This is a genomic window from Microcoleus vaginatus HSN003 (assembly GCF_022701255.1).
GTDB classification, from domain to species: Bacteria; Cyanobacteriota; Cyanobacteriia; order Cyanobacteriales; family Microcoleaceae; genus Microcoleus; species Microcoleus vaginatus_B.
On record NZ_CP031705.1, the window covers coordinates 3,871,372 to 3,929,042 of the forward strand.

Annotated in this window: 46 protein-coding genes, 5 pseudogenes and 1 riboswitch (2 of these 52 only partly in view); of the genes and pseudogenes, 22 read left to right on the forward strand and 29 right to left on the reverse strand. The window is 44.0% G+C overall.

Going from position 1 to position 57,671, the window contains the following annotated elements; all coding sequences use genetic code 11:
* A protein-coding gene (locus tag D0A37_RS16770; RefSeq protein WP_242716028.1) for a glycerophosphodiester phosphodiesterase family protein crosses the window boundary here: on the reverse strand, positions 1 to 430 show its beginning. Its footprint begins 1,226 nt before the window's first position; the window shows 430 of its 1,656 coding nt (coding positions 1–430); it begins with the start codon at positions 428 to 430; its stop codon lies beyond the left edge, outside the window.
* A 501-nt stretch (positions 431 to 931) separates the two neighbouring features.
* Between D0A37_RS16770 and D0A37_RS16775 the strand changes: the two genes are divergently transcribed.
* Positions 932 to 1,612 carry a J domain-containing protein gene (locus D0A37_RS16775; protein ID WP_242716030.1) on the forward strand — a complete coding sequence of 227 codons (681 nt, stop codon included), beginning with the start codon at positions 932 to 934 and terminating at the stop codon, positions 1,610 to 1,612.
* Here D0A37_RS16775 and D0A37_RS16780 read toward each other — a convergent pair.
* Positions 1,602 to 1,745: a hypothetical protein gene (locus D0A37_RS16780; RefSeq protein WP_242716032.1), complete on the reverse strand. Its 144-nt coding sequence runs from the start codon at positions 1,743 to 1,745 to the stop codon at positions 1,602 to 1,604. The two genes, D0A37_RS16775 and D0A37_RS16780, sit on opposite strands and share 11 nt — an antisense overlap.
* On the reverse strand, positions 1,742 to 3,241 hold the full coding sequence (locus D0A37_RS16785) for a cyclic nucleotide-binding domain-containing protein (protein ID WP_242716034.1): 1,500 nt from the start codon (positions 3,239 to 3,241) through the stop codon (positions 1,742 to 1,744). The genes D0A37_RS16780 and D0A37_RS16785 overlap by 4 nt, the downstream gene beginning before the upstream one ends.
* A 441-nt stretch (positions 3,242 to 3,682) precedes the next feature.
* Between D0A37_RS16785 and D0A37_RS16790 the strand changes: the two genes are divergently transcribed.
* Positions 3,683 to 4,555 carry a 6-carboxytetrahydropterin synthase gene (locus tag D0A37_RS16790; protein ID WP_242716036.1) on the forward strand — a complete coding sequence of 291 codons (873 nt, stop codon included), beginning with the start codon at positions 3,683 to 3,685 and terminating at the stop codon, positions 4,553 to 4,555.
* A gap of 158 nt (positions 4,556 to 4,713) precedes the next feature.
* On the opposite strand, the gene D0A37_RS29080 is transcribed toward D0A37_RS16790, so the two are convergent.
* A complete protein-coding gene (locus D0A37_RS29080) occupies positions 4,714 to 4,839 on the reverse strand; it encodes a hypothetical protein (protein ID WP_278187078.1) in 126 nt (41 codons plus the stop codon).
* A gap of 31 nt (positions 4,840 to 4,870) precedes the next feature.
* On the opposite strand from D0A37_RS29080, the gene D0A37_RS16795 reads away from it, so the two are divergent.
* Complete coding sequence (locus tag D0A37_RS16795) at positions 4,871 to 7,021, forward strand: tetratricopeptide repeat protein (RefSeq protein ID WP_242716038.1); 2,151 nt, start codon at positions 4,871 to 4,873, stop codon at positions 7,019 to 7,021.
* A gap of 255 nt (positions 7,022 to 7,276) precedes the next feature.
* Here D0A37_RS16795 and D0A37_RS16800 read toward each other — a convergent pair whose 3' ends face one another.
* Together D0A37_RS16800 and D0A37_RS16805 are read right to left on the reverse strand one after the other, a co-directional pair.
* Positions 7,277 to 8,776 carry a hybrid sensor histidine kinase/response regulator gene (locus tag D0A37_RS16800; RefSeq protein ID WP_242716040.1) on the reverse strand — a complete coding sequence of 500 codons (1,500 nt, stop codon included), beginning with the start codon at positions 8,774 to 8,776 and terminating at the stop codon, positions 7,277 to 7,279.
* A gap of 9 nt (positions 8,777 to 8,785) precedes the next feature.
* Positions 8,786 to 14,830 (reverse strand): hybrid sensor histidine kinase/response regulator, encoded by a 6,045-nt coding sequence (locus D0A37_RS16805; RefSeq protein WP_242716042.1) that lies wholly within the window; start codon positions 14,828 to 14,830, stop codon positions 8,786 to 8,788.
* 928 nt (positions 14,831 to 15,758) lie between these two features.
* Here D0A37_RS16805 and D0A37_RS16810 point away from each other — a divergent pair.
* The 3 genes from D0A37_RS16810 to thiC all read left to right on the forward strand — a co-directional run bounded on the left by D0A37_RS16810 (position 15,759) and on the right by thiC (position 18,871).
* Positions 15,759 to 16,319: a Uma2 family endonuclease gene (locus tag D0A37_RS16810; protein ID WP_242716044.1), complete on the forward strand. Its 561-nt coding sequence runs from the start codon at positions 15,759 to 15,761 to the stop codon at positions 16,317 to 16,319.
* Between the two features lie 122 nt (positions 16,320 to 16,441).
* Positions 16,442 to 17,239 (forward strand): Uma2 family endonuclease, encoded by a 798-nt coding sequence (locus D0A37_RS16815; RefSeq protein ID WP_242716046.1) that lies wholly within the window; start codon positions 16,442 to 16,444, stop codon positions 17,237 to 17,239.
* A 154-nt stretch (positions 17,240 to 17,393) separates the two neighbouring features.
* Positions 17,394 to 17,490: riboswitch (TPP riboswitch) on the forward strand.
* A 7-nt stretch (positions 17,491 to 17,497) separates the two neighbouring features.
* Entirely contained in the window at positions 17,498 to 18,871 is a 1,374-nt protein-coding gene (gene thiC / locus D0A37_RS16820; RefSeq protein WP_242716048.1) for a phosphomethylpyrimidine synthase ThiC, read from the forward strand.
* A 399-nt stretch (positions 18,872 to 19,270) separates the two neighbouring features.
* Here thiC and D0A37_RS16825 read toward each other — a convergent pair whose 3' ends face one another.
* From D0A37_RS16825 to pyrE, 5 genes are all read right to left on the reverse strand, one after another.
* Positions 19,271 to 19,387 carry a hypothetical protein gene (locus tag D0A37_RS16825; RefSeq protein ID WP_242716050.1) on the reverse strand — a complete coding sequence of 39 codons (117 nt, stop codon included), beginning with the start codon at positions 19,385 to 19,387 and terminating at the stop codon, positions 19,271 to 19,273.
* A gap of 221 nt (positions 19,388 to 19,608) precedes the next feature.
* Positions 19,609 to 20,088: a hypothetical protein gene (locus D0A37_RS16830; RefSeq protein WP_242716052.1), complete on the reverse strand. Its 480-nt coding sequence runs from the start codon at positions 20,086 to 20,088 to the stop codon at positions 19,609 to 19,611.
* A 329-nt stretch (positions 20,089 to 20,417) separates the two neighbouring features.
* Positions 20,418 to 21,659, reverse strand: a complete 1,242-nt coding sequence (gene dcm, locus D0A37_RS16835) for a DNA (cytosine-5-)-methyltransferase (protein ID WP_242716054.1) — start codon at positions 21,657 to 21,659, stop codon at positions 20,418 to 20,420.
* Between the two features lie 98 nt (positions 21,660 to 21,757).
* Positions 21,758 to 22,810 carry a restriction endonuclease gene (locus D0A37_RS16840; RefSeq protein WP_242716056.1) on the reverse strand — a complete coding sequence of 351 codons (1,053 nt, stop codon included), beginning with the start codon at positions 22,808 to 22,810 and terminating at the stop codon, positions 21,758 to 21,760.
* Between the two features lie 124 nt (positions 22,811 to 22,934).
* The gene (gene pyrE, locus D0A37_RS16845) at positions 22,935 to 23,510 is read right to left on the reverse strand and encodes an orotate phosphoribosyltransferase (protein WP_242716058.1); all 576 of its coding nucleotides are present in this window, start codon (positions 23,508 to 23,510) and stop codon (positions 22,935 to 22,937) included.
* An 84-nt stretch (positions 23,511 to 23,594) separates the two neighbouring features.
* Between pyrE and D0A37_RS16850 the strand changes: the two genes are divergently transcribed.
* On the forward strand, positions 23,595 to 24,122 hold the full coding sequence (locus D0A37_RS16850) for a hypothetical protein (protein ID WP_242716060.1): 528 nt from the start codon (positions 23,595 to 23,597) through the stop codon (positions 24,120 to 24,122).
* Between the two features lie 177 nt (positions 24,123 to 24,299).
* Here D0A37_RS16850 and D0A37_RS16855 read toward each other — a convergent pair whose 3' ends face one another.
* Complete coding sequence (locus D0A37_RS16855) at positions 24,300 to 25,046, reverse strand: pentapeptide repeat-containing protein (protein ID WP_242716061.1); 747 nt, start codon at positions 25,044 to 25,046, stop codon at positions 24,300 to 24,302.
* Positions 25,047 to 25,069: 23 nt separating this feature from the next.
* Positions 25,070 to 25,714 carry a beta-carboxysome protein CcmP gene (gene ccmP, locus D0A37_RS16860; protein ID WP_242725575.1) on the reverse strand — a complete coding sequence of 215 codons (645 nt, stop codon included), beginning with the start codon at positions 25,712 to 25,714 and terminating at the stop codon, positions 25,070 to 25,072.
* A 322-nt stretch (positions 25,715 to 26,036) separates the two neighbouring features.
* Here ccmP and D0A37_RS16865 point away from each other — a divergent pair, with 322 nt between their 5' ends.
* Entirely contained in the window at positions 26,037 to 26,363 is a 327-nt protein-coding gene (locus D0A37_RS16865) for a WGxxGxxG family protein (protein ID WP_242716063.1), read from the forward strand.
* A gap of 398 nt (positions 26,364 to 26,761) precedes the next feature.
* Here the strand turns inward: D0A37_RS16865 and D0A37_RS16870 are convergent, their stop codons facing one another.
* Positions 26,762 to 31,696: a PAS domain-containing protein gene (locus tag D0A37_RS16870; protein ID WP_242716065.1), complete on the reverse strand. Its 4,935-nt coding sequence runs from the start codon at positions 31,694 to 31,696 to the stop codon at positions 26,762 to 26,764.
* Positions 31,697 to 31,878: 182 nt separating this feature from the next.
* On the opposite strand from D0A37_RS16870, the gene D0A37_RS16875 reads away from it, so the two are divergent.
* Positions 31,879 to 32,682 carry a creatininase family protein gene (locus tag D0A37_RS16875; RefSeq protein WP_242716067.1) on the forward strand — a complete coding sequence of 268 codons (804 nt, stop codon included), beginning with the start codon at positions 31,879 to 31,881 and terminating at the stop codon, positions 32,680 to 32,682.
* 81 nt (positions 32,683 to 32,763) lie between these two features.
* A complete protein-coding gene (locus tag D0A37_RS16880) occupies positions 32,764 to 33,519 on the forward strand; it encodes a DUF561 domain-containing protein (RefSeq protein ID WP_242716069.1) in 756 nt (251 codons plus the stop codon).
* A gap of 152 nt (positions 33,520 to 33,671) precedes the next feature.
* Here D0A37_RS16880 and D0A37_RS16885 read toward each other — a convergent pair whose 3' ends face one another.
* A complete protein-coding gene (locus D0A37_RS16885; protein WP_242716071.1) occupies positions 33,672 to 34,349 on the reverse strand; it encodes a calcium-binding protein in 678 nt (225 codons plus the stop codon).
* An 80-nt stretch (positions 34,350 to 34,429) separates the two neighbouring features.
* Between D0A37_RS16885 and D0A37_RS16890 the strand changes: the two genes are divergently transcribed.
* The 4 genes and pseudogenes from D0A37_RS16890 to D0A37_RS16905 form a co-directional block, all read left to right on the forward strand.
* A complete protein-coding gene (locus tag D0A37_RS16890; RefSeq protein WP_242716073.1) occupies positions 34,430 to 35,077 on the forward strand; it encodes a DUF2301 domain-containing membrane protein in 648 nt (215 codons plus the stop codon).
* A gap of 51 nt (positions 35,078 to 35,128) precedes the next feature.
* Entirely contained in the window at positions 35,129 to 35,812 is a 684-nt protein-coding gene (locus D0A37_RS16895) for a YdcF family protein (protein ID WP_242716075.1), read from the forward strand.
* Positions 35,813 to 35,992: 180 nt separating this feature from the next.
* A complete protein-coding gene (dprA, locus tag D0A37_RS16900) occupies positions 35,993 to 37,144 on the forward strand; it encodes a DNA-processing protein DprA (protein WP_242716077.1) in 1,152 nt (383 codons plus the stop codon).
* Positions 37,145 to 37,443: 299 nt separating this feature from the next.
* Positions 37,444 to 38,316 (forward strand): annotated as a pseudogene (locus D0A37_RS16905) (ISAs1 family transposase); the annotation flags it as partial.
* Here D0A37_RS16905 and D0A37_RS16910 read toward each other — a convergent pair.
* Both D0A37_RS16910 and D0A37_RS16915 read right to left on the reverse strand, forming a co-directional pair.
* Positions 38,297 to 38,860, reverse strand: coding sequence for an IS630 family transposase (locus D0A37_RS16910; protein ID WP_242715923.1), 564 nt, complete (start codon positions 38,858 to 38,860; stop codon positions 38,297 to 38,299). The pseudogene D0A37_RS16905 and the gene D0A37_RS16910 overlap by 20 nt on opposite strands.
* Positions 38,860 to 39,243: a helix-turn-helix domain-containing protein gene (locus D0A37_RS16915; protein WP_242715925.1), complete on the reverse strand. Its 384-nt coding sequence runs from the start codon at positions 39,241 to 39,243 to the stop codon at positions 38,860 to 38,862. Before D0A37_RS16915 ends, D0A37_RS16910 begins: the two co-directional genes overlap by 1 nt.
* 55 nt (positions 39,244 to 39,298) lie before the next feature.
* On the opposite strand from D0A37_RS16915, the pseudogene D0A37_RS16920 reads away from it, so the two are divergent.
* Positions 39,299 to 39,611 (forward strand): annotated as a pseudogene (locus D0A37_RS16920) (ISAs1 family transposase); the annotation flags it as partial.
* Positions 39,612 to 39,618: 7 nt separating this feature from the next.
* Positions 39,619 to 40,030, forward strand: a pseudogene (locus D0A37_RS16925) (ISAs1 family transposase); the annotation flags it as partial.
* A 188-nt stretch (positions 40,031 to 40,218) separates the two neighbouring features.
* Here D0A37_RS16925 and D0A37_RS16930 read toward each other — a convergent pair.
* Positions 40,219 to 40,539, reverse strand: a complete 321-nt coding sequence (locus D0A37_RS16930) for a transposase (protein WP_242716079.1) — start codon at positions 40,537 to 40,539, stop codon at positions 40,219 to 40,221.
* Between the two features lie 58 nt (positions 40,540 to 40,597).
* Between D0A37_RS16930 and D0A37_RS16935 the strand changes: the two genes are divergently transcribed.
* The 3 genes and pseudogenes from D0A37_RS16935 to D0A37_RS16945 all read left to right on the forward strand — a co-directional run bounded on the left by D0A37_RS16935 (position 40,598) and on the right by D0A37_RS16945 (position 42,913).
* The gene (locus tag D0A37_RS16935) at positions 40,598 to 40,858 is read left to right on the forward strand and encodes a hypothetical protein (RefSeq protein ID WP_242716081.1); all 261 of its coding nucleotides are present in this window, start codon (positions 40,598 to 40,600) and stop codon (positions 40,856 to 40,858) included.
* A 178-nt stretch (positions 40,859 to 41,036) separates the two neighbouring features.
* Positions 41,037 to 41,992 (forward strand): annotated as a pseudogene (locus D0A37_RS16940) (IS630 family transposase).
* A 15-nt stretch (positions 41,993 to 42,007) separates the two neighbouring features.
* Positions 42,008 to 42,913: an IS4 family transposase gene (locus tag D0A37_RS16945; protein WP_242716083.1), complete on the forward strand. Its 906-nt coding sequence runs from the start codon at positions 42,008 to 42,010 to the stop codon at positions 42,911 to 42,913.
* Positions 42,914 to 43,334: 421 nt separating this feature from the next.
* Here D0A37_RS16945 and D0A37_RS16950 read toward each other — a convergent pair.
* The 8 genes and pseudogenes from D0A37_RS16950 to D0A37_RS16985 all read right to left on the reverse strand — a co-directional run bounded on the left by D0A37_RS16950 (position 43,335) and on the right by D0A37_RS16985 (position 51,601).
* A pseudogene (locus tag D0A37_RS16950) lies at positions 43,335 to 44,290 on the reverse strand (IS630 family transposase).
* Between the two features lie 137 nt (positions 44,291 to 44,427).
* Positions 44,428 to 44,991 carry an IS630 family transposase gene (locus D0A37_RS16955; RefSeq protein ID WP_242715923.1) on the reverse strand — a complete coding sequence of 188 codons (564 nt, stop codon included), beginning with the start codon at positions 44,989 to 44,991 and terminating at the stop codon, positions 44,428 to 44,430.
* Complete coding sequence (locus D0A37_RS16960; protein WP_242715925.1) at positions 44,991 to 45,374, reverse strand: helix-turn-helix domain-containing protein; 384 nt, start codon at positions 45,372 to 45,374, stop codon at positions 44,991 to 44,993. The genes D0A37_RS16955 and D0A37_RS16960 overlap by 1 nt, the downstream gene beginning before the upstream one ends.
* A 112-nt stretch (positions 45,375 to 45,486) precedes the next feature.
* Positions 45,487 to 45,876 carry a helix-turn-helix domain-containing protein gene (locus D0A37_RS16965; RefSeq protein ID WP_242716085.1) on the reverse strand — a complete coding sequence of 130 codons (390 nt, stop codon included), beginning with the start codon at positions 45,874 to 45,876 and terminating at the stop codon, positions 45,487 to 45,489.
* A gap of 16 nt (positions 45,877 to 45,892) precedes the next feature.
* A complete protein-coding gene (locus tag D0A37_RS16970; RefSeq protein WP_242716086.1) occupies positions 45,893 to 47,860 on the reverse strand; it encodes a DUF4347 domain-containing protein in 1,968 nt (655 codons plus the stop codon).
* Between the two features lie 402 nt (positions 47,861 to 48,262).
* Positions 48,263 to 49,141: a 3'(2'),5'-bisphosphate nucleotidase CysQ family protein gene (locus D0A37_RS16975; protein WP_242716088.1), complete on the reverse strand. Its 879-nt coding sequence runs from the start codon at positions 49,139 to 49,141 to the stop codon at positions 48,263 to 48,265.
* A gap of 245 nt (positions 49,142 to 49,386) precedes the next feature.
* Positions 49,387 to 50,511, reverse strand: coding sequence for a cupin-like domain-containing protein (locus tag D0A37_RS16980; protein ID WP_242716091.1), 1,125 nt, complete (start codon positions 50,509 to 50,511; stop codon positions 49,387 to 49,389).
* A gap of 232 nt (positions 50,512 to 50,743) precedes the next feature.
* Positions 50,744 to 51,601: a sugar kinase gene (locus tag D0A37_RS16985; protein ID WP_242716093.1), complete on the reverse strand. Its 858-nt coding sequence runs from the start codon at positions 51,599 to 51,601 to the stop codon at positions 50,744 to 50,746.
* Between the two features lie 70 nt (positions 51,602 to 51,671).
* Between D0A37_RS16985 and rsmI the strand changes: the two genes are divergently transcribed.
* A complete protein-coding gene (rsmI, locus tag D0A37_RS16990; protein WP_242716095.1) occupies positions 51,672 to 52,553 on the forward strand; it encodes a 16S rRNA (cytidine(1402)-2'-O)-methyltransferase in 882 nt (293 codons plus the stop codon).
* A 74-nt stretch (positions 52,554 to 52,627) separates the two neighbouring features.
* Positions 52,628 to 53,845 carry a glycosyltransferase gene (locus D0A37_RS16995; RefSeq protein ID WP_242716097.1) on the forward strand — a complete coding sequence of 406 codons (1,218 nt, stop codon included), beginning with the start codon at positions 52,628 to 52,630 and terminating at the stop codon, positions 53,843 to 53,845.
* A 186-nt stretch (positions 53,846 to 54,031) separates the two neighbouring features.
* Here the strand turns inward: D0A37_RS16995 and D0A37_RS17000 are convergent, their stop codons facing one another.
* Both D0A37_RS17000 and D0A37_RS17005 read right to left on the reverse strand, forming a co-directional pair.
* On the reverse strand, positions 54,032 to 55,021 hold the full coding sequence (locus D0A37_RS17000) for a DNA cytosine methyltransferase (RefSeq protein ID WP_242716099.1): 990 nt from the start codon (positions 55,019 to 55,021) through the stop codon (positions 54,032 to 54,034).
* A gap of 19 nt (positions 55,022 to 55,040) precedes the next feature.
* Positions 55,041 to 55,907, reverse strand: a complete 867-nt coding sequence (locus tag D0A37_RS17005) for an NgoPII family restriction endonuclease (RefSeq protein ID WP_242716101.1) — start codon at positions 55,905 to 55,907, stop codon at positions 55,041 to 55,043.
* Positions 55,908 to 55,965: 58 nt separating this feature from the next.
* On the opposite strand from D0A37_RS17005, the gene D0A37_RS17010 reads away from it, so the two are divergent.
* Positions 55,966 to 57,228 carry a bifunctional folylpolyglutamate synthase/dihydrofolate synthase gene (locus D0A37_RS17010; protein ID WP_242716103.1) on the forward strand — a complete coding sequence of 421 codons (1,263 nt, stop codon included), beginning with the start codon at positions 55,966 to 55,968 and terminating at the stop codon, positions 57,226 to 57,228.
* Positions 57,229 to 57,233: 5 nt separating this feature from the next.
* Here the strand turns inward: D0A37_RS17010 and D0A37_RS17015 are convergent, their stop codons facing one another.
* Positions 57,234 to 57,671, reverse strand: partial view of a Uma2 family endonuclease gene (locus D0A37_RS17015; RefSeq protein ID WP_242716105.1) — the 3' portion only. The gene runs 138 nt beyond the window's last position; only the last 438 of its 576 coding nucleotides appear in the window; its start codon lies beyond the right edge, outside the window — the gene reads right to left on this strand; the stop codon is at positions 57,234 to 57,236.

Sequence of the window (57,671 nt, forward strand, 5' to 3'; positions counted from 1 at the left end):
CATTTCCCACACCGCCAGTGAGAGTATCTAAACCTTTGTCTCCACTGAGAAAATCGTTACCCTCTCCGCCTAGCAATATATCATCACCTTGACCGCCAATTAGGGTGTCATTTCCGCCAACACCAGAGAGTGAATCATTACCAGAATTCCCATTAATTTGCTCTGAATCAACACTTCCCACAATATTGTCGTTACCGCTGAGCGCCGAAATCCCGCCCAGTATTCCTTTGAGCGAGCCAGGAGTAACGGTGAAATTTTCATCGCTATTTGTCAGCACAAAAGACTCAGATTGTAGCACTGAAACTGTGCGAACAGCTTGAATCTCCTTGTCTTCTGATAAAGGTAGAGCGGTATCCTTGAGGTTGCTGTCGATCGCTGGAACTCCACCCTCAAGGTTGGAAGCATGGATAATTTGCAGTTTAAGTGCCATGATTTTGATTTCCCTGATTGACTCAAAGATAATTACTTTGACCTTCTGTTAAGGTCACTAAAAAACTATCACGACAAGATTAAGTAATTACTATCAATTACTTAATTTTTAGTTATGCAACGGCAAAAAAAGTGATGAGGCGGTTTTCAACAAGCTTGAGGTACTCACCCGCACCAACACGCAATTAGCAATTTGCAAACCGATGAGTATAACGGATTGGAAGGATGTAATATAGCAACCGCCTTGGCGGTTAATACATAGTAATAGCAGTAGGGTGTTGCTGCGGATGAGATTTCTCCTAATCGGATGAGATGATAATAGCGCCCACCCGACAAGAATTTTTCCTAACCGATTTGACGACTGCTATAATTTTAAAACTGAGGTTTTTTAGTTACACTTGACATTTTTTTATATCAAGTAAATAGCTATTGTCTTAGCAAATTCTGAAACTATTGTCAAGCACTTTTTCGCAGATTATACAGATTTCAAGGAAATAAGAGCGTGTCTTCCGTTACCAATCACTACAAAACCCTAAAGATTAGCCCAACCGCCACACAAGCCGAGATTAAACAAGCATACCGCCGTTTAGTCAAATTATTTCATCCAGACAGCCGCAGCGACATAGCGGGTCACGAAGAGATTGTCCGCCTCAATGCAGCCTATGAAATATTAGGAGACGCTCAGCGCAGACAATCTTACGATCGCCAATTTTCCGAGCAAACCGAACAGCAATCACCAGTCGCACCAAACGTCAGCCGCCAGCAAACACAAACAGCAAGGGACGCTGACGAACAAATGGAACAGTGGCTGATTAAAGTATACAAACCCGTCAATAAAATGCTCAACAGCATTTTGAAGCCACTTAAAAAGGAAATAGACGAGTTGTCCGCAGATCCGTTTGATGACGAACTGATAGAAAAGTTTCAACTTTATATCGAAACCAGCCGCGAGTTTCTAAAAAAAGCTCATAACTTTTTTACATCGATGCCCAATCCATCTAATGTAGCCGGAGTTGCGGCCCATCTCTACTACTGTATCAATCAAGTGGGAGACGGAATAGAAGAATTGCAGCTATTTACCCTCAATTATGACGATCGCCACTTGCACACTGGTCAAGAACTGTTTAGAATTGCCGCTAGACTGCGGCGGGAAGCGCAGGAGGAATTAAAAATTAAAAGTTAAAAAAGCAGATTGTACCCTCTTCCCTCTTCCTTCTTCCCTCTTCCTTCTTCCTTCTTCCCTCTTCCCTCTTCCTGACATCCGTTACATCCGTTACATCCGTTACAGAATCCGTTGCCGAACTTCCCTCTTTCAAATTCCAAAAAGAACTTGAATTCGCTTGCGAATTTTAATAAAAGGAGTTTGTCCCAGAGAGTCGCCATCTAACAACCCCAAATCTCTCAAAGCTTGCTGGCGTTCCGACAATTTTTGAGCAATCTGATCGGCTAAATTGGGTTGTTCTCTTAAAAGTTTTTGCAAATCGTGACGTTCCACCACAAACAAAATTGCATCTTCGCTAGTTTTAACAGTCGCCGTTCTCGGAGTACCCAACAGCAAAGATATTTCCCCAAAAAACTCGCCCTCATGAAGCGTAGCAATATACTGACCGGCTTTTTGAGAAAGAACTTCTACAGTACCCGAAAGAATAATATAAAAAGAATCGCCAGGGTCATTTTCTTTACATACAACCTGTCCCGCTGGAAACAATTGTCGGTAGCCGTATTCAATTAACTGTCGCAGTTCTAAATCCGTACACTGTTCAAAATAAGTTACTCGCCGCAACAAATCTCGCAGCGTCCAATTATTAGGAGATTTAGGCCCTGACTTTTTATGGTCATAAACGGTGGAATTAGATTTTAGTTCTGCTGAATGTGTGGCATTCTGCGGAAAAACTTTGCCGTTGGAATTATCGTCTTTGTTATTGTGAAAAAGTTGAGTTAACTCTTGCGGGTTTCGCAGCCACAAATCCCGCTGTGGAAAGGGAATTTCGATATTTCGGTGGCGAAATTCGTAATCTATTAAAAAATTCACTGCACTTTTAATAGCATCGCTTTCCTGCGGCTGGTCAATCCAAACTAAAAGTTCAAAATTTAAAGCGTTATCTCCAAAACCGCAAAACCATACTTTAGGAGAAGGATGGGACAAGACATTCGATTCCATCCGCGCCGCAATTAACAGCGCTTCGGTAACTATTACTGGGTCTGATCCGTAAGCAACACCGACGGGGATGTGGATGCGGCATCTGGGGTCTTTGTAACTCCAGTTAATAATGTTAGTTTCGACAAACTTAATATTTGGTATAATTACAAATAGACCGTCAATTGTTTTAATAATTGTAGAGCGGATCGAAATTGTTTCTACTGTTCCTAATAACTTGTCTATTTCAATAAAGTCTCCGACTCTAATGTGGTGCTCGAATAGCAGGGTGAGACCGCTGATAAAGTTGCTGGCGAGATTCTGCAAGCCGAAGCCGAAACCAATGCCGACAACGCCAGCTAAGACGGTGAGAGAAGTGAGGTTGATGCCGGCACCTTGCAGGACGAATATACAGCCAAGTGTTGCTAAAATATAGCTAATTATAGTGGAAATTGCTTCTCGACTGCCGCGATCCAATCCCATCCGAACTAGCAGGCTGCGCTTGATTCCTTCACTGATAATCTTAGCTATAATGAAGGCAAATATAGCTAAGATTATCAGTTTGACGATCGCACTGATGGATAGATTAGTGTCCCCGATATAGAATAGCGGGGTTGTCATCGCACCCCAGAAATGTTCAAAAAAGCGATCGGCTCGTGCAGTAATCGAATTCATTAATATTGGGTAATGGGTAATTGGTGATTAGTTTTGAGCGCAACTGAACGGCCAAGGGCTAACTATTGCAGAGCTTAGGCGAAAAACTCGAACGGTGCAGTGCTCTGTGTTGCAAAAAAGGTCGATTCCCTACCCTTCGGGAACGCTTCGCGAACGGGATAGATCCGCACGCGCGTACTTTCTCAAAGGCTGGTAACTGATGGGTTAGTAACTGGTGGCGAAAAACTATTTTGTAGCGGTATTTTCTGCCGGATATCTGTGTTGTGGCGTAAAATGGGCCCTGCGGCGCGATCGAACAGCGACTTGTGGCCAATATTTGGAAAATTGGTAGAAATTCATGTACAGCACCCTCAAATAATCGAAAAATTCCAGCAAAAATTAGTTTATCCTTAAGAAGTAAGTCCTTTACAGAACTTAACAAGCTTACCCTACTTGACTTTTATGCAGTGCATCATCAATCGTCGGGCACAGTTTTCGGCGAGTCACCGGTACTGGCTACCGGAGTTAAGCGAAGCCGAGAACTTTGAGCGGTTTGGCCCAACTGCCCGCGCACCGGGACACGGACACAATTACGTCCTTTACGTTTCCATGATAGGCGAACTCGACGACTACGGCATGGTGCTCAACCTGTCTGATGTCAAGCACGTCATCAAGCGGGAAGTTATCAAGGATCTCGATTTTTCCTACCTTAACGAAGCGTGGCCGGAATTTGAGCAGACTCTGCCAACTACGGAAAACATAGCACGGCAAATTTGGCTGCGGCTAGCCCCTCATTTACCTTTGAAAAAAATTCAATTGTTTGAACACCCCGAACTTTGGGCGGAATATTTAGGAAACGGAATGGAAGCTTATCTAACTCTGTCCACTCATTTTAGCGCGGCCCATCGGTTGGCTCGTCCCGATTTGAGTTTTGAAGAAAACTCGGAAATTTATGGCAAATGTGCTCGTCCCAACGGTCACGGTCACAACTATCATTTAGAGGTGACTGTTAAAGGGGAAATTGATGCGCGGACTGGCATGATTGCTGATTTGGGAGCTTTACAAAAAGCGGTTGACGATTATGTTGTTGAACCGTTCGATCACACTTTTTTAAATAAGGATATTGCTTATTTTGAGAACGTTGTGCCGACTGCGGAGAATATTGCTGTTCGGATCGGGCAATTATTGCGATCGCCCGTTCGGGAATTGGGCGCAGAGTTGCACAAGATTAAGCTGATTGAAAGCCCTAATAATAGCTGTGAAATTTTGGGCGCTGATTTAGAGGAAGTGGCGGCACAAAGTCAGCAGCCGGAAGCAGTTTTAGCTGGGGTTTAGAGTTAAAAATCGGGTCGGTTGGGGCGGGTTCACCCGGAGAGTTGGCTAATTGTGCAGATTGGTGAAGCCACCCCTACCAGCCTAATGATGATTCCGAGAGTTATCCAACCGCATGAGGCGCGAGAATATATTCTTTCACCAAAGTTCCCCAGCCAGAATTATTGGCACTTTTCCTGAAAAGTCAGGCTGCGGGCGTATTTTGGAGATAGTAAGTCAGCATTCCTCATGTCAGCTATTCTAACTGCTGAGACTATGAGGTCGATCGCCTGATCGCTGACAACCAAGCACTAATTTCTCCTAAATGAGTTGACGTTTATGCGCGTCTCTAATCTAGCTCTCTTGACTCTGGCTGCCCTCGCATCCCACAATTTAACTGCTAATACTAGCGCCAATCCTGCTGCACATCCTATTGATACTCAGACACCGCAGGCTAGCAACTTTGTTGATGCGGTAAATAATACTGAATCGCGTCGGGCTGAGTCAATTAGCGAGCCTGAGACGATCGCCCACGAACAATTTTCCCCCAATATTACCGCATCGCGTCGGGCTGAGTCAATTAGCGAGCCTGAGACGATCGCCCACGAACAATTTTCCCCGCGAATTGCTGTCAAATCGCCGACTGGTTTGCTGGTAGCGGCCGCTCAACCAGATTTATCGGCTGGTGCAAAAACCAAGGCGAATACTCCTGCTGCATCCGGCGATGAACTAACAAAATCTTTACAAGAAACCTGGCTGGCTAAATTAATCGAAACCGGGGTTGAAAGCAATCCTCAAGTTCGCGAGGTTTTCGCTTTTATCTCCCCGTCTAGTGGCAGTGCTGAATCGGGATATGGTTTTAATAGTACCATAACTCTGCTCAATATTTTGCTAATTCTTGGTACTGTATTTCCACCAGTGACAATCGCCTTTTTTTGGATGATGCGACGGCTGATCATCAAACACTTGGTTGCTGATGCCAATAAACGATTACAGGGCATTGGTGTATTGGAATCAGAACTCATAAATTCTAGCCAACTGACTCAAAAGTTGAGGGCTGAATTAGAAGCGCAAATGGGTGCCGCTAAACAATCGATAGACTTTTTAACTAGAGAAACTGAACTTTCCAAGTCTTCCGTCGAGCAAATTGAGACTCTCAAATCTCAATTTATTATGCACCTGCAAGTTTTGCTGAGAGAAGTTGACGATAAAAAATCTCAAATTGTTCAAGAAATTTCCCAAGTTCCCGCAGTTGTTGCCCAAGAAGCTCTCAAAGTCGCCCCTCAACCCCCATTAAACAATCCCCAAAATTCGCAAACTGCACCTGCTAGCGACGAAAAGTTGATTGCTGATGATTATATCAAGCAAGCCGAAGGCCTTTATTTTCAAGGCAATTATGAGGAGGCATTAGTCTGCTTGGAAAAAGCTGTTTTAGCTAATAATAATTTGGATGAGGCGTGGTATTGGCGCGGAAATGTGTTAATAAGATTGCAGCGCCCGGAAGAAGCACTCGCCTGTTACGACCAAGCACTATCGATTAAACCAGATAACTACGAAGTGTGGTATAATAAAGCGTATTTGCTGGGCAAACTCCACAGGTACGAAGAGGCGATCGCCTGTTACGAGCGAGCAAGTTTGAGCGAATCCCGAAAATACGGTTGTTGGCACAGTATAGCGGCTTTGTTGGCTAAATTGCAGCATTACGAAGAAGCGATCGCCAGTTACGATCGCGCCCTCGCTATCAAAGCAACCGACAGCGAAATTTGGCACAACCGAGGTGCGATGCTGGCAAAAATACAGCAGCACGCAGCAGCAGTTGATTCTTACGATCGCGCTCTTGAACTCAATCCCAAGAGATACGAAACTTGGTACAATCGAGGCAATATGCTGTGGAGACTGCTCCGCTACAGCGATGCTATTGATTCTTACGATCGGGCGATCGGCATCCGATCCGACAAATACGAAGTTTGGTACAATAGAGCGGCTGTGCTCGGAAAAATGCAGCGATATCAAGAATCGATCGAATCCTACGACAAAGCAATCGCCCTTAAACCGCAGGATTTTGAAGTGTGGCACAACCGAGGCGCAGCTTTCGACAAACTCTCGCAGCACGAAGCAGCAATTGCCTCTTACGAATCAGCAATTACCCTTAATTCCGAGTGTTACGAAGCTTGGTTTGGTAAAGGCGAATCTTTGGCAAAATTGCAGCGCCATGAAGAAGCGATCGCAGCTTATGAAAAAGCGATTGCTATTAAGCCCGACTCCTACGATGCTTGGCGTCATCTGGGGATAGCCTTGTCTGAATTAAAGCGGTATGAGGAAGCAATGGCAGCTTATGATCGAGCTATTGCCATCAAACCAGAAAATGCCGAAGCTTGGCGCGATAGAGGTGCAATTGTATCAGAATTAAAGCAGGATACAGAAGGATTTACTGCCAGGGAAAAAGATACTCAGAAACAGCCACAATCCGAGGAATCTTCGGACAGTTAGTTATATCAAATCCGTTAGCATCGGAATAGTAAATTCGAGTTCACTGTTCACTGTTGACGGGTGACTGTTCACTGTCAACCGTCAACCGTCAACATCATTCCGGTGTAACCGGAAATGATATTAGGTGTAACCTACACCGCTACCTGTACACCCAAACTTTCTTGTTAGTAATTGTGCGCTGTGATGCGCCATCGCAGAGACCCCGCGATTGCCCATCACAGCGCACACTCATGGATGAAGATACCCGACATTATATCAAGCTGACAGCGACAAGACAGGAGCCTCCTGCCGAATCGGAATCTCAATAGTAAACTCTGTTCCCCTGCCTGGTGCAGAAATACACTCCAACCTTCCCCGGTGTTTATCCACTACAATTTGCCAGCTAATCGACAACCCAATCCCTGTGCCCTTACCGGGGGGTTTTGTCGTAAAAAACGGGTTAAATACGTGGCGACGAACCTCTTCCGAGATCCCTGGCCCATTGTCCACAATTCGGACAGCTACGCAATTGCTGCTGGTTACTTCTGTGCTAATCCGAATCACGCTAGGATTCGCTTTAATTTCTTCTAGCGATCTCTGCGTGTTCCACTCGTCAATAGCATCGATCGCATTTGCCAGTACATTCATAAATACCTGATTCATTTCTCCCCCATAACAGTCCACTTCGGGCAGGTTTGGGCAATAGTCCCGTACCACTTCAATCGAGGGGCGGTCTGACTTAAATTTTAGTCGGCTCTGTAAAATCATCAGCGTGCTGTCCATGCCTTCGTGAAGGTTGACCGATCTCATTTCATATCCTTCTTGCCGTGCGAAGAGGCGCAAAGATAAAACGATTTCGCGGATGCGATCGGCTCCTAAGTACATCGATTTGAACAATTTAGGCAAGTCGTCTTTGAGATAATCTAGCTCGCTGGCTGCGATTTCTGCTTGTATATCTTGAGCCGGATTAGGATAGTGCTTTTCGTAGAGGTCAAGGATAGTGACCAAAGCTTTTGAATATTCCAGAGCATAGGAAAGATTTCCATAAATAAAATTAATTGGATTATTGATTTCATGAGCTACGCCAGCCACTAGCTGGCCTAGCCCGGACATTTTTTCGCTCTGAATGAGCTGGCTTTGCACCTGCTTGAGTTCGTGCAGGGAATTTTCGAGCTGTAGGGCTTTGTGCCGCTCTCGCGCTTCCGATGCTTGTAAAGCTGCTTCGGCAAGCTGGCGTTCAGCAGCCTCCTGCTTGAGGCGTTCATTCGTTTGGGAAAGTTCTGCGGTGCGCTCTTCTACTCGCGTCTCTAGCTCTTGTGTCAAAACTTGTAGGTCGGCTTGCGCTCGCTCGCGCTCGACAATTTGCGCCTGAAGCTTTTTAGTTAGATTTCGCAGATTCAGGTGCGTGATAGCCCGAGCTAAAACTTCTTCCTGTTGAAGGGGCTTAGTGATATAATCAACTCCCCCCACATTAAAGCCTTTGACTTTGCTTTCTGTATCGTCCAGCGCGGTCATAAAAATGACTGGGATATCTTTAGTTAAGTCATTGGCTTTTAGATGTTGACAGGTTTTAAATCCGTCCATATCTGGCATCAGAACATCCAACAAAATTAAATCCGGCTGGGAATATTGCACTTTTTTGAGAGCGCTAGACCCACTGCGAGCTACCCAAACAGTGAAGCCATAGGCGCTCAAAAAATCCAACACTGAACCCAGATTAGTGGGCGTATCATCCACAATTAAAATGGTGCCTCTGTCTAAAGATTCGCTAGTCATTTTTAGTCCTCATCTAAACTGTTGAACAAATTCTACTAATTTGTCTTCTTCAAAGTTTTTGGTTAATTCAAGTAACTGATTGGCAAAAGGTGCATAACGCATATCTATTGCCTTCAGCTTGCTGGCTCGCTTCTCAATACTGAGGAGTTCACCTTTCATCGCTAAATCTAACAAAACTGCAACTTCTTCCGAAGGGGGAGCAATCAGTTGTTGGTCTTGGATTTGGGAAGGGGTATCGGTGAAGATACCTTCTGAACGGAAAGTTGTTCGCTCCTCATAAACCCATTCTAAACCTAAATGGTTGCCCAAGCATTCTAATAACTTTTCTGCCCGAATTGGTTTGAGGAGAAAAGCGTTGCAACCATCCTGGAAAATGCTGTGGGGTTCGCCGGATAAAATGCTAGCAGAAGTTCCGATGGCGATGACATCTTTCAATGGAGGGATTTTTCTGATCCGCCTCACCGCTTCAAAGCCGTCCATGACTGGCATTACTAAGTCAATTATAATACAGTCGGGTTGAAATAACAGCGCTTTATTCAAGCAGTCTTGACCGTCCGTTGCCTCCATTAATTCAAACCCGATAGGAGCTAAAAGATTAACTAAGACAGAGCGATTTTGCCAGCGATCGTCAACTACTAAAATTTTCCGCCGATCGCCTGAGAAACCCCTGATAATTTTTTCAGTTTCTTTTTGATACCCTTCCCAGCGTTCGGTAATAGGCAACTCTAACTCAAAGGAGAAAATACTGCCTTTACCTAAAGAGCTTTGTACTTTCAGTTCGCCGCCCATCATTTCCACTAATTGGCGACTAATTGCCAGCCCTAATCCTGTTCCCTCTATCTGGCGAACTGAATCGCTGGCTTGCTCGAAGGGCAAAAATATTTTTGAGAGTTCGTCGGGGCCGATGCCAATGCCTGTATCTTCTACTTGGAAAATAAATTTTGCTGTTAGGAATTGGGGATTGGCGATCGGTGATGAGAAAGATTGCTGAGTATCCACTCTGTCTACTTTGAAGCTAACGCCTCCTTTTTCGGTGAATTTTACGGCATTGCCGAGTAAGTTGATGAGAATTTGCCGCAACCTTTTTTCATCGGCTTGGACGCAAGTGGGAAGTTGAGTTAGGGGTTCGTAAATCAAAGAGATTCCCTTCTGTTGGGCGCGAATCTGGCAGATTTCAGTAATACCTTGGAGAAAGTCTGACAGGTGAAACTCGGTGAGGTAGAGTTCCATTTTTCCGGCTTCGATTTTGGAGAGGTCTAGAACGTCATTGATCAGAGTTAGGAGGTGTTCGCCACACTGATGAATGATGTTAATACCAGACATTTGCTGACTGGTTAAATCTATGTCTCGTTTGAGGATTTGGGTATAACCTAAAATGCCGTTGAGTGGTGTGCGAAGTTCGTGGCTCATGTTGGCGAGAAATTGGCTCTTGGCGCGGTTTGCGGCTTCGGCCGCTTGCTCGGCTCGCTGTCGCTCTTGAATTTCTACTTCTAGGCTCGTATTTTTGGCTTTTAATTCCTCGGTTCGCTCTTCTACTTTGACTTCTAAAGTGTGATAGAGGTTGGCATTTTCTAAGGCGATCGCAGCTTGTCCCGATAGCATCCGCAACACTTCTACCCGCTTCGGCGTGAAAGCGCCAGCAATCACGTTGTTTTCTAGGTACAGGATTGCACTTAACTTACCTTGAGATAGGATAGGCGCACACAAAATTGATTTTGGTTTGTGTTGGGCAATGTAGGGGTCGGCGTTAAAGATTTCCTCGCGACTGGAATCATTTAAAACGACATCTTTCTGAGTTCTGGTGACGTAATTAAGTACCGAGATAGGCACTTGCCCATAAGTTGATACTGGTAAAGATTCCAGCACTCGGACTTGATCTTTAGTCCCCGCCGCTTCTATAACAAGTTGACCCTCTTTTGAGAGAATAAGCGATCCAGTTTCAGCACCTGCGTTTTCTATCAAAATTTTCATTAACTTGGTGAGCAAGTTAGGTAGAACAATTTCGCTAGAAATGGCAAGAGATGCTTTCATTACAGTTGCCAAGTCTAGCAACTCTGTTTGAGCGCCTGTAATGGTCAAAGGAGCAATTGTCATCGTAGGGTCGAAAGCGGTTTCGGCGAATGCAGGCGATCGCGCTATTAATTGCGGGTATTTTTTTTCTAGATGTTTAACTTTAGCTAAAGCTCCCCAGCGCATATAGGCATAATAAGCATCGGTCATGTAGGTGCGGGCTATATTTTCTTTACCCCAGCAAAAATAGAATTTAGCAGCGAGTTCGTGAGCTAGTGCTTCTTCGTTGATGTACTCGTTTTCTTTAGCAAGAGCGATCGCTTTGTCGTACATCTCCATTGCTTCTACTTTTTCGCCTAAAACCCGATGCTTTTCTGCCTCTACTAGATAAAATTTATGTAGATGATTCATGGGAGCATAATGCGCCCAGTTTTGCAATTTCTCTTGATTAGCTTGTACTCGGTTAAGAATGTCCTGTTGGTCGGACTGCGAAGTTTCAGAATACACAGCTAGCCGTACAAGAGAATCGTAGAAATAGAAGATAACAACAGTTAGCTGCCCTGTAGATGATCCGAAAGAACTTTCTACTTGAGGGATATTTTTTAAAGCTTCCGCGTAATTATCAAACACATAACAAAGCGCAAGTTTTTGCAAAGATAAGTAATGAATTGCCAGTTGGTTGTTGGTTTGCTGATGTAGCGGCAGCATTTTCTCTTCGTCGTATACTTCCCCCTTTAACTGGCATAGATTTTCGCTTCTTCCCATCATGCTTAAGACGGCTTGCCAACAGATTTTTGTATTGTTAAGCGCTGTTTCTTGGCTGATTTTATGAATTGCATCTGTGTAAGTTGCTATCTCTTGTTCCAGTTGCATTAGTTGCTTCCCAACAAAAAACGAGTAATGACTCCACACCATGACGGCATAGCCAGCATATTCTAACTCTCCAGTTTCCAGCCCAGTAGAGAAAGCCGACAGGAAAGGCTCTAAGGTATTCCGGACGTGTTCTTTCCAATGTTGAACGGCAGCATACACTAAGTGGCAAGTCTTGACTTCGATTTCTTTGGCATTTAACTTTGACACTAGACGTAAAGCTAATTGGCCGAACTCATAGCCCCGCTCAATATCTCCTACCGCCCCGCAAAGAAGAAGACTGTATACCGCATATGCAAAGGGAGACACAGAAGCATTGCCATATTGAACGGATAAATCGACCTGTTTGCACACTGTTAAAGGCACCAGTGCGGGCATCCCAGAATAGCAAGCAGAAAATATACTTGACAAAATCCTAATTGCTGCTAATTGATAAGGATCGGTCATTTCAGGAAGATCGATTAAGTCCTCAATTGGGGTTCCGCTCAAAATTGCCGCTGTTTCCCCCAGCGCCTGCCCAATATCAGATGGGTTTGGCGAGTCGGGAAACTCTACCTCCAACTGCTTTAAGACTTGCAGCCCCGTATTCAATGCTTCGAGCAGCTTGTTTTGCGCCATATAAGCTTGAATCTGGACTTCGTACACTTTTACTATGTCCAATAGCGTTTTGGCGCAGTTTTGTACTATCTCAACGAATCTCTGCATTCCGTCAAAATCACCACTCAAATATGCTGATTCTGCTGCTTGCTCATGCAGCCTTAATGTCAGTTCATACCGATTCTCCCAGCTATCTACCGCTAGCAGAGATAAACCTACTTGCAAATATTTGACGGCGGAATCGTGGGCTGTAGCAGCTTTCGCTTTCTGACCTGCAATCAGATTCAATTGGGCTAGTTCATATTTTTGGGATTCAGTGGTAAGTAAGTCAGTACCATAATTGAGTTGGTTAACTAAAGCGAAAATATTTTCTTTTCGGTCTTCTGGCGTTGTACTTTGCAGCAGCAGTTGACCGATTTTTAAGTGGGTCTCTTTTTTCTGCTCATCTGGAATCAAAGAATAGGCAGCTTGCTGCACTCGGTCATGTAAAAACTTGTAGTCAACCTTCACATCAGTTAAGGTAAAACCGCCCGATTCTTCCTGACTAAATACGAGGGGAATTTTGTATTCATTGCTCAAAGGTAAAATCAACCCAGCTTGAAGTGCTGCCCACAATTGCGCCGCCGTGACTAAGGAAGATTCCTGATTGACAATCGCCAAAACTTCTAAGTTAAAAGTGTTGCCAATACAAGCAGCAAATTTTAATACTTTTTGTGTATCTTCGGGTAATTTGCGTATGTTTCTAGCAATCAGTTCGACAACATTGTAATCGGTGATGCCGATCGCTTGAATTTGCTCGATATTCCATTGCCAGACGCCAGAATATAAATCATAAGTCAACAAATCTTCTTGATAGAGAGTTTTGAGGAGTTGACTTATGAAGAAAGGATTGCCCTGCGTTTTATTAAAAAGTAGAGACGCGAAATTTCGCGTCTTTACCGACAGGGATTCCGAACCGCCAGATTCATTTAAAGTATCCGCAATTAATTCTTCGACATGAACCAGGTGTAATGGTTGAACGACAATATTATTCACGGTCGCACCAGTTTGGCGAATCTTGTCAATCGTTTGAATAGTCGGATGAGTGGGAGAAACTTCGTTATCTCGATATGCCCCAATCAGCAATAAATACTGGCTATCAGAATCAGTTATTAGCAATTCAATTAATTTCAACGAGGCCGAATCCGCCCACTGCAAGTCATCGAGGAAGATAACTAAGGGATGGTCAATAGTCGTAAATACGCCAATGAATTGTTTAAAGACGCGGCTGAAACGGTTTTGAGCTTCAGTTGCCCCTAGCTCAGGTACGGGTGGCTGTTTGCCAATAATTAATTCGACTTCAGGGATAACATCAATAATGACTTGTCCGTTATCGCCTAAAGCGGATAACAGTTTTTCTTTCCAAGTTTGGATTTCTACTTCGCCTTCGGTTAGAAGTTGCTGAGTTAAGGATTGGAATGCTTGAATCAGGGAAGCATAAGGAATATTGCGCTTGAACTGGTCAAATTTCCCCGCAATAAAATAGCCTCGTTGCCGCACAATGGGTTTGTGAACTTCATTGACCAAAACTGTTTTGCCTATCCCGGAATAACCGGAAACCAGCAGTAATTCGGTTGTGCCACTGGCAACGCGCTCGAAAGTTTCTAGAATTTTTTCAATTTCTTTGTAGCGACCGTAGAGCTTTTGCGGTATATTTAATTGCCCTGCTTTATCCGCACTTCCAACAACAAAGTTGGAAATAGATCCGCTAGCCTGTAGTTTGATTAAACAAGTTTCTAAGTCAAATTTTAGTCCTTCAGTGCTTTGGTAGCGGTCTTCAGCATTTTTAGCTAATAACTTCATCGCAATCGCTGAAATTTGTGGTGGGATTTCAGGATTTAGCTGGTGAGGGGGAATGGGAGTTTTGGCAATATGGCTGTGTACCAATTCCAGCGGGTCTGTGGAATTAAAGGGCAACTCGCCGGTGAGCATTTCATAGAAGGTAACGCCTAGTGAATAAAAATCAGTGCGGTAGTCAATTGACCGATTCATCCTGCCAGTTTGTTCTGGCGACATATAGGCGAGTGTGCCTTCGAGCAAATCTGGATGGCTGAGAGTCGAATTTTCTCGCTCCAGGCGCGAAGCGATGCTGAAATCAATAATTTTAACTTTTTCAGTGGCTGGGTTGATGATAATATTTTGTGGCTTTACATCTTTATGAATAATGTTATGTTTATGAATTTCTGCTAAGGCAGAGACAAGCTGGAGACCCAAAGAAATAAATTGAATGCTTGTGAGTTTTTTACCCTTCATCCAATCGTTGAGAGACTCGGAGCCGGAATCTTCTAATATCAGTGCTAAGCCGTTTTTATAGCTTTCTAAACTAATGGCTTTGATAATCGCTTCTACGTTCAAGCTGTGGAGGATTTGATATTCGTGTCGCAAGCGGGTGATGTCAGAAAGAGTGGGATACTCAGCCTTTAGCCTTTTGACGATCACGCTGGAAAAGTCTGAATCCTTCCGAGCGCGATCGACTGAAGTTCTTATTCCGCTGTGGAGGGTTTCAACGAATTGATAGCCAGCTAAGTTGATAGTCATTGTTATTCTACAGTTCGCAAGGGAAGTGAGCGAGAGGTTAAGGCTGATTTTAAAACTTAATTATTGTTAGTGCTGATTGTAACATAGTAATTTACTCAACAAAAGTTAGCCCAATTTTTGCCGGGACTTTTCTACAAAGCCTAGAGGAGCCAAGGGCAGCGAGTCAGAAAGGCTTTTTCTACGACCAAAAGTTTACTTTGTTATAAAGGCTATGCTTGCTTTTAGGGAACTATGCTGATCTATCTAGGCTGCACTAAAAATATTAAAACATATTAAATTTTAATAAAGTGTAATTTATTTATTGGCTTTTACTCTCCTGGGCTCCATCGGATTGCGCTCAAACCGATATCATTTAATTATATTTTTGTATCAATCAGTGAAAAAATAATAGTCTTAAAAAAAATAAATTCACAAAGCTTCAAATGAGTTTCAGGAATTATACCAACTTTATAAAAGGGTGCTACAGTTAGTAGATGTCATTTTTGTGAGTTACTACCCAAAGATAAAGAGCGAAAATGTCAGGAGTTGTCAAGATTGAAATGGGGGAAACAGAATCAGAACTGAAAGCTCTTCTCGCTCCGAGTTAAAAAAGATGCTCACCGACAATAACAACAGCAATCTCTGTATTTGCCCAAAACCCAAACGGTACAAACTGTATCGTCTTCTTCTGTGCGCGTCGGGAAACATCGTACCTAGCCTACAATGAAAGATGATTGTCTAGCTATCGTCAAGGGGGAAGGGAAGAATTATTATCCCAAAAACCCCGTTGGGGAAGACCCATAATAATCAATCGTGAAACTGTAGAGAAATTAGAGAAAGAATTGCCAGAACCAGCAGGATTCAGTAGCTACAAGGAAGTACATCATCTGTTTGGGGCGGTTTTTTTTATGCTAAATTTAGGTAAGCTGCAAACAAGGAGAATAGTTATATGTCTGTTCAGCTTCAAAAACGGTTATTTACAGTAAAAGAATATCATTTGATGACTGAGGTTGGTATTCTCTCGGAGGGCGATCGGGTAGAACTCATAGAAGGAGAGATTGTTAAAATGGCTGCAATTGGTACTCGTCACGCAAGTTCTGTTAAGCGTCTGATCGCTGTGTTCTCGGATTTGGAGAGAAGACGTGCGATTATAGGTGCCCAAGACCCTATCCAGTTGAGTGAGCGCACTGAACCTCAACCGGATGTTGTATTGCTGCAACCTCGCGCTGATTACTACGCCACAGCCCATCCAGTACCGGCTGAAGTTTTGCTGCTAGTGGAAGTTTCAGATAGTACGGTTGATTATGACAGAGATGTGAAAGTATCCATTTACGCGCGATCGCTCATTCAGGAAGTTTGGCTGGTAGATTTAGTTGAAAATTGTTTGGAAGTCTACCGTCAGCCCGGCCCGAACGGTTATAGTTTAATGCTCAAGTTGTGGCGCGGTCAACAAGTTGCGCCGCTGGCTTTTCCCGATTTAGAAGTGAGCGTTGATTTTATATTGGGTTAGTAGGATTTTTTTCTATTATTAAATTTTACTGATTTAGCGGGCGATTGTAATTCGCAAAATTTCGATTCTTCCTTCTTCCTTCTACTATAATAAGTTTAATTCCTCAAATCAGCGCAAGTTTTATGACTATTGCCAAATCATTTGAATTGGAAGTCACGCATCTCCCAGACCACACTGAACTGCCAGAGTCGGACGGTACTTTTGTGAAAAACTTTCAAGAACTTCCTCAAAGCATTATTCTCACTGATTCACTCCGACCAATATTGCAACGACTTCATCCAGACGGACGCTACCGCATCGGTCAAGATTGCGGGATTTATTGGCGTTTAACTGACCCTCTCGAACGCGGTGCGGAAGCGCCCGATTGGTTTTATGTGCCGAATGTTCCCCCACTCTTAAATGGTGAGGTGCGACGTTCTTATGTATTGTGGAAAGAATACGTTGCACCGCTGATTGTTTTGGAATTTGTGTCTGGGAACGGTGCAGAAGAGCGAGACAGAACGCCGCCACCCGAACCCGGTCAAGCCGAAGAACAAAAGGTGGGAAATTTTTGGGTTTACGAACAGGCGATTCGCGTGCCTTACTACGGCATTTATGAAGTGAAAAAAGCCGCTGTAGAAATGTATCATTTAGAAGACAATTGCTATCAGCGAATGAGTGTAAATGAGCGCGGTCGCTATCCGATTCCTCAGCTTGGAGTTGAGTTGGGAATTTGGCAAGGTGAATATGATGAGATGAATTTACCTTGGTTGCGTTGGTGGGATAGTGAAGGGAATTTGCTGTTAATTGGAGAGGAACGTGCGGCAGAAGAACACCTGCGGGCCGAACGAGAAAGCCTTCGCGCAGAGGAAGAAAAACAACGCGCCGATCGCCTAGCAGCAAAATTGCGCGAAATGGGGATTAATCCTGATGAGGTGTGATTGTTTTTATATTCTTAAATGCGGTACGATCGCACTTTTTAAACACCAGGAATATCAGAAGGCCCAAAATGGCGATCGCTCCCCTCATCTATATCCCAATATTAAGATTTCCTTAGTGGCTGCCGTCGCGCACAGAAATCGGTGATACAATCAACAGCTTAGCTAGGGGTGCCCGAATATCCGGGCTGAGAAAACACCCTTAGAACCTGAGTCTGGGTAATACCAGCGGAGGGAAGCTGTTTATCAAGGACATAAGATATGCGTACCGAATGGATCGCTAAGCGTAGCGGGCACACCAATGTATCTCAAATGCACTACGCCCGTCAAGGTGTAATTACTGAGGAAATGCACTTTGTTGCTAAGCGAGAAAATCTCCCGCCAGAACTGATCCGCGCCGAAGTAGCACGGGGACGGATGATTATTCCCGCTAACATCAATCACCCGAATTTGGAACCGATGGCGATCGGCATTGCATCTAAATGCAAAGTCAATGCTAATATCGGTGCATCTCCCAACTCTTCCAATATGGAAGAAGAAGTTGACAAGCTTAAACTAGCAGTTAAATACGGCGCTGATACCGTGATGGACTTGTCCACCGGCGGCGGCAATTTGGATGAAATTCGCACTACGATTATCAAAGCTTCACCAGTGCCGATCGGTACTGTACCAATTTACCAAGCTTTAGAAAGCGTTCATGGTAATATGGAAAGTCTGACGCCGAATGACTTTCTTCACATCATTGACAAACACGCTCAACAAGGTGTTGATTACCAAACAATTCACGCCGGAATTTTGATTGAGCATTTGCCGTTGGTGAAAAATCGGCTAACTGGAATTGTCTCTCGCGGCGGCGGAATTTTGGCGCGGTGGATGCTGCATCACCACAAACAAAATCCCCTCTACACTCACTTTAACGACATCATTGAAATCTTCAAAAAATACGATGTTTCGTTTAGTTTGGGAGATTCTTTACGCCCCGGTTGCACTCACGATGCGTCGGATGAAGCTCAATTAGCTGAACTCAAAACTTTGGGACAATTAACTCGCAAAGCTTGGGAACATGACGTGCAGGTAATGGTGGAAGGCCCTGGTCACGTTCCGATGGATCAAATTGAGTTTAATGTCAAGAAACAAATGGAGGAATGTTCCGAAGCACCCTTCTATGTTTTGGGGCCGTTGGTGACAGATATTGCGCCTGGATACGACCACATTACCTCAGCAATTGGGGCGGCGATGGCTGGCTGGTACGGTACTGCAATGCTGTGTTACGTGACGCCGAAGGAACACTTAGGATTGCCGAATGCTGAGGATGTCAGAAACGGGCTGATTGCTTACAAAATCGCGGCTCACGCTGCAGATATTGCACGGGGTCGTCCGGGTGCGCGCGATCGCGATGATGAACTCTCGAAAGCGCGTTACAATTTCGATTGGAACCGTCAATTTGAGCTGTCATTAGATCCAGAACGCGCAAAGGAATATCACGACGAAACTTTGCCGGCGGATATCTACAAAACTGCTGAATTCTGTTCGATGTGCGGGCCTAAGTTCTGTCCGATGCAGACTAAGGTTGATGCTGATGCTTTGACGGAATTAGAGAAGTTTTTGGCTAAGGAACCTGTAGCCCAAAGCTAATTGGATTAATTCGTAGGGTGGGCATTGCCCACCTTACTTAATCGTAAAGCTGTTTCGTTTCTTGTGGGGCGGGCATCCTGCCCGCCCAAAACTATGGTGCGCCATCAGCACCATAGTTTTGGTTATATTAAAAGGAGTTTCCGAAAAGGAGAATTGCGATGTTCCCTTGCAGGTACTTTTTTATTACCAAGAAATCCAGAATTTTTTTATCGCGATTGGGATGAGCAAAAAAAGTAGCTATTTGCTCTTTAGTTAATAGCTTGCCATCTGGGTCAGGCCCAAATTATTTATTTCACCTTTTCAATATAAAACTCTTCATCAACTCAATTTCGTCTAAACTGCACTCGCCTCGCAAACCCAGTTCCCAAGAATGAATACAAGTGCCACCGCGATAGTCAATTAGTCGCCTAGCCTGTATGGGTAAACTAACTGAGCATCGGGATTTATTTCGCTGCTTAAGAGCCATCCCGTTTGCAGATTCAAGGAACGAGCGGCCGATTCAAACGCTAATCTCATGCCGCCTATTCCTGAGAATAAGTCAATAAAACGGATGGTTTTCAAGACCATTAAGTTGGCGGTAAAAGCTCATATTTTGGACTATTTTTCAATCGAGGCCTAGCCTCTAGATATTTATTACCAGGCTCTGCCTGCTAACCAGAAATTTTCAATTCGTAGCGTGTGTTAACGCAGTGTAACACACCGCCAGCCTAATGCACCCTGTGATCTCAGTAAAAGATTTACCTGGATATGTTATTAACTTGCGCTGTCTGTTGGCACGTTGAAAGAATGCGCCGATCGTTTGAGCTAATTGTGCGAATAGAATGCAAATTTGTTAGCTGAGTATTGACTTCAACTTTTTGAATTTGTCCGCCTGACATTGTTTTCCCGTAGAGTGTATTTCCCTGAATTTTACCAGTGAAGCACGCAAAGTCCGATCGCGGCGCGTATATTGCACCAACCACCCGATCGTTCTGGCGTTGAAACACAATGTAGTTTTGAAGAACTTGGTTGGGCTGTGGCGAATCTCCGTAGAGGTAAATACCATCTGGCAAAGCAGCAACATTAGTCTTAGATGGATTTTGTTGTGCTTGAATCGGTTGTTGCTGAATCCCAACACCAATTAGTGTCAGAGGAAAAATAAAGGCTGTTGCCAGTTTTTTCCATTTATCTTTAATAGATGCAGGTAAAATCATTACTGCTTCTCCTTGCGTCGTCATCTAACATATTAAAACAATCTTCTGTAGTTAATATCTCACTCAGGTTATAATTTCGCTCTGCTAAAATCTGCCGATTGGTAGAGATTCTGAACCTGAAAGCTTGCGCTTGTCTAGCGCGGACAACTTTATTTTCCCTTGTCCTCCAAGTACCTGAGCTGATTTTGATAATAAAATTAGAGCGGACCTAGTTTCTAATCCCACCCAATAAAACAGCGATCTAAGGTTGATGCTGATGCTTTGACGGAATTAGAGAAGTTTTTGGCTAAGGAACCTGTAGCGCAAAGCTAGTTGCTAGGGTGGGCGGAAACACTCCGCCCACCCTTCCCAATTCACCAGGCGCTAACTTTTTGTTTGGTAGAGCACAAAACATTCTGGATAACTTCGAGAGCAACAGCTTTAACTACATTAATACTTACACTATTACCCAGTTGATGATAAGCTTTATCATCATTAGGATGCAGAATAAAACTATCGGAAAAACCTTGTAACCGTGCTGCTTCGCGGGGAGTAATCCTGCGGACTCGGTTATGATAGTAAACTCCTAATCTATTAGCATCACTGGCAACAATTGTTACAGAAATTTTTTGCGGATCGAGAAATTTATAGACTTCAAAGGAAAAGTTACCGGATACAGGTTTGTACTGATTGTTGTTCCGTTGCAGGTACTTTTTTGTTACCAAGGAATCCAGCATTTCATCGAGATTGGGATGAGCAAAAAAAGTAGCTATTTGCTCTTTAGTTAATAGCTTGCCATCTTGGTCTGATCCAAATTCTTTATTGCGCCTTTTCAAAATAAAAAGATTCATTAATTCAATTTCGTCTAAACTGCACTCGCCTCGCAAACCTAGTTCCCAAGAATGAATCGAATTGCCACCGCGATAGTCAATTAGCCGCCTACCGTGCAAGCGACTGAAATCATTGTTAACTATTTGTTTCAAGGCATTAACAAATTCTGGCGAACAATCATATTTTGGATCTGGATTGTCTTCCAAAATATCTGCAACTGTGACAGGTTGACTTAACGGGGAAAAGAACGATAGCTGTTGATGACTAGAGGAATGCGAATCTTTTGGGCCTAAGTCAGAAATTAAGCCAAATTGGGGCGAAGCATTTAAAATTCCTACTAGGTAAACTCGGACACGGTTCTGAGGTAAGCTAAAGTTAGAGCTGTTGAGCAAAAAATAATCGAAGCTGTAACCTCGGCTTTTGATTTCGCTCTTAATAGTTTCGAGGGTTCTGCCGCCGTCGTGGCTGACAAGCCCCCGCACGTTCTCGAAAATAAATGCTTGAGGTTTAAAGGTATCAATTAACCTTGCAATCTCAAAAAATAGGGTGCCTCTGGTGTCTCCAAAGCCCTCTTTTTTGCCCGCATAGGAGAAAGACTGACAAGGAAATCCCGCTAGTAAAATTTCATGTTCAGGCAGTTTGTCAATTAATCGGATGTCGCCTAAAGGTGTGTCGGCAAAGTTTTTCTGGTAAACTAACTGAGCGTCGGAATTGATTTCGCTGCTTAATACGCATTCTGTTTGCAGATTCAAGGAACGAGCGGCGGATTCAAAGGCTAATCTCATGCCGCCTATTCCTGAGAATAAGTCAATAAAACGGATTTTTGGCATAATAATTTTAGTTAGTTTAGATTTTAACACCATTTCTTCAGTATACCATCTCTTTACTCATTGTTAGGCACAAAATAATCCCTCAAAAAATCGCAAAGTACATTAAGTTCATTGTGGGAAAATGCAACAGTGCAATCACTATACGTACACAAGGTTCTGATTGCATTTTTCCTCTCAAAGTTACCAACGCCATCAATGACATAAGCCATTTTATAACCGGCATTTTCAATCTGCTCAAATCTAGCTCTTGCTTGTCCAGCTTTACGTTCAATTACACTATTTGTTGTTACCTGAAAGCTAATCTCTATTGCAACAAACTTATCTTCTTTAGAAAGAACCAGATCAAATGTTGTTAGTCCTTTTTCGCTTTCTTGGTCAGTATGTCTAACGCCGGGTAAATGACCGTTAGGTCTAATATCTATATCTCTAACCCCTAAATTTTCTTGTAAGTATTCTTTGACAAAGTTTTGAGCGATTTGACCTAAAGTATTGGCTTGTGACCCAGAGGTTATGCGGCTAACCCAGATATATCGTTGTTTAATAAACTTATTTAATTTATCGGGTTGACCTAAGTAATTACCAATTTCACATTTAGCTAGAACCTCAGCGCTTTTTTCATTCAGTGAACTAGCGCCGAACAAAAGAATTGCTATTAAATCTTTATGTGCCAAAGAGAGAGATTGATTTTGGAGTATTTTTTTACCGTCAATCCCTAGTTTATTATTGGTTAGTTGACCTGATGCTGGTAGAAAAGTGAATTGATAAGAGTAAGTTTGCAGGTTCCAAAGGTAATCTAATCTCTTTAATGGAAACATAGAATTAAACTGACTATTCACTCTTTTTATCATTTCTCCCCCAAAGTCCGCCAGTACAATTAAATGCTTCAGGAACATATTTGCAGAAAGTGTAGAAGCTTCTACTATTTGAAATAATCCGTTTAACTCCGAAACAGGGACGCTAAGAATAGCAATAAATTGCTCTTGAGTTTCTATCAATTTTGGTATGACACTGAGTTCTGCTTCCTTTTGAGATAAGTCGGAAGGCCAAAACATAGAAGCTAACTCACGGATTTCTTCAACTGTTCTTCTGTAATTTGGAGTTGACATTTTTGGTTGTGTGTGATATTAAGTGCTGTGAGTTTGATGAGATCGCCCCCCCTTCGCGCTATTAAATGTTCGGCGGCCGTTGACGCGATTCTTCTGGGGAGGAGGCTGGCGATCGCACTTTTGCCTATTTTTTGCTAGCCATCCACTTTTGAAGATCCTTAATCGTAAAAACTGTTTCAAAGTCCAATCCAACAGAGCGATAAAACTCCGCACCACCTTGCTCTCTGTCAATCAGCGACAACACGCGATCGACTTTATAACCCGCCGCCCGCAACCTTTCCACCGCCTGCATCGCCGACTTACCCGTCGTCACCACATCCTCCAAAACCGCCACATTCGTCCCCTCTGGCAACAGCGGCCCCTCAATGTACGCCATTGTCCCGTGTCCCTTCGTCTCCTTTCTGACAATTAGCGCCGGAATCGATCGACCTTCCAGAGCCGAAACCACACTCACCGCAGTTACAATCGGGTCAGCACCCAAAGTCAAACCGCCCACAGCTTGCACATCCGACGACAGCATCGACAACAGCACACGTCCCGTTGCCAAAGCACCTTCAGCGTGCAGCGTCACCGGTTTGCAGTTAATGTAATAAGAACTTTTCTGCCCTGAAGACAGCACAAAATCACCTTCGCGATAGGCAAACTCGCACAACAAATCGAGAAGTCGATCGCGCAACACTTTTAAATCCGCAGCATTCATAACTCACACCGTGTAAAAAACACAAATAATCCGCCGATAATCAGTTTATAGTGGAATCGGAATTAATTAAGGAGGCCCAAATATATGAGTCAAAAGTTAAAAAGCCTGAGCGGCGCGTTGATTCTCGCTGTCGCCTCTGCCGCGCTGGCATCCGTCAAACCAGCTCAAGCACAAACAGAGCGATTTCACCCAATTGCCGACGACTTCAACCGACAATTTTTTGAAGCTTCAGGAGACTTTTACCACAACGTCAGCTTGCAAGGTTACTTTGGCGACTATGTAGGCCTCGGTTCCCCCAGCGGCGTCGTTGCCTTTCCCGAAAAAGAAATCGAGAGGGATGCCAGCCGCATCAACGGCTTCTACAGACGAGTAATGCAGCGGCAAGTTTCCAGCGACCCGATTCTCCGCGTCCCAGATGCAGTTAATCCCTTCGATGCCTCAATCATGGCACTGCCTCCTGCTTGCCAGCTAGCACCTCAACCGAGCGGCTGTTTCCCCATTCCCGCCGGACTCCAAGATCAGTTTACACTTCCAACACAGCAGGAAGGTTCACCGACTGATCCAGGTCCCGTTAGAGGACTTTATCAAGTATCACCCGCAGGCAAAAATTAATCGATCGACAGTTGCGAGTTTTGAGCCGCGGCGGGTTTACTAAATCTCGGATTTGTATTACAGAGAAAGTCTCAACCCGCCCCAAAACTTTACTTTTTGGCAATCCTTTCGGTAAACGCGCCATAGGATTTTTGTAACTATCGCGGTTATTTTACAGGAATAAATATTATCCAATATTTATGGAACAATGTTGCCGTCAGGCATGATTGTTCTTTTCAAAATAGCTTCGCCCAGATTAGCTCCCGCCAAGTTCGCTCCCCTGAGATTTGCCCCGGTCAAATTCGCCCCTCTCAAATCAGCTTTGCCGAGGTTTGCCCATCGTAAATCGGCAGCGCTCAACTCTGCAAAACAGAGATTTGCCCTGAAAAGATATGCTCCTGTGAAGTGAGCTTCCCCCAGGTTAGCTTTAGAGAAATTGGCTGCATAACAATGTGCTTCAATCAATTCGGCTTGAGGGAGATTTGCTTGACTGAGATTAGCACAGTTGAAGTTTGCGCCCATCGCATTAGCTCGAAACATCACCGCACCGATTAAATTCGCATCTCCAAAATCGGTTTGTTGGAGATTGGCACCGCTTATGTCCGCCCCAATTAAATTAGCACCGCTCAAATCAGATCCTGTGAGGTCAGCCGCTTGGAGGTTGGTTCCAGTTAAATTAGCTTTAATTAAATTAGTTTCGAGCAGTTGCGCTCCGGCAAGATTTGCTAAACTGAGGTTGGATTCGGCGAGGTTTGCCGCAATTAATTTAGCCTTAAACAAGTCTGCTTTAAAAAGGTTAGACCGCCAAAGATGTGCACCTCTGAGATTTGCTTCGGCGAGGTTAGCTTCGCTGAAATCCGGTTCTATATTTGGGTTGAGACTTCTCCATTCAATCCAAGTAACTGCACCTTTTTTTAACAGCGATAAATGCTGTGTGTTTGCCATAATAATTACATCTCCTTTAACAGCTATTCCTTGCGACCAAAAATTGCTGGATGTTCTCGACCCGTCACGTTTTCCACCGCCGCAATTGCTGCCTGGGAACCTGCTATAATATCTCGTTCTGCGCCGCCGAGGTAAAGCCGTCCAAAACTGCCTACAGCCTGAACCTCTAAGATGTTAATAGATGCGCCTTTTTCTGCTTCATTGGCCGCCAGCGCTGCATAAGCAGCCGGTTCTACTTCTAAGACGTAAAGCGTTTGTCCCGCCAACAGCAATTGTCCGCGGCGGGTGCGGTTGATTAATTGTGTTTGGTGGGGGTCAATGTTGCGAATAATTTGACTGGAAATCACTCGCGGTTTGATACCTTCTTCTCTGCGGACCCCCATGAATTCTAGAATTGCTTTGCCTGCGGCCCGCGTTTCCCCCTGCTGGCCCGAGTGTACTTCCAGAAGGCCGTACAAGCGTTCGACTATCTGCACTCCCGGGCGTACGGAGGCAGATTTGAGGGCGACATCAGTAATTCGGTTAATTTCGATACCGGGGGAGATTTCTATCCACAGCGACGCATCCCCCGGCAGCGGCAAGAATCCGGCGGCGATGGTGCCGATGTATGCTGCGTGCTGTGGCTGCAAGTTGTCTAGAAATACGTAGCTCCGTAACTCTATACCCAAAAGTTTTGATCTCCGTCGATCGCGTTCCAACTGTTGTCTGTGCAATATCTGAGTTTACCTTTTTTTGTCAACAACACCTTGTCTGTTGTCGAGAGTGCCGGAGTGCCTCACAACCGGGTGAGGTGTCAGACCCGCGATTTCTAGTGCCGGAGTGCCTCCGCGAGCAATTTTTATTTTTTTACGACTGCTAAAAATTTGGTATCAATCTCTAGTTATACGTGGAACATAACAATCTTTACCGCTAGAGGTGGATTTAACTTTAAAAGACAATCGATATAGTTTGGATAGTTAAAGATTTTAGCCAACAGAGAGCATTTGAATTATGAAACGTTCTGATTTATCCAAAGCAATCGGTGCAGGTATTATAGCTGCTGGTTTAGCCATAGCACCAGCTCATCTGCCTGCTTCAGCTCAGACAGATACAACTGGCGGTACAACTGGCGGTACTACCGGCACTACCACCACCACCACAACTCCTGGTTCCGATGTCTACAATGCTGAAACCGATCGCGATTTTGATTGGGGATGGTTGGGATTGCTCGGCTTGTCTGGCTTGTTGGGTTTGATTCCCAAAAAACGCGAAGAAAATGTCCGCTATACCACTACAACAGGCGATCGCGAACCCGCTGCACGCACTGACTACCGCTAAGAATTGAGTCTTAGTGCTGTGGCCATTCTGCAGGGACAGGATGTTTTAACCTGTCCGACGATCGCGAATAAGCATCAAAAAACCTCCATCGGTGAGGTTTTTTTATTGGAGATGATGCGCGATCGCCGGACAGGTTAAATTGCTTACATCTGCCCTATTGCACCATTTTGATGAACAGGCTTTCCGCCCTGTTCCACAAAAAGTGAATTTTCTGGTGGGCCGTTGCTCGTAGCCAGTCAATAAAATCATTATTGAGAATGGTGCAATATCTCAGATATAACCGAACTTGAAATTATTAACTTCTTCCTTTCTTCTTCCCTTCTTCCTTCGCGTTCTTCGCGTCTTCGCGGTTCATTAAATAAAGACTTTTCACACACAAAAAGACCTTAAAAAATATTTTACCCAGAACGATCGAGTACCTCCCAAATCGCCTGCACCAACTTGTCGGGGTCTAAAGGCTTACAAATGTGGCGCTGGAACCCCGCAGCCAGGGCCTGCTGATAGTCAATTTCTCCAGCATAAGCCGTGAGGGCGATCGCCCTCACCAGTCCCCCTTTGTCAGGCGCCAGAGCCCGAACCTGTCGCATCAACATATAACCGTCAGTGTCGGGCATTCCAATATCGCTCAACAGCAAATCCGGCACAGACTCGGTTAAAACCGCCAAAGCATCGGCGGCGTTAGAAACGGCTGTAACCCTTGCCCCACAATCCTCAAGCAGAAAAACCACCAAATCTCGCGCATCGGCATCATCATCCACCGCTAACACCTTGATACCGCTCAAATTGAAGGATTGCTCCGGCGCAATCGCCGCAGGACTTGTCTGAGGTTGCACCGGCATCAGGGGTATCCACACGGTCAAGGTTGCACCTTTTCCTTCGCCGGGACTGTCGGATTTTACCCTGCCGCCGTGGAGTTCGACGAGATGGCGGACGATCGCCAATCCTAAACCCAATCCGCCAAACTTGCGCGTCATCGTGCTGTCAGCTTGCCGGAAGTAGTCGAATATATAGGGTAGAAAATCAGGTTCGATACCTTTTCCCGTATCAGTTACAGTAATTTGGGCTTTCGTGTCCACCCGATCGAGAACGACTTCGATTTTGCCTCCCGGCGGGGTGAACTTGACGGCATTTGACAGCAAATTCCAGACTACCTGCTGAAGTCGGCCCGCATCGCCCAAAACCGGGCCGAGATGCGGTGCAAATTGAGTGCTGATTTGAATCGACTTGACTTGGGCCGCCAGACGCACCGTTTCAATAGCAGCGTTGATGACCCCGGTTAAATCCACAGGTGCAATATTCAAGCTGACCTTGCCTTGCAAAATCCCCGACACATCCAGCAAATCTTCGATAAGCTGGGTTTGCAGTTTGGCATTGCGCTCGATCGTCTCTAAGGCATAACGCTGCTTTTCCGGTGTCAGAACGTTCGATTGAAGCAGCTTCGCCCAGCCCAGAATCGGGTTTAAGGGAGTCCGCAATTCGTGGGACAAAACAGCCAAAAATTCGTCTTTGACGCGGTTAGCCCGTTCTGCTTCTTCCCGCGCCTCCTTTTCCCGCGCTAGAAGGCGTTCCCGTTCCGCTTCTGCAACTTTGCGATCTGTAATGTCAGTGTTGGTGCCACACCAGCGCAGCAGCTTGTTTTGCTCGTCGCGAATCGGCACGGCGCGGGAGAGAAACCAGCGGTACGATCCGTCTTTGCCGCGCAAAGGGAAAGTATCTTCCCAAGCTTCGCCTCTTTCAATGCAGCGCCTAAATTTTGCGACCACCCGATCGAGGTGTTCAGGGTGGTGCACCTGTTGCCAGCCCCAGCCCTGCATTTCCTCTAGGGTGGTGCCCGTGTAGTCAAACCAGCGCTGGTTGTACCAGAAAATCCAGCCGGTTTCATCTGTCATCCAGGCCAACTGAGCGATGTTGTCCGCTAGAGCGCGGAACCGAGCCTCGCTTTCGTGCAGATCGTGCAGGGTTCGCGCGTGCAGGATTACCGTCCAGAGGCGAGCCACCACTTCTTGCATCAGCGAAACTTCATCGGGCCGCCAGTGTCGCACAGCCTGTGATGTCACCACCAAAAGAGCCACCCACCGCCCTTCGTGAAGGCAGGGAACATCGATCAAAGCGCGAATCGACACGGCACCGTAGTTATCGACCAAATGCGCTGTATGCGGGTGAGTAGCGATATCTGAGATGACAACTGTTTGACCTGCGATAGAGAGAGCTTTCAGTTCTGGGATCTTAAAGTCTGAGATTTTATAGATGCCAGCGAGGCTGGCAAGGTCGGACTGGTGCCAGTCTTGCTCGACAATTGCCTGATTGGCTTCTAAATCCATTTCGTGCCATACGCAGCGATCGACCTTTAAATATTCTCCCAGACTCTTCATGGCTTCCCACAACATTTCTGCGGGGTTGGATCTCTGCCGCAAGCGGACTTCGAGCTCTGCGAGAAACTGCTCGTTGAGTTGGGCTTGTTTGCGATCGTGAATATCGGTGTTTGTGCCGATCCACTCGACAATTTCGCCCCCCGCGCCGCGAATTGGCACGGCGCGGGACAAATGCCAGCGTTCCATTTGGTCTGCTGCCCGCCGCAAACGCAGCTCAAGTTGATAAACTTCTCCGGTGATTAGAGATTCTTGCCAGCGGGCCCAAGATTCTGCCAAATCCGACGCCGGCACCAGGGACTCCCAATTGTTTTGAACCGCTTCCTCGTAAGACATTCCCAGATATTCCAACCACTTGTGTTGATTGGTAAAGCGAATTTCCCCGGCGGAGTCTACGTTCCAAATCAGGTGGGGCAGCGACTCAGCCAGCAAGCGGAAGCGGCGATCGCTTTCTGCTAAGCTTTCTTCGGCTCGTTTGCGATCGTCAATATCAATCCCGATCCCGACCCATTGCACCACCTGTCCCCCCCTGTCTTTGACGGGCACAATTCGCGCTAGATGCCAGCGGTAAGTACCATCAAACCTGCGTACCCGACACTCGAATTCGTAGGCTTCCCCTGCTTCAATAGCCTTGGTGCGCCTGCCGACAACTGCTGGCAGATCCTCAGGATAAAATAATTGCAGCACCGGCGCAGCCAGCGGCAATTCTGGCATCATCCCCGTGTAGCTTTTCCAGTGTTGGTTGCAAAACTCTAACCTGCCGTCGGCGGTGTTGATCCACATTAATTCCGGGACGCCATCGGCGAGAGTGCGGTAGAGATTTTCGCTTTGCCGCAGTGCTTCTTCTATTTGCCGGCGCTCGGTTTTGTCCTGCATGATTTTCAGGAAACCGTGCACCTCGCCGGTTTCGTCGCGCAGGGGCATCACCAGCCCGCTGCCCCAAATGCGGCTGCCATCTTTGCGGACGTGCCAGCGCTCGTTTTCTCCTCTTCCCTGAGTCAGCGCGAGGTGCATTTCTGTTTCCGGCTTTCCGGCTGCAGAGTCTTCTGGGGTGAAGATGATTCGTCCGTGCTGCCCGATGATTTCAGCTTCGGTATAGCCCAGCAATCTCTGGGCGCCTGCGTTCCAAGTGGTAAAGTGTCCATCGGTGTCGAGGGTGAAGATGGCGTAGTCTTTGGCGCTGTCGAGAATTAACTGCAGGTGGGTTTCATGATCGCGCAGTGCTGCTTCTGTTTGTTTGCGCTTGGTAATGTCGCTGGTGAAGCCGACTATTTTGGTCACTTCACCTTGCTGGTTGCGGATCAAACAGGCGCGTTCCCAAACGTCGATCCAGCGCCCGTCTTCGTGCCGAACTCGGTACTCGACTTGGTAGCGATCGCCAGTAGTCAAGAGTGATTCCCGCGTGGGCTGGAGGCGCGCCACATCGACGGGATCGATGCGTTCTCTCCACCACTCTGGTGTGGCGGGTGCATCCTCTGGGTGGACACCGACGATCGAGGAGAGTCCCTCGGAACGGTAAACTGAGTTCGATGCCAAATCCCACTCAAACACCATGCCGTCGATCGCCCTTGTAGCTAACTGAAAGCGGTTGTTGCTTTCTTGCAAGGCGAGTTCGGCCATTTTGCGATCGGTGGCATCAAATAATACTCCGATAAACCGCACTGCTTCGCCTGACTCGTCGTAGAGATAGCGCCCGAACACGCTCAACCAGCGGATTTCTCGTGTGTCTGCCCGGATGATGCGGTATTCGATGGAGTAGAGCGATCCTGTTTCCCGAGCTGTTTTGACTGCCTCCATGACTTGCTTTAAGTCGTCTGGATGCACGCAGTTTTTCCACACAGCCACGCTTGCTTCGCCGCCCGGTACTGGTTCGCAGCCCAAAATGCTGAAATGGGTCGCCGACCAAATTAGTCGATTTGTTCGCACGTCAAAATCCCAGGTTGCCATGCCTGAGCCTTCGATGGCGACGCTCAAACGTTCTTCGCTTTGTTTTAAGGCAATTTCAGTTTGTTTGCGATCGCTGATATCTGTGAGGGAACCCACGGCGCGCACGGGATTGCCTGATTCGTCCCAAATTGCTCGCCCTCTGGCTAAAACCCATTTGTAGCGCCCGTCCCCACAACGGATGCGGTACTCGCAGCAGTAATTTGAGGTTTCTCGATGCAAGTGCTGCTGCCAATTGCTTTGCATTATCTCCACATCATCGGGATGAATGTAGCTCAAATATTGGCTGAAGTTTTTGACTTCTTCGGGCCCACGTTCCCAAATCTCTAAAAAGCGATCGCTCACTACAGAGCAATTTGTTTGCAGGTTGTGATCCCAAATGCCGTCGTTGTTGCCCTGCAAGGCTAGCTGCCAGCGTTCTTCGCTTTCTCGCAAAGCTTCTTTGGTTTGATTGGCGCGATCGATTTGTATGCCGGCAACGGCAAAGTCTGCTAGTGCGAGCCCGATCCGCAAGTCTTCGGCATCGAATTGCCGATCGGCATCGTGAGATACAATCCATATTGCCCCCAGCGATTGATTTTCTACTTGCAGTGGCAAAACTAACGCTTCGGCGATCGGCAATTCTAGCTGTTGCAGGTCGGTAAAATATTCTTCGGGAGCGAAGTAAAGCTGTGGAGTTTGGTGATCGAAACCTGCTCCCGACAAACGCAATTTGCGGGGTGTGTTTGTATCTTCTGTGGCTTCCCACGAGCCCGCCAATGCCACCCACCGAAATATTTGTTCGGAACTGGAATTTTCTTCTAGTAAGCAGACTCCCACACTTCCTGCGCCGCACAAATCTTTAGCGATCGCAACCAGTGTTTTGAGCAGCCTGTGGGGTGAGGTTGCCAGTTCTCGGGCAAGCGTTTGCAGCGCTCGGTTTTCTGCTTTTTGATCGTGCGATCGAGGGATGCGGCGAGACAGTTCATCGGCGATCGGAATGTCGGTTAAATTAGTTTGTGGGGTTTGCCAAGCTTCCATCAATTAGTCGTCTCTACGTCTTTCGGTCTGAGCTGGCGAGCGTATATCAGCGCCCTCTTAAATCATCGGCTATAAATTATAGCATCTACCGAGAGACAGAATTAGGTATCTATCTTTGGAATTACTTTTTAGTTTTTAGGTTAGTTGATTGCCTTGGTTGCTTTTACTCTTGTCACCACCTTATGCACAATTTTATTCCAGAATCCCGGTTTTTTCCATATCTAACTTGGACAGAAATTCAGTCTATGCTGGATAAGGAAAATACTGTAATAATTCAGCCGCTAGGTGCGATCGAACAACACGGCCCTCATTTGCCTTTAATTGTAGATGCGGCAATTAGCCAGGCGGTGACAGGCAAAGCGCTGGCAAAGTTAGAGGCAAATATTCCCGCCTACGCTTTGCCGCCTTTGTACTATGGCAAGTCGAACGAACACTGCCATTTCCCCGGTACAATTATGCTCAGTGCTCAGACACTTTTAGCAGTAATCGGCGAAATTGCTGATAGTATTTATCAGGCTGGATTTCGTAAATTAGTGTTAATGAATGCTCACGGCGGACAGCCGCAGGTGATGGAAATTGCGGCGCGCGATATTCATCAAAAATATCAGGATTTTTCTGTTTTTCCGCTGTTTGTTTGGCGGGTTCCGAATGTGGCTGCTGAATTATTAACTGCCAAGGAGTTGGAGTTTGGGATTCACGCGGGTGATGCAGAAACGAGTTTGATGTTGGCAATTTTGCCGGATCAGGTGAAAATGGAACTGGCTGTTACTGAATATCCGAAAAATTTGCCGATCGACAGTTTGCTGAGTATGGAAGGCAATTTGCCTTTTGCTTGGCTGACGCGAGAGTTGACTGAAAGTGGTGTGTTGGGCGATGCGACGGTGGCGACGAAAGAAAAGGGATCTCGGATTCTCGAATCTCTCTCTGACGGCTGGGTACAAGTTATCAAAGATGTTTACAAATTTCGACAGCCGGGAAGTAATTAAAAATTAAGAATTAAAAATTAAAATTTGTTCTAATCCGTGTCAAAATGAGTCTAAGAAATTTTTTGAGTTGGAAAACAGACGATGAGTGTAAATTCTAAATTGCAGCGCGCATTTGAGCAAGGTCGCGCCCTGAAAATTATCAGCGGTTTAAATAATTTTGATGCCGCAAACGTTGCGGCTGTCGTCAAAGCAGCGGATCTCGGCGGTGCTTCTTTTGTCGATATTGCTGCCGATCGAGATTTGGTATTGATGGCAAAACAGTTGACAAATTTGCCAATTTGTGTATCGGCTGTGGAACCGGAAAAGTTTGTGCCTGCGGTAGAAGCTGGCGCTGATTTGATTGAAATTGGTAACTTTGATGCTTTCTACGCAGTAGGCCGCCGCTTTGAAGCTGAGGAAGTTTTGCAGTTGACTCGCGAAACTCGATCGCTATTTCCAAACATCACTCTTTCTGTGACAGTTCCCCACATTTTGGCACTCGACAAACAAGTGCAATTAGCAATTGAATTAGTCAAAGCTGGGGCTAACATCATTCAAACCGAAGGTGGTACTAGCGCTCAACCAATTCACGCCGGCACCTTGGGATTAATTGAAAAAGCAGCGCCTACTTTGGCCGCAGCCTTTGAAATTTCCCGCGCCGTATCCGTCCCCGTACTCTGCGCTTCCGGTATCTCCAGCGTCACCGCACCCCTCGCTATTGGAGCCGGTGCTGCGGGTATTGGCGTCGGTTCTGCTGTCAGCCAACTTAATAGTGAAGTGGCGATGATCGCGGCTGTTCGCAGTTTGGTTGAAGCTTTGGCTTTGGTTTCGCGATCGCACTTTGCTGCTTCAATTTAATTAAGAAGGAACAAGGAAGAAGGAAGAAGGAAGAAGGAAGAAGGAAGATTTTTGCCATTCCCCACTATCCCCTTCTCCCACTATCCCCTTCTTCCACTCTCCCTCTCTCCCTTTCTTCCCCTCCCCGACTTTTGCACTCTTCCAACACTTCCTTAATAATTGATAAACCACACAGCATAATCATCTAATAACTGATTGTTTGGGGAACTTGCATCAACTGCTTCTAAATCTGATAAAGGCAAGGTAAACTTTCTGCAATCGCCGACGCGCTCGACGTTCACAAAAATGTCGTCTTCCTGAAAAACTAAATCCTCTGGTCGATCAATTTTAAAGGTATCGGTATAAGAAGGTTGAGTTTTTTTGAGCCTTGCATATTCTTTTTTGCTTTTTTCACCGATGACATATTCTTCTTCCCATTCAAAATCTTCTATGCCGGTAACGTAGCAGGGAAAGTGAAGATTGTGCTTGAGGTAGTCGAGATATTTGATTAAAGTTTCCGTGCTGACATCAATATCTTGAACGCGAAAAATTTTGCTAATTCTAATTTCAAATTGCTCAGCATTAAATTCAGGTTTGGGAAGGAGATGGCCCAAGGCTTCGGGCTCGTAGGTTGCCCTCAATTCGGATAATTCCTCCAGCAGGCGCTGAAAGTCGTTGACCGGTTTCGGTCTTCTGCCTGCTACAATGGTTTCATCAAGCTGAACTGGAGGAAGTTCGGATTGTGAAGGAAGAGATTTGCTTTGAGCGGGGCGATCGTCCAATTTAGGTTTGTTAACTTTAGACTTGTTAACTTTAGGCTGGTTAACTTTAGGCTTGTTAAATTTAGGCATCGCTCGGTCTCGCTGGATCGGTTTATCAATAAAGTATATCTTGGCAGAAGTACATTCGTGTCTAATAGGAGGAAGGTGTAATGCAACTACTGAAATCGCCTGATGAATCGCCAGTCTATCAAGGACAATTCGGCGAGTTTACGATTACTCAAAACGATCGCACGGGAGTGTTGATTTACCGCGCCGGATTGGGGGTGGCGGCGCTGTGTTTTGCGATCGGCACTACTCTGGTGTTGCAACAAAGCGACAACCCGAGTGCAATCCAAGCTGTAACGCCTGTTTTTGCTTGTTTCTGGATAGCTTTAGGCGTCAGCTTGGCAACTATTCACATTTACATGATTGCGCTACACCGAACACTACAGGCGTTTTGGGCGATCGGTGGCGCGGCAGCATTGTTTGTCGCCCTACAAAGCAGCGAACCCTTAGCTTTAGCAGTCTACGAACATCCCGCCACGTTGTGGGGAATTGGCTTTACTTTTGCCGCCTTAAATGGCATTTATTTTAAGGAAGCTTTCTGCTTCAACCGCCTAGAAACCAAGTTTTTGACTCCTGGAGTTCCTCTCTTAATTTTAGGACATATTTTCGGTTTTTTGTCAGCCGAAAATGAACAGTTTTTGCTGGCTATTTGGGCTGCTTTGTTTATCATATTTGCTGTGCGTAAGTTTTTTCAACCAATGCCGCAGGATATCGGGGATAAAAGCGTTTTTGAGTATCTCAAACACCAATAGCATAGAAGAAGAAAGAAGAGCTTTCTTCCTTCTTGCTTAAATATCTACTGTATGAATTTTGCCAGACTGCGAAAACTAAAAATCAAAATTAGTCTAATTCACCGCCGAGAAATGTGGGCAATTACCAGAGAAGGTTGGGTAATTGCTGTCATGGGGTTAATCATTGCAATGCTGTTAATTATCACAAATATCCATCCATTTTTGGCGGTAAAAGCGCCGATTAAAGCAGATATATTGGTTGTCGAAGGCTGGTTGCCCGATTATGCGATCGAAAGTGCGATCGCCGAATTCAAAAAAGGCGAATACAGCCAATTAATTACCACAGGAGTGCCTTTAAGTAAAGGCTACTATCTCGCTGAATATAAAAATTATGCGGAACTGACTGCAGCGACTTGTATTGCGCTAGGATTTGATAAAAACAAATTAGTAGCAGTACCAGCAGCCAATGTTTTGAAACACCGCACGGCTGCTTCTGCGATCGCACTTCGGGATTGGTTTTCTACTTCAGGTTTAAAAGTTAACTCAATTAATCTTTATTCCTTTGGCCCTCACGCCCGCCGAAGTTGGATTGTATTTAAAGAAGTGCTGAATCCTGAGATTAAAGTCGGGATTATAGCGGCGGAACCGCAAGATTACAACCCACAAGAATGGTGGAAATCGAGCGAAGGTTTTCGGACAGTAATCGGAGAAATTATTGCTTATATTTATGCCCGTTTTGTAGATTGGAAAACCTAGCCAGTAATTGTCACCCTCCCTCTTAATTCCCTTCGCGTTCTTAGCGCCTTCGCGGTTCGTAAAAAAATATTTATATAGAAGTTGTAAATCTGTGGGAATACAGCACAAGGCAGTGCCATTTGCTACCATAATTCCACCAAAAATGATAAAATCATTCTCAGATAAGTTGAGGGCAACTCGTTGTTAGAAGAACGCGCTTACTGGTTAGCTTGGTCACAAATTAACGGTATCGGGCCGATTTTGTTGCAAAGATTGCACCAAAATTTCAATAGTTTGGCAGAAGCTTGGACGGCCAAACCAGTAGATTTAATGCGAGTCGAAGGGTTTGGCAAGCAGATAATTGAAACTATTTTGCAAGAACGCACTAAACTCAATCCCGAAGAATTTATCGAAAAACATATTATAAAAAATCCCTGTTTCTGGACACCCGCAGATCCAGATTATCCGCGCTTATTATTGGAAATTCCCAATCCGCCACCAGTGTTGTATTATCGCGGTAATGTCGATCGCAAAGAGAATCAAGGAATTACGCCGACGGTGGCAATGGTTGGCACTCGTAGCCCTTCGGAATACGGCAGAAGGTGGGCTCGCAAAATTAGTACGGCTTTGGCTAGAAGCGGTTTTACTGTGGTTTCGGGATTGGCTGCGGGCATTGATACAGAGGCTCATACAGGCTGTTTGGAGGCGGGAGGAAGAACTTTCGCAGTGGTGGGGACGGGAGTAGATATTGTATATCCTAAACAAAATGAGAGGTTGTGCGATCGCATTTTGCAGCAGGGATTGGTAATTAGTGAATATCCGGCGGGTACTCAACCGAATAAAACTAATTTTCCCCGCCGAAATCGCATAATTGCTGGCTTAAGTCGCGCTACAATCGTGATAGAAGCTCCGCATAAATCTGGTGCTTTAATTACTGCTTATCAAGCGAATGATTTTTGCCGGGATGTGTATGTTTTGACGGGCAGATTGGATGATGAGCGTTCTTTTGGTTGTTTGGAGTTGCTGAGTAAAGGTGCTCATCCGATTCTGCCAAATAGCGATCGAATGTTAAGCGAAGACAGGTTGCTGGAAATGCTCGGAGCTATTCCAAAATTGGATAATGCCGAGCAGTTGTCGTTGTTTCCCCCAAATCCGACGGTTGAGAAACAAGGGCCGCCGTTGGAGCCGGAATTGGCTAAGGTGTTAAGTGCGATCGTATCTGGGCCGATTTCTTTTGATGTAATTGTAGAAGCAGCGGGATTAGAAGCGGGAACAGTTTCTAGTATACTTTTGCAGTTGGAATTATTGGGATTAGTTTCGCAGTTACCAGGAATGCGATATCAGCGCTGCTGATTTGTAAGTAATAGGGTTTAGGTCATTGGTGTCAACTTAAGTCTAAAACCCTCTTTATCTCTCATTTACCGCCGAGGCCAGATCCCCCTAAATCCCCCAGGGTAAGCTCATCTAATTTGGTATAAATTGTACTTGACAAAACAAACAAAATATACAAAGTAGCCCGAGCGTCAGTAACGGTTCTATAATGCCTCAAAAGCTAAGTCATCAAGGTAAGGAAAAGTTTATGAGTATGAGTAAAGGATTCGCTCCCTCTTGCGCGAGCGGAAAAATCCTCAGATCTCAACAAGCCAAAACCAATCTCTATCGAAGATTTACAAGCTGGCTTTTCAAATTATTTTGATGACGTACCAGACCCAAGAGTGGAGCGAACCAAACACCACTTACTCAAAGATATTCTCGTCATTGCCTTATTAGCTGTGATAGCCGGAGCCCATGGGTGGGAAGACATGGAAAATTATGGAATCAGTAAGCTTACCTGGTTACAAAAGTTTTTAAAGTTACCCAATGGCATCCCAAGTGACGATACATTCCGTCGGGTCTTTGAAAAGCTAGAGCCAAAAATTTTCGAGCAAAAATTAGCTCAATGGATTAACCAATTAATCGGGTCAATTGACCAAGAAGTGATCCCGATTGATGGAAAAAGTCTGAGAGGGTCTTATGACCGAACAAAAGGGGTGAAAAACTTACATTTAGTGACGGCGTGGGCGAGTGAACATCGGTTAGTCTTGGGACAAGTCAAAGTTGAAGACCATTCAAATGAAATCACAGCGATCCCGGCCTTATTGGAATTAATTGACATCACCGGAGCCATTATTACGATTGATGCGATGGGGACGCAAACCGAGATTGTTCGGTTAATTCGTCAGAAAAAAGCCGATTATGTAGTCACCTTAAAAAGTAATCATCCCACTTTTTATAATCAAGTAAAAAACTGGTTTGAGATGGCTAAATCTCAACAGTTTGAGGGAATTGAAGTGAGTCAGGATTCCCGAACAGAAAAGGGACATCATCGCGTCGAAATTAGAAAAGTTTGGGCGGTACCAGTGGCGGCATTAGGAGGAGTTTATAAACAAGAACAATGGACAGATATTCAAACGATTGTTATCGTCGAAAGAATCCGTCATCTTTGGAATACAGCACTTCCGGATGTTATGAGGTACAGTAGCAGCAATTAGTAAACCAGTTTTTGAGATGTTTCGGATTAATTAAGTCAAGAGCCACAGCAATTATCGTGTCAACCATTTTAGTGCTGGTTGGTGAAAACTGTCGCAATAAAGATTTAAGTTGCGACCACCATAATTCAATCGGATTAAAATCAGGAGAGTATGGGGATAAACATAAAATAGAAGCACCCACCACGGCAATCATCGATGTAATTGAATCTACTTTATGCGCTGGTAAGTTATCCATCACTACTACGGCTCCGGGCCACAATTGTGGCACTAAACATTTCTCGATAAACACCTCAAATGCTTTGCTATCCATCGAGTTGTCCAGGGTCATTAATGCCACTACTTTCGTGAGGCTAATTGCACCAATTACTGTGACTTTCTTGCCTCGATAAAAAGGTTTGACCGCATAGGCTCTAGTTCCTCGTTGCGAACGTGCATGAGTTCTGGTTAAACCTAGCAATACTCCAGTCTCATCTAAAAATACTAGATTTTTTGGCTCGATATCCTTGACTTTTTCCCAATAGTCTAACCTTAACTTCATCACTCTTTCTGTGCCTGCTTGGCTACTCCTGACTGTTTTTTTTTACGATTTAATCCCAACTTCTGTAAGGCGCTACACATGGCTGTTCTGCCTACCCAATTTCCTGTCTTTTGGGCGAACAACTCACACAATTCTACCAAAGTTGCATCGGGATGTGTGACCACTATTTCTCTTAACTCTTGTGACGCATTATTCAAATGACTGAATCTGGGTTTACCCCTCGGTTTAGGCTGTAAATTCCCCTCTATTTTTTGTTGCTTGACAAGTTTTTGAACTAAGCTTTTACTGCAGGCAAATATTTCTGCTGTTTTTCTGATCGACAGCTTCTGCTCGACATGGGCTGCTACTATTTTGGATCGCAAATCTACTGAGTATGCTTTCATTGGTATATTATTTTTAGTCGATTCTATTGTACCTCATAACATCCGGAAGTGCTGTAAAACCACTCACGAGGTGCAGTTTTACCTAAGTTCTTTACCAGTGGATGCTCAGCTTAATGGGCGTGCAATTCGTCAACATTGGGGGATTGAAAACCAAGTCCATTGGACTTTAGATGTCACCTTTAATGAAGATCAATGCCGCATTCGGTCGTTAAACAGCCCTCAAAACTTGGCTCTTCTAAGACGAATGGCACTTAATGCCATCAATCAAGAAACTACTCAAGGAGCGTAGTGTGCTACAAAAAAAGAAACGAGCGGCGATGAATGATGACTATATGATGCAGATTCTCAAGTGCTTGTGTCAAGCCTGATTGAGATGCTCTTACCCTGGCGGCATTAGGAGGAGTTTATAAACAAGAACAATGGACAGATATTCAAACGATTGTTATCGTCGAAAGAATCCGTCATCTTTGGAATAAAACCACTCACGAGGTGCAGTTTTACCTAAGTTCTTTACCAGTGGATGCTCAGCTTAATGGGCGTGCAATTCGTCAACATTGGGGGATTGAAAACCAAGTCCATTGGACTTTAGATGTCACCTTTAATGAAGATCAATGCCGCATTCGGTCGTTAAACAGCCCTCAAAACTTGGCTCTTCTAAGACGAATGGCACTTAATGCCATCAATCAAGAAACTACTCAAGGAGCGTAGTGTGCTACAAAAAAAGAAACGAGCGGCGATGAATGATGACTATATGATGCAGATTCTCAAGTGCTTGTGTCAAGCCTGATTGAGATGCTCTTACCCTGCGGTATTACCTTCGTCCATGCTTGCAATATCGGCGGCAATGGCATAAGAAACAGTACCGTTAGCAGCAATATAGCAATCCTAAATGATTTTCTATATCTAGAGCAATCCTAAATAATTTTCTCTGGGTAAGTATATTGACGTATTTTGGGGAAATCAAATTTATGTTCATTAGTAAAAAACTCTCTCCAAAAATTTGACAATCTTAAAAGACCTACATAAATACCAATACTTTCTTAAAAAGTTTTTAGCTTGTAACCAAATATCTTCAACGGGATTCTGTTGGGGAGCATTGGGAGCAAATAAGATACAAGTAATTGACCAGTTATCAGGTTCTTTGTCACCATTTAGTTCTAATAAAAAGTCTCTAAATTCTCCATATTTATGATAACTAGCTCCATCCCAAATCAAGATAATCTTGCGATTTTTATATTTATTTTCTGGGGGGGTGACAACCAGCCTGAAACCCAGAGGTGGTGAGGATTGAGCCAATGTGTGCTAAAAAAAGATAGGCAGCATAATTGTTACACGCTTGCCTATCCAAAAAATAATGATACCAACATTTTACCAGACTCATTTAAAAAAACAACTGACCAAAGCTCAGTTTCTTGTAATGACAACTTTGCTATCTGTGATGCAATCAGAAAAACAAGTGAGATTAGAACGACTGGCACGGGTATTTCCTTACCCAATTACAACGGAAAGTCGGCGTAGAAAACTACAAAGATTTCTGGATTTACCAAACTTAACTATCTCATTAATTTGGTTCCCCTTAATTACTTATAGCCTTTCTCAGAAAGATGAGGTATGATGTTACTGACACTCACTCGTGAGGGTCAAACAGAGAAGATAAGATCAAATGAACTATAATTACATGGTTGAGTAAAGCCACGCGAAAGCGATACCACACATAATAGCATTTTTTTGAAAGCACACGATGCTTGACTCACAACACGTTTACTTGTACCAAACTTCATACATTGTTAAAAATGAAAGCTTATTCGATTGATTTTAGGCAAAAAATCCTTGATACTTATCATACTGAACCCATTTCACAAAAAGCAATAGCTAAGCGTTTTTCTGTAGCCCTGAGTTTTGTACAAAAATTGCTTAAACAATATCGTGAAACAAAAAACATTACTCCGAGAACTGACCGATGTGGAGTCAAAGGCAAACTGAATGCGGAGCAACTACTCATCTTGGCGGAATTGATTGAAGGAAATAATGATGCAACTCTTGAAGAACTCCGTTATTTACTTTATGGGAGAATTGGATTTTCTGTTAGTAGAGCAACAATAGGAAGAATGATAAAACTCTTAGACATTACTGTCAAAAAAAACTCTCTTCCCTTCAGGGAAAGGGACAGAGCGAGTTCAAATCCTGCGATGTGAGTTCTGGAAAACAATTAAAGAGATTAGTTTGAAAGACTTAATATTCATTGACGAATCGGGAGTTAATTTGGCAATGGTTAGGTTATATGCTAGGTATGCAAAAAGGTGAAAGAGCCAAGGGGTCAAAACCAACTAAACGTGGCAAAAATGTCTCAATAATTGGAGCAATGTCAGTCAATGAGATTTTGACATCGGTTAATCTAATAGGCGGAACTGATGCAATTACATTTGAAGCTTTTATTATCAGAAAACTTGTGCCAAAACTCTGGAAAGGTGCTTGTGTAGTGATGGATAATTGTCCCATTCACTTGGGAGAAGAAGTGAAAAAAGCGATCGAAAAAACAGGGGAAAAATTAATATACTTATCACCTTATTCACCAGATTTTTCACCAATTGAAAATCTGTGGTCAAAACTTAAAATCATTCTCCGTTCTATCAAGACTACTAATTATCAAGAATTAGGAAAAGCCATAGATTTTGCGTTCGGACAAGTTACATCGTCAAATATTTTTAACTGGTTTACACACTGCTGTTATTGTACCTCATCTTTTTGAGAAAGGCTATATTGGTTGACCACTTATTGCCGCATTGGTACTCGTTTATCAATTGCAATCGACCGCAGTCAATGGGGGTGCATTAATCTCTTTATGGTTAGCCTGATCTGGGAGGGAAGAGCAATTCCATTATACTGGTCGTTGTTGCCCAAATTAGGAAATAGTAACTTCGAGTCACAAACTACCAATTTAGAGCAAGTTTTACCATTATTTTCAGAATATAAAGTCATCGTTTTAGGAGACCGTGAATTTTGTTCTGTTGATTTGGGAAACTGGCTTAAGGAAAAGGGTGTGTCTTTTTGCTTAAGACTGAAAAAGAATCTTTGTATCGAAACAGAACATTTAGTTTGGCAACGGTTGGATGAATTAGGAATAGTACCCGGAACTTCTTTGTATGTTCAAGGGAAAAAAGTGAGGAAAACTCTACCTACTACCGGATTTGAGCTTGCTTGTAAGTGGAAAAGGAACTATGGGAAATATCAAGTTAAAGAAGCCTGGTTTATTCTCACGGACTTAGGCTCATTGCGAGCAGCGCTCAATGCTTATAAGCAGCGGATGGGCATTGAAGAAATGTTCCGAGACTGTAAAACAGGAGGCTACGATCTTGAAGGAACAAGCCTCAAAGGGAACCGACTTATTAACATGATTCTGCTCATGACACTTGCGTACAGTTCAGCAATATTTCAAGGTAATGAACTGAAGAAAAAGCAGGTACAAGAATATGTATCTCGTCGCACAGAACCAAAGAAAAAATATCGCAGACGGAGTACATTTGGTGTTGGATTAGATGGAGAAAAGTGGGTTAATTATCTAGAACAATATTCTTTGGAGGTGGAACAGTTAATGAAGTTAACTCCTTCTAAACGCCGCTTTTATCAACAAGGTATGCGGGCTGCAACCCTTATACAGTCTATCTCGTAGACCTCTTTGTCACCCCCCCAGATTTATTTTGTAAGTATTTTATGAATTTAACTGTTGATTTTCCATCAGCCGAGGGATGGCTCTGAATATGGAATTCTTTGCTTTGATAATTGAGTGCGCCAAAATAAGTTTGTCTATCTTTTTCATTGGTAATTGGGACTTCAATTCTGATTTTGGATTGGCCCCAAACATAACCAGTCAGATCACCATGAAGTAGATGACCTTCATCTAAAAACAATACTATTATTTCCCCAGATTCTATACCAGCCTTGTTTTTAAAGAAAATATCGTTAATTTCTTCCGTCTTTTTTTTTACCAGTTCTTTATCAAATTTAGGATTGGTTTTTTGAGTTTTTTTCCAACTAATTTTTGCCCGACAGAAAAGTTCATAGTAACTCTGTTTTGATTTATATAGCCTTTCTCAAAAAGATGAGGTACAATAACAGCAGTGTGTAAACCAGTTAAAAATATTTGACGATGTAACTTGTCCGAACGCAAAATCTATGGCTTTTCCTAATTCTTGATAATTAGTAGTCTTGATAGAACGGAGAATGATTTTAAGTTTTGACCACAGATTTTCAATTGGTGAAAAATCTGGTGAATAAGGTGATAAGTATATTAATTTTTCCCCTGTTTTTTCGATCGCTTTTTTCACTTCTTCTCCCAAGTGAATGGGACAATTATCCATCACTACACAAGCACCTTTCCAGAGTTTTGGCACAAGTTTTCTGATAATAAAAGCTTCAAATGTAATTGCATCAGTTCCGCCTATTAGATTAACCGATGTCAAAATCTCATTGACTGACATTGCTCCAATTATTGAGACATTTTTGCCACGTTTAGTTGGTTTTGACCCCTTGGCTCTTTCACCTTTTTGCATACCTAGCATATAACCTAACCATTGCCAAATTAACTCCCGATTCGTCAATGAATATTAAGTCTTTCAAACTAATCTCTTTAATTGTTTTCCAGAACTCACATCGCAGGATTTGAACTCGCTCTGTCCCTTTCCCTGAAGGGAAGAGAGTTTTTTTTGACAGTAATGTCTAAGAGTTTTATCATTCTTCCTATTGTTGCTCTACTAACAGAAAATCCAATTCTCCCATAAAGTAAATAACGGAGTTCTTCAAGAGTTGCATCATTATTTCCTTCAATCAATTCCGCCAAGATGAGTAGTTGCTCCGCATTCAGTTTGCCTTTGACTCCACATCGGTCAGTTCTCGGAGTAATGTTTTTTGTTTCACGATATTGTTTAAGCAATTTTTGTACAAAACTCAGGGCTACAGAAAAACGCTTAGCTATTGCTTTTTGTGAAATGGGTTCAGTATGATAAGTATCAAGGATTTTTTGCCTAAAATCAATCGAATAAGCTTTCATTTTTAACAATGTATGAAGTTTGGTACAAGTAAACGTGTTGTGAGTCAAGCATCGTGTGCTTTCAAAAAAATGCTATTATGTGTGGTATCGCTTTCGCGTGGCTTTACTCAACCATGTAATTACAGCACTTCCGGATGTTATGAGGTACAGTAGCAGCAATTAGTAAACCAGTTTTTGAGATGTTTCGGATTAATTAAGTCAAGAGCCACAGCAATTATCGTGTCAACCATTTTAGTGCTGGTTGGTGAAAACTGTCGCAATAAAGATTTAAGTTGCGACCACCATAATTCAATCGGATTAAAATCAGGAGAGTATGGGGATAAACATAAAATAGAAGCACCCACCACGGCAATCATCGATGTAATTGAATCTACTTTATGCGCTGGTAAGTTATCCATCACTACTACGGCTCCGGGCCACAATTGTGGCACTAAACATTTCTCGATAAACACCTCAAATGCTTTGCTATCCATCGAGTTGTCCAGGGTCATTAATGCCACTACTTTCGTGAGGCTAATTGCACCAATTACTGTGACTTTCTTGCCTCGATAAAAAGGTTTGACCGCATAGGCTCTAGTTCCTCGTTGCGAACGTGCATGAGTTCTGGTTAAACCTAGCAATACTCCAGTCTCATCTAAAAATACTAGATTTTTTGGCTCGATATCCTTGACTTTTTCCCAATAGTCTAACCTTAACTTCATCACTCTTTCTGTGCCTGCTTGGCTACTCCTGACTGTTTTTTTTTACGATTTAATCCCAACTTCTGTAAGGCGCTACACATGGCTGTTCTGCCTACCCAATTTCCTGTCTTTTGGGCGAACAACTCACACAATTCTACCAAAGTTGCATCGGGATGTGTGACCACTATTTCTCTTAACTCTTGTGACGCATTATTCAAATGACTGAATCTGGGTTTACCCCTCGGTTTAGGCTGTAAATTCCCCTCTATTTTTTGTTGCTTGACAAGTTTTTGAACTAAGCTTTTACTGCAGGCAAATATTTCTGCTGTTTTTCTGATCGACAGCTTCTGCTCGACATGGGCTGCTACTATTTTGGATCGCAAATCTACTGAGTATGCTTTCATTGGTATATTATTTTTAGTCGATTCTATTGTACCTCATAACATCCGGAAGTGCTGTATAGTTCATTTGATCTTATCTTCTCTGTTTGACCCTCACGAGTGAGTGTCAGTAACATCATACCTCATCTTTCTGAGAAAGGCTATATATCACACCAAATTCTTGCTCTAAATAAGTAACCAGCTCATCTAAATTCCAATATTCTTTATTCTTTAACCACTCGAGTACTTCAGTATTTTGTAGAGCTGTTAAATACCCTTTTGACCCTTTATGTCCTAGTTTGATTCCTCCGATGCCTTTGGTTTTAAATTGTTTTTTCCAATAACCAATAAAAAAATTACTTACACCTAAAATCAGGCTGATTTCATGGTAGATATTACCTGCGCTAGCCATCCTTACAGCTATTGCTCGTTTTAGTTCTCTGGCATCGATATCGCTTTTAATGAAAGATTCTAATTGGGCTATTTCTTTTTCCATATCTTTTTGTTGCAGTTGTAAGTTATTCATTTTTTTATTGTCACAATCAAGTATTGCATATAATTGTATCATAGTCTTGATAATGATTTAGGATTGCTATAGTTAATGTTGTTTGTTTGGTTGTACCTGCAACGCTACCGGTGATTGTGCCAAAGTTGAGAATTGCGGTTTCGGCGTTTTCAGGGAGATTGTCAGGTTTGATAGTAACTGCAACATTCTGAGTGAGAGTAGTAGTGCCGGCGGGGAAAGTAACAGTAGTAGGCGAAAAGGTGTAGTCTGAATTTTCGGTGGCTGTGCTAGTGGGGTCGATGACAATTGGCACTGTTACAGCAGCGTCAGGAGTAGCGCTGATAGTAACGGGAATATTGACTACTGTATCCGCAGTTCCTTCAGTGCCACTGTAAGTTGCAGCACCGAAATTTACCGCCGGGGATGTATTCAGCAGAATCGAGGTGTTTTGAGAGGCAAAGTTCGCCGTAGCTAAATCGGATAAGCCATCTTTGTTAAAATCGCCTACAACAATACCTTGGGGACTGGCTGCCACAAGAAAAGTAGTGGCAGTCCCAAAGCTGCCATTGCCACTTCCAAATACGACGGAGACATCGCCCGATCCATTGTCGGCTGTAGCTAAATCGACTTTTCCATCGGCATTGAAGTCACCACTAGCAATAGCAAGGGGTTGTGTTCCAACGCCAAAGTTGGTAGCTGTACTAAAGTTTCCTGTGCCAGTTCCTAACAGTATTGATACGTTGTTTGAGATTTGATTGCTGGTTGCTAAGTCAGGATTATTGTCCCCGTTAAAGTCTCCTATAGCAATGTAATTAGGGCTATTTCCAACGGTAAAGTTAGTGGCGGCGCCGAAAGTGCCATCGCCATTCCCTAACAGGATGGATACGCTGTTAGACCCAAAGTTCGCTGTCGCTAAGTCTGGCTTGCCATCCTTGTTAAAGTCGCCGACAAGCACAAAATAAGGATTTGCCCCCACGCTCAAATTAGTAGCTGCGCCAAAAGTACCATTACCATTACCCGGCAAGATGGAGATGTCGTTAGAGCTTTGATTGGCTGTAGCTAAGTCAGGATTGCCGTCCCCGTTGAAGTCTCCCACAGCGACGGTATAAGGGCTTGACCCCACACCAAAGTAGGTGGCAGTACCAAAAGTGCCATCGCCATTCCCTAACAGGAGAGAAACGTTGTTAGTCGCATTATTAGCCGTAACCAGGTCAGAATTACCGTCTTTGTTAAAGTCGCCTACAGCGACAGAGTAGGTAGAGAGATCGCTCGGCGGACTGGTGTTAAGATTAGTGGCAGGGCCAAATTTGCCAGTGCCATCTCCCAGGGCGATCGAGACGTTGCGATTAACTCCAGTGGTTGCAAAGGCTAGGTCAAGGTTGCCGTCTTTGTTAAAATCGCCAGTGGCAACTTTACGGAGACTGTATGTTATGGGAAAATCAGTCGCAGCACCAAAAGTAGACAGAACGTACTCGTAACCCGCTAACACTTCCGCTTCAAATACCAGCGGTGTTTCAATTTGTCCGGTGCTCACTTCTAATTCCCAGTCGCCGCCCTTTGCTACACTTCCCGTGAGGTTTTGGGAAGCTGCAACAAAGGCCCCGGTTAACTCACTCAAGCGTTTGACAAATGCTTTTCCTGTCTCGCCTGCTGCTACACAGCACCCGTAAAGGAGGATATTGGGTCGAGTGTCGCCGATTGAGTCGGTTCGTGGGGAAAACCACTGCTGTAGATCCTGCCGATCGCACTCTATATCATCTAAACTCAAGCTACCGTCGCCGAGTTGCAAGCTGCCTGAACTGCCGTGAGAAACTATGTGAATGCTGTCAATATTGCTGCGAAGAGCTAAAATTTCAGTAATTTGGTCGATCGCATCCCGGTTCACATCCAAAACGACTACTTCCGTACCCGGTTTTACCCCGACAATCAAACTTTGATAATCTTCAACTTGAGTGTCGATAAAGGCGATCGACCTTACTGAAACTGGAATATTTAAATTGGGCATAATCCACCTGACTGGGGTTTCAAAAAAATACAAAAATTCCGCAATTTCGTGACTGGCGTCCGAAACTATCTATCAATTTTTATTTATACAGACACACCCTTTCTCCGTAAAAACCCGGTGAGTCCTCATCTTGTGTCGTAAGGATAGCAGTTTTTTTACAGAAAATATGTAAATTTTTCTTAAAAAATACCTAGTTAATTAAATTTTTGATAAAAATGTGAAAAATACTTAAGTATTATTACTGTAAAAAAGGCGAGATTGATTTACCCGAAATATTTAGGAAACGTAAGTGAAATTGTACAGAAATTTCAAAGTCAGCAATTTTGATACATACTTTAGGGTGCGTAAGCAATTAGTCCTACAGAAAATACGGTCTTCTAACGCACCCTACTAAACTTTTGATTACTTCAAACCCCCATCTATCTCCGCTAAAATCCCCTCAGCCTCCCCGCATAAAGCAGCGTGACAGCAACCGTTACTCGCCAACAATCCCCCCCACTGACTCACATCTCCCCGGTTATATTGCAAAGTAGAACCGTCAAAACGAGTAAATTGACCGCCCGCTTCAGTCAAAATTAATTCCGGTGCCGCTAAATCCCAATCTTTCGGTGCAGACTTTCCCGAAAGCGCAATATAAACATCAGCCTTTTGTTCGACAATTGTCGCAATTTTACAGCCGATACTGCCGACAGCTAGTTGATTTTGACAAGGCAGTTTTTGTAACAATTGATTAAAGCGATCGCCCCGGTGACTGCGGCTGGTTACTATAGATAAATCTGCCACTATATTTCGCGCCGAAACCTGCAATTTGACCGCAGAACCGTCCCGAGTTTCCATAAAAGCGCCAGCATTTTGCACTGCGTAATAAATCTTTTGCTGTTCGGGCCAAGCCACAACTGCTAATACAGGTCTTCCCTCGAACGCTAAAGCAATGTGAACGGCAAATTCACCTGTCCTGTCAATAAAATCTCGCGTTCCATCCAAAGGGTCAATAATCCAAACCCAACTTTGAGGTAAGGGAACTTGACCGTTTTTTTCTAAATAAGATTTGTAAGTTTCTTCGGTGAGATACCCAAATTCTGCATTCCCTAAAGCCGACTGCAATTCGTCGAGAATGTAAGAATTGACAGCGACATCGGCGGCCGTGACGGGGCCATCTTTTTTTTCTTGGATGTCGAGGTTAGGAGTGTTGGAATCCTGCCGATAATAGGATTGTAGGATATCTGATGCACTCCAGGCGATCGATCGCGAAATTTCGCTTAACTGTTCAAGAGTTTTCATGAATTTGTTTTTTTTGAACGGCAGATGAATGCGGATGAACGCAGATTTCAGTAGGGCGGTGCCCCCGTGCCCGCCCCTGGGAACCATTACTCGTTCCCAGGCTCTGCCTGGGAATGCCTATTCGGAGGCTCTGCCTCCTTCTTCCTGTTGGCAAAATCAGGAGGAGAGCTTTCCTTTTCCTATTAGTAGAATCGGAGGCAGAGCCTCTAGATATGCGTTACCAGGCAGAGCATAGTAACGATAGATTACCAATTAATATGAGGATATTTCCATTCATAATAATTCGGAAACACAAAATTAGTAAACGAAACCGAAATACTAACTTCCAATGATTTTACATGGTGCCACCAACCAACAGGAATAAAGATAGCTTCTCCCGGTTCCAAAATCACTTCAATAATTTTCGCATCTCTGTAAAGCGGGTATTTGTCATAATCGGGATTTTCGCCGTCAACCTTGCTGAAAACTCCGACGTGATTATAAAGCAGAGGTGTTTGTTGCGGAGAAATCAATTTAATTAGTTTGCGACCCGACACTTGAGCTAAAATTAAATTAACTGGGTCATGGTGCAGCGGTGTAATTGTGCCTTTCGGGCCGAACCAAAAGAAAACTCTGCCTTTTGTATCCGTTGGATTTAGGTATTCTGGGAAAATTTCAATGTCGTTGAATAGGGGTTTAAATTCCTCTCTTTCCAGAGTTTGGTTGTTAGCAACCATGTAGTAGTCGTTGCTAGGCCCGCCCTTAACCACCATCTCTACATATTTGCGGAACAAAACAATTTTTTTGTGATTTTCTATCTTAATTTCGTAATTCGGGTCGGAATTGCGGTTAGCTTGAATTTGTACCTCTGCATCGCCGTATTTTTGCTGCAAATACTCCGGCGTCCACAACTGCAACGCTTTCCAGTTGTGCATAATATTGGTAATAATTACTGGAGTATTTTTTGCGTAGTAATTTTCGAGAAAATACTCTCTAGAAAGGCTGCTTTTGCGTTCGATTGTGCCAAACTTAGAAGACAATGCGGCTAATTGATTGCTAATCCTAAGATGCGATTCTAATTTTTGCAATAACTGGACGTACTGACTACCTGCTTGAAAGTAGGGATGAGATGATATTTCCCTAACTTCTGCGGTGGCTGTTTCCGCATCTATGCCGGTATTTATTAGTGCTTGAATAATTTCTGCGTCGGGTTGATTTAATAATTTGTTAGCCGCCACCCACTGTTTCATATTGTCGGGTATTTCTTGTTTGCTTGGGGTGAGTAGATTGGGCAAGTTTTGTGTCAGCCATTCTAGGTTAACTTGCTGTTGTTCTGTTAGGGTAATCCGCAAAGGGGGAAGGGTGATGCTTAGAGGTTGGGTGTCAGGCATGATTCGGGTATGTTCTTTTGGGAGTGTTTTGTGTGACTTTAAGTTGTCTTACTAATATAGCAATTTTGTTAACGAACCGCGAAGGCGCTAAGGGCGCGAAGGAAGAGAGGAGGGAAGTTCACAAATTTTGTCGAGGTTGCTGTCAGGATTTTAACTCAACAAGTGTTGCCAGTTCAAGTTTTCTAGCTTTGAACGGTTTTAAGCGGATAGTTTGGTTAATTTTAATTGAAAATTAACCCTTATTCATCCAGGCGCGGGTTCCGAAGTTTTTGCAGGAATGGGAAGCGATTTTAGCCGCTGCGGTGAGACTATCGGTAAAGTTATTTTGCAAAATGTAGTGACAGAAAGCCCCGTGAAAGATGTCGCCAGCGCCTAAAGTGTCTGTGGCTTGAATTTGAGGTACTTCTATAGTGCCGTAAGTGCCATTGCTGAGGTATAAAATTGATTTTTCGCCGCGAGTGATGGCAATATGGGAAATTCCGGCTGCTGACAGGTAAGCAAAGACTTGTTCTGAATTGTCGCAGTTTGGGGGATGAAAATTCTCGGAACATACCGCCCATTCAATGAAAGGCAATATTTCCTCTAATCCGGGTTTCCAACTGCCGCCGTCTAGGACAATTGGAATGTTTTTTGAGTTGGCAAGTTGAGCAATTTCTTTGCTGGCTGCGATTTGATGTCCGTCAAGCAGTACAATACTAACTGATGTTAAAATATCCTGGTTAATTGTTTGACTGTCAACTTGCGATTTCGTAGCATTGATGGAAATTACCGATCGATCGCCCGTTGCTTCAGTTACAATAATCGAGGAAACTGGCGGCGAGTGCGATCGCCCGGGTTCCAAATCAATTATCCTGACATTATACTCCGCTAAGTCTGCACGAATTAATTGGGCGATCGCGTGAGTACCCAACACACCAGCCCATACCGCCGCATTCCCCAAATAGCTAAAAGTGACCGCAGCATTAGCCGCCGGCCCGCCCGCAGCAATGGTACAATCAGAAGCAACAACTTTCTGATTTTCACCCGGAGGCTTCCCGGCCAAATAAACTAAATCTAAAGTCGCCAATCCCAAAAACAATCCAGTTTTCATATCTTCTTAAATGTGTGGCATGGGCGTCCCGCCCGTGTCCCATCTGCGGTTAAAAAATCCCAATCTTAAAATGCAAGCAAATCCCACCACAGGAACACTTTACATCGTAGGAACCCCGATCGGCAACCTCGAAGACATGACATTTCGGGCCATCCGCATCTTGCAAACAGCAGACTTCATCGCCGCCGAAGACACCCGCCATACAGGCAAACTTTTGCACCACTTTCAAATCCAAACGCCCCAAATCAGCTATCACGAACACAACCAACACCAGCGACTTCCCGAACTCATTGACAAACTGCTTTTAGGCAAAGATATCGCCCTTGTCACCGATGCCGGAATGCCGGGAATTTCTGACCCCGGATACGAGTTGGTCAAAGCCTGCGCCGATGCTAATATTAACATTATTCCGATTCCCGGCCCGACCGCCTGCATTGTTGGCATAACTGCATCAGGATTACCCACACAAAGATTTGTATTTGAAGGTTTCTTACCCGTGAAAGGTCAAGAACGCCAACAGAGTTTAGAAGCTTTGCAAATAGAATCCCGCACTATAATATTATACGAATCTCCCCACAGATTGCGACAAACTTTACAAGATTTAGCAAATAGTTTGGGAAGCGACAGACAGATTGTACTGGCGAGGGAATTGACGAAAATGCACGAAGAGTTTTGGCGTGGTAGTATGGAAAGTGCGATAGAACTTTACACCAATCGCGAACCCCAGGGAGAATTTACCCTTGTAATTGCCGGCATCCAAACAGCAGCCCCAATATTTTCCGAAGACGCCATTAAAGCAGAATTGCAAACATTAATTGCACAAGGCATAAGTCGTTCCCAAGCCAGCCGCCAACTAGCGCAACAAACATCCCTCCCCCGCCGCCAAATCTACCAACTCGCCCTCACAATAGGCGACAATGAATCGCTAGAACAACCCTTAGATGAATTGTGAATATCTCTCTTCTCTTCTCCTCTGCGGCCTCTGCGGTTACATAAAAAAAGCTAGATACTCACACTCAGAATTATATGGTACGTGGAAATTACGATCGACAAAAACCATATTTACGCAACCCCCACATCAACAAACCAATCGCCGAAATTTATGCAGACTTAGACGCCTTTACCTGGGAGATATTTGAAGACCAACCCCACCGCTTCGATACCGTCAGTTTCTACGTCTTGCTTCCCCCACTGTTTTACGAAGGGCGTTTCATCAAAGGAATTTACTTCAGCGAAGCAGTCGAACTCATCAACAAACTATTTCCCCAACTTTCCTCAGTATTTTTATCCTTCGCCTATTCCCCCGGAATCTCCTACTCCTGGGCCCCCATAGCTGACGCCTACTCTAGTTTATACAAAAACCCGCAGCGGGATAAATGGTTTCGCGAAACTTATCCCGATCGCGCCCACAAACCAATCATACCACTGCAAGACACCGACTTCATCAACGAATACTTAATTTCCCCGCGCAACGTCCCCGCCAAAGACATAGACTTGCTAGCCGTCGCCCGAATTTCAGAAGAAAAAAATTTGCCAATCATAGCCAAAGCCTTAAAAGTTTACCGCCAAAAATATCCGCAAAAACCGATTAAATTAACAGTTGTCACCGGCCACGAATTTGATGCTAGCAACCTCAAAACTCTCGACCAGTACGCCTTACAAGAATGGCAACAAATAGAGACAATTTTAACCAATCCCTCCGACTACATTAACTTAGTGCCGAGAGTTGACTACTACAGCGAAATCCCCACATATTATTCGCGAGCACAAGCATTCGTCCTCGGTTCCCTCCTCGAAGGAAAAAACCGGGGCATTACCGAAGCCATGAGTTGCAACGTACCAGTAATTTGTTTTGAAGAATTCAACCAATACGCCAGAGGAAACTCGCCAGTTTTCCCGGAAGGTGCGGGTCTTTACGCCAAATTTGATTCGGAATCTCTCGCAGATACTATTTATACAGTATTGGAAAATCAGCCAGAATTTAAGCCACGATATCAGTATTTAAAGCATTGCGGGCGCAAGAACTTTTTCAATACTTGTATTGACAGTTTTCCTTACTATCAGCACAATATTCCCGACTACAAACCGGGAGATGCGATTAGCAATTTGTGGCTAGATTTAGCAGTTCAGCAAAATTATCAAGTTAGTTTGAACAGCTTTTTGTACGGAGGTTCTCCCTTGTCTCATATTCGCGGGACAAATGCGATTCAGCACAATCTCGGCGAGTTAACAAAATTTAAATGACAGATAATTCGGAATGATGAAACCACAGAGGGTACAGAGGACACAGAGGAAGAGAAGAGAGAGATGAATAATTCTGATGTCAACGGATTTGAGATTAGTCTTCATAGCGAGGAGTTTCGCTAAAAGCCCCGTGGAATTCATTCTCTAGCGACTGGTAGATGGTCGGTTTCAGTTGACACCAATGCCCTATGCCCTATGCCCTATGACAATATCCTCAAAAATCTTACTTGCCAAAACTCTTGCTAAATTCACAGGAACAGCATTGCCGACCATTTTGTATCCATCAGCAATATACTTGTACTTAAAAATAAACTCATCCGGGAAAGTCTGAACTCTCGCGCACTCTCGCACAGAAAGCCGACGGTAAGGCTGAGGCGAATTAGGGTCAAAAATGCGTTTGTCTTTGCCAACCAAAATCATTTTACTAGCTTGAGGATGGAGAGGTGCGTGTCTGCCGCTTGCCTGAATTGTAAAAGAAGGTTCTGACCAAATTCTAACTCGATTCCGCGACATATAAATGCTCGAAAACCCCAAATCCGCACATTCGTGATTTGGGACAGAATCGTGATAATTATCTAATTTACCTTTAACTGACAGTGGCGCGGCCTGCAAATCAAAAATCGCATCTTTCAGCGTCAAAACATCGGTCCCAGGTTCGGGAAACTCAAAACCAAAACCCAGATTTTCGCGATAACCAACAACAATCACCCTTTGCCTATCTTGCGGAACACCAAAATTTCTAGCATTCAACAACTTGTAGGAAACCCGATACCCGATCTCCTCAAACTGCGATAATATATAAGTAAAAGCTTCTTTGTTTCTGGGAGCTAAGATTCCGCTAACATTCTCAGCTAAAAAAAACAAAGGCTGCTTGTCCCGCACAATTCTGATATACTCCCAGAAAAGTTGACCCCGACTGTCCTCAATCCCTCGTTTAGCACCTGCTTCACTCCAACTTTGACAAGGAGGGCCGCCGATTATCCCAATACAGTTGGGAATTTCATCAGATTTGATTTTTCTGATATCTCTGCGATCTAAAATAGTTTCAGGATGGTTAAACTCGTAGGTATCCCAAATAGTGCGATCGTACTCATTCGCCCAAACAATATTAAATTTAGCTTGTCGAAAACCCAAATCCAACCCACCACAACCTGCAAACAGAGAGATGATATTCATAATGCCTTTGCCTTTAGTGTTAGATTTTGTAAGTAATAATTTTAGCAGGTATAAGGTTTACAGGATTATCGGGACATTTAATCCGCTGAGTATTAATATTAAATCCTGGAACTGATATGGATTCGATCATTGTTCTGCTGTCAAGTGGAAAAGACAAATATTTACTCTCCTTCATTATGGCTATTATCTGAAAATTTGTCTGGGGGTCGTATCCTGTATTTATATAATCAAAAACTATCGCAGGATTATTTATGCCCCACATTCCTCTAATTCTTAAGTAAGTTATACCTAATGGGTCTACTTTATTCACTCTCCCTAGTTCTCTTGTTTTACTAAATTCGACATCGGGAATTGCATTAATCCCAGTAGCTATTTGATCTCTAATCCGTTCATAATATTCTTTACTAGCAGCATAGCAGTCACCATAAATAAGCCATAGCCTTTTCAGAGTTTGTTTTGTCTTGTCGGCACTGGTGGCTCCAATTGCATACACAATATCCTTCTCTGTCCATGTTTCACACTTACGACAAGCTGAGGCTATTTGTGGATTGTTAGAAAACAATTTTGATTTGGGATAAGAACTATTTAATGGAATCTGGAGGCTCGAAGTTTGTATTTTCTTGACTTCTATGGCATCGCCATTTCTGATGATTAAATCAGGAGGATTATTCGGATTGCCACTCCAAGAAAAGAGTTCAGTGTACTTTTCAAGTTTATTGCTGAGTTCTGGTTCATCTATAGTATTGGCAAAAGCGTCCTTGACAAAATACTCTAGGGCATCACCCAGAGCATTAATTCTATTATTGCTTTGGCTTTTATAATAACTTAGTAAGTCAGGTATAGGATGATTAATAATTGTAGCGATCGCTTGCAGTATATTCGTCATTTGTTATAAAAATTAGATACCCCAATTTTACCAGGGGCAATCATAGCAGATATCCTCAATGAATGCAAGTTCCCTGCTCCAATCTTACCAACATTTCGGCGTCCATCTCGGGCTAGAAAGAATTCACCAACTTCTCGAAAAACTAGACAACCCCCACAAACAAGTACCCATTATCCACGTTGCCGGCACCAATGGCAAAGGTTCCGTTTGCGCTTATCTCTCTTCCGTACTAACAGAAGCAGGCTATCGAGTTGGACGCTATACATCTCCGCACTTAATCGATTGGACAGAAAGAATTTGCATCAACCAACAACCGATTTCCTCAACACAATTGCAGCAGTGTCTCGAACGAGTTGTCGCCGCTACCCAAAACAACACCGAAACTCCCACCCAATTTGAAATAATCACCGCCGCAGCTTGGCTGTATTTCGCCGAACAAAAAACCGACATCGCAGTGATAGAAACGGGATTGGGCGGTAGATTAGACGCGACTAATGTTTGCGAAACACCTCTCGCTAGCGTCATTACTTCTATCAGTCTTGAACACTGGCAGATACTCGGTCCCACCGTCGCACATATTGCTGGGGAAAAAGCGGGAATTCTCAAATCAAAGTGTCCGGCAGTTATCGGAGAATTGCCAGAATTAGCTAGAATAGTAGTAGAAAAACGCATTCAAGAATTAGACTGTCCGGCAACTTGGGTAACACCCGCAATAGATTTAGGACAAGGATTCGCAGAATATCAGTTAAATCAAAATGCGGATAAAATAAAATATCAATTGCCGCTGCTGGGGAAAATTCAACTAATGAATTCAGCAATTGCGATCGCAACTTTGCACACTCTTCAAAACCAAGGATGGCAAATTTCCCAAACCGCCATCAAAAACGGTATCGCCCAAACCCAATGGCCCGGAAGACTCCAGCAGACAACTTGGAAAAACCGCAACCTATTAATTGACGGCGCGCACAACCCCGCCGCAGCGATCGCACTGCGCGAATATGTCGATAATCTTAACAGTTCCCAACCGATTAACTGGGTAATTGGGATTCTGGCTACCAAAGACTGCGACGATATTTTGAAAGCATTACTCAAAAAGGGCGATCGACTTTACTTAGTACCCGTACCCGATCACAACTCATCATCCCCCGCAGAATTAGCCACCCTAGCTCAAATTATCTGCCCCGAATTAACTCTCTGTCAAGCCTTCCCCGACTTAACAACAGCTTTAGATGCTGCTGTTGCAAGTGACAACCTAACAATCCTTTGCGGTTCGCTTTATCTGGTCGGCTATTTTCTGCAACAACAACAATCCCAAGCTTAAATGCCTCAGAATTGTGTTTCTTCCTCCGTAAAGATAGGAGGCCACAATTCCGAAACGGGGAATTCCCAACCGGGAAAAAGTTCTGCTACTGTTAAGATATCGCCATTTCCTAAAACAGTCGGTTCACCTGTAGAGCGATAAATAGTCACTGTTTCTTCATCAGGATCGATAAGAATTCCGACTGTCGCACCCAGCTCTATAAACTTCAAAACCTTAGTTTCTATAAGCTTAATGCGATCGCCCTGAGATTTAATCTCAACCACCAAATCGGGGACAAGTTCTCCAAAATAACGCGGACTTTGGCGCAAGCGGGCGGCCCGCACAAAAGAAACATCCGGTGCTTTGACATTCGTATCCGGCATGATGAAACCGCCTGCGGAGTCAAAGACTCTTCCCAAGCGACGGGGATTTATCCAAGCGAAAAGAAAGGCGATGAGACGGCT

Coding starts and splice junctions, on each gene's coding strand:
- D0A37_RS16785 (WP_242716034.1), bottom strand. CDS start 3,241: ATGAATTCGATTACTGCACGAGCCGATCGCTTTTTTGAACATTTCTGG.
- D0A37_RS17010 (WP_242716103.1), top strand. CDS start 55,966: ATGAATGCAAGTTCCCTGCTCCAATCTTACCAACATTTCGGCGTCCAT.
- thiC (WP_242716048.1), top strand. CDS start 17,498: ATGCGTACCGAATGGATCGCTAAGCGTAGCGGGCACACCAATGTATCT.
- D0A37_RS16995 (WP_242716097.1), top strand. CDS start 52,628: ATGGTACGTGGAAATTACGATCGACAAAAACCATATTTACGCAACCCC.
- pyrE (WP_242716058.1), bottom strand. CDS start 23,510: ATGAATGCTGCGGATTTAAAAGTGTTGCGCGATCGACTTCTCGATTTG.
- D0A37_RS17000 (WP_242716099.1), bottom strand. CDS start 55,021: ATGAATATCATCTCTCTGTTTGCAGGTTGTGGTGGGTTGGATTTGGGT.
- D0A37_RS16825 (WP_242716050.1), bottom strand. CDS start 19,387: ATGAGATTAGCGTTTGAATCGGCCGCTCGTTCCTTGAATCTGCAAACG.
- D0A37_RS16965 (WP_242716085.1), bottom strand. CDS start 45,876: ATGAATAACTTACAACTGCAACAAAAAGATATGGAAAAAGAAATAGCC.
- D0A37_RS16955 (WP_242715923.1), bottom strand. CDS start 44,991: ATGAAGTTAAGGTTAGACTATTGGGAAAAAGTCAAGGATATCGAGCCA.
- D0A37_RS16885 (WP_242716071.1), bottom strand. CDS start 34,349: ATGCCTAAATTTAACAAGCCTAAAGTTAACCAGCCTAAAGTTAACAAG.
- D0A37_RS16880 (WP_242716069.1), top strand. CDS start 32,764: ATGAGTGTAAATTCTAAATTGCAGCGCGCATTTGAGCAAGGTCGCGCC.
- D0A37_RS16815 (WP_242716046.1), top strand. CDS start 16,442: ATGACTATTGCCAAATCATTTGAATTGGAAGTCACGCATCTCCCAGAC.
- D0A37_RS16795 (WP_242716038.1), top strand. CDS start 4,871: ATGCGCGTCTCTAATCTAGCTCTCTTGACTCTGGCTGCCCTCGCATCC.
- D0A37_RS16810 (WP_242716044.1), top strand. CDS start 15,759: ATGTCTGTTCAGCTTCAAAAACGGTTATTTACAGTAAAAGAATATCAT.
- D0A37_RS16970 (WP_242716086.1), bottom strand. CDS start 47,860: ATGCCCAATTTAAATATTCCAGTTTCAGTAAGGTCGATCGCCTTTATC.
- D0A37_RS16800 (WP_242716040.1), bottom strand. CDS start 8,776: ATGACTAGCGAATCTTTAGACAGAGGCACCATTTTAATTGTGGATGAT.
- D0A37_RS16850 (WP_242716060.1), top strand. CDS start 23,595: ATGAGTCAAAAGTTAAAAAGCCTGAGCGGCGCGTTGATTCTCGCTGTC.
- D0A37_RS16895 (WP_242716075.1), top strand. CDS start 35,129: ATGAATTTTGCCAGACTGCGAAAACTAAAAATCAAAATTAGTCTAATT.
- D0A37_RS16805 (WP_242716042.1), bottom strand. CDS start 14,830: ATGACTATCAACTTAGCTGGCTATCAATTCGTTGAAACCCTCCACAGC.
- D0A37_RS16890 (WP_242716073.1), top strand. CDS start 34,430: ATGCAACTACTGAAATCGCCTGATGAATCGCCAGTCTATCAAGGACAA.
- D0A37_RS16985 (WP_242716093.1), bottom strand. CDS start 51,601: ATGAAAACTGGATTGTTTTTGGGATTGGCGACTTTAGATTTAGTTTAT.
- rsmI (WP_242716095.1), top strand. CDS start 51,672: ATGCAAGCAAATCCCACCACAGGAACACTTTACATCGTAGGAACCCCG.
- D0A37_RS16980 (WP_242716091.1), bottom strand. CDS start 50,511: ATGCCTGACACCCAACCTCTAAGCATCACCCTTCCCCCTTTGCGGATT.
- dcm (WP_242716054.1), bottom strand. CDS start 21,659: ATGAGATTAGCCTTTGAATCCGCCGCTCGTTCCTTGAATCTGCAAACA.
- D0A37_RS16975 (WP_242716088.1), bottom strand. CDS start 49,141: ATGAAAACTCTTGAACAGTTAAGCGAAATTTCGCGATCGATCGCCTGG.
- D0A37_RS16865 (WP_242716063.1), top strand. CDS start 26,037: ATGAAACGTTCTGATTTATCCAAAGCAATCGGTGCAGGTATTATAGCT.
- D0A37_RS16830 (WP_242716052.1), bottom strand. CDS start 20,088: ATGACGACGCAAGGAGAAGCAGTAATGATTTTACCTGCATCTATTAAA.
- D0A37_RS16910 (WP_242715923.1), bottom strand. CDS start 38,860: ATGAAGTTAAGGTTAGACTATTGGGAAAAAGTCAAGGATATCGAGCCA.
- D0A37_RS16855 (WP_242716061.1), bottom strand. CDS start 25,046: ATGGCAAACACACAGCATTTATCGCTGTTAAAAAAAGGTGCAGTTACT.
- D0A37_RS16960 (WP_242715925.1), bottom strand. CDS start 45,374: ATGAAAGCATACTCAGTAGATTTGCGATCCAAAATAGTAGCAGCCCAT.
- D0A37_RS17005 (WP_242716101.1), bottom strand. CDS start 55,907: ATGACGAATATACTGCAAGCGATCGCTACAATTATTAATCATCCTATA.
- D0A37_RS16915 (WP_242715925.1), bottom strand. CDS start 39,243: ATGAAAGCATACTCAGTAGATTTGCGATCCAAAATAGTAGCAGCCCAT.
- D0A37_RS16935 (WP_242716081.1), top strand. CDS start 40,598: ATGATACCAACATTTTACCAGACTCATTTAAAAAAACAACTGACCAAA.
- D0A37_RS16790 (WP_242716036.1), top strand. CDS start 3,683: ATGCAGTGCATCATCAATCGTCGGGCACAGTTTTCGGCGAGTCACCGG.
- D0A37_RS16875 (WP_242716067.1), top strand. CDS start 31,879: ATGCACAATTTTATTCCAGAATCCCGGTTTTTTCCATATCTAACTTGG.
- D0A37_RS16870 (WP_242716065.1), bottom strand. CDS start 31,696: ATGGAAGCTTGGCAAACCCCACAAACTAATTTAACCGACATTCCGATC.
- D0A37_RS16840 (WP_242716056.1), bottom strand. CDS start 22,810: ATGTCAACTCCAAATTACAGAAGAACAGTTGAAGAAATCCGTGAGTTA.